Below are 56,432 nucleotides of genomic sequence, written 5' to 3' on the forward strand. Positions count from 1 at the left end.
CCGACCATCGGCCTGATAGCCTCGAACGGTCGGGTGGGTCACGGTCGGGGCGTCCACAGCCCCCGATGCCTGCCGTCGCACCTTCCGAACAACGGGAAGGCTGTTGAGAGCAGGCACATTCCAATCGAGTTTCTTCACACCTTTGACGGCGATATTGACGCTTGCACCACGGTCGCTGTGGTCTTGATGCCCACAGTCCTTGCACTTTAATCGCTTCTTGTTGCGGTTCGCACCCTCCGTATGACCACACATCGGACAGCGTTGACTCGTGTACTCAGGGTTAATCCACGCAGTCGGAATCCCCTCGAACGAGGCTTTGTACGACGTATAGAACTGAAGGGCGCGGAACGGGAGGTGGTGCAAGCGTCGGTTCATCCGAGTGCCGCAGTCGATACTGTCGCGTATCTCTTTGAGGTCTTCAAAGACGATGCACGGCCTCTCAAACTGACGGCTCCACTCCACGATGTGCCGAGACACTTTGTGGAGTCGGTCGCGGACAAACCGTTCTTCCCGCCCTTCGAGTGTATCGTGGATGCTGTCTTTCCCCGCGTTCTGCACACGCTTCCGCATCGTGAAGTAGCGGTGGCGCTCGAACTTGATTTCGGGGAAGTCGATAACCAGTGTATCCTCGACGCCACCCTCGGACAGTGCGGTGAGAGCCACGTTATCCTCGTTCACGTCCACACCGATGAGCGTCCGCGAGTCCTGCTTGTCACGAACGGTCTGCTCGGTGTTAGTGACGTTGACGTGCAACTCGGCGTTCTCGTTGTGGAACAGGGCTTCTGCCGTCCCAATCTTCCACCCCTCGCCTTCGAGTGCGGTCTTGAGAATATCGAGGTGAGTGTCACTCCCTTTGAGGACGCCCTTGACGTGTTTGTACGGCTTCGCGCTAATGCGGAACGCCACGTCGCCGTCGTCGGTAAGCGACAGGTTGTACCCTTCCTCGTAGTTCGCACGAAGCGGGTACTCGCCGTCCTTGGTGTGGCTCGGCTGGCCGAAGTCGTCGTACTCGTAGTAGTTCTCCATCGCACCAAGTGCTTTGGCGACGACACGCTGTGTCGTGTTTTTCACGAGGTTGGCGTCTTCGGCTACTCGGTCGGGAATTGCGTCCCAGTCAACGCCCTGCTTGGCGAGGCGGATGGTTTCGTTGTACGCCAACCGTGCTTCGAGCGTGGCATCGTACAGCAGGCTCTCGTTGTCACTCCGGATGTCGAGTTGGAAGTCCAGCGTTTTGAGGAGAGCCTGTGTGTCGGTCATTCTTGGTCGTTGGGTTGGACGTAGCGGTAGTGGAGGAGGAGCGTGCGGAGTACGCTGTCGAAACTCGTGTGGCCCTCCTCGTCCTTGAGTTCATCAAGGTCGTCGTACACAGCATCGGATACCTTGAGTTGCTTCGTCACGTCTACCCCTTGTTCTTCCACACTTAAAGGTATACTGGTGGTTGTCTATGAGTCATCTCAAAGAGTACTTTTGATTGGTTGTTGTGTTGGTGGGTATGGGTGAGAAGCGGTCGAATCACACGGTATACAACGTCAACTACCACTTCGTGTGGTGTCCAAAATACCGCCACGCAATTCTCGAACCAATCGAAGACTCGCTGAAAGCGAGTTTCCGCGACGTGTGCGACGAGTACGGCTACGAGATACTGTCGCTACACATCTCACCCGACCACGTACACCTGTTCCTGCCAGCCCACCCAAAGCACGCACCGAGCGAGATTGTGCGAACGGTCAAGAGCATCACAGCGCAGGAGATGTGGGAACAGCACGAACCGTTCTTGGAGGAGTATCTGTGAGGTGGCGGATTTTGGGAGGAATCGTACTACGTTGGGACAGCAGGTGATGTTTCGACCGACACGATTGAACAATATATTGAGCGAACGGAACACGTTTAGCGGGGCTTACGGCCTTCACCCTCGGGGTCAAGCCCCGAGGCACTCGGCCTGTTCCGCCTGTAGATTGCCCGTGTGTAAGGGGAGTTTCGCGGAGGGGTCTAGACGACGAAGCCGTGCCCGAGAAGTAGGCTCCGGAGCGGCAGCGAACCGTCCTCGAGTCGGTCCGAAAGATCGGGACCGCGGATCGTCTGCGAAAACGGACCGCTAGTTCGGCGTCGGTTTCCCGCCGAGGTCGTCGGTGTCCGGGACCGTGACGGTGTCGAGGATCTCTTCGACGACGTCTTCGGGGTTGACGTCGCTCAGCTCCGCCTCCGTGTCCAGGACGAGGCGGTGGACCAGGACGGGCTCCGTGAGAGCCTTGACGTCCGCGGGTGTTGCGTACTCGCGGCCGCGGATCGCCGCCCGGGCCTTGATCCCCTCGAGGAAGGCGAGCGACGCCCGCGGGGAGACGCCGTGGTTGACGTCGGGGTGGTCTCGGCTCGCCGCGACGAGGTCGAGGACGTACTCCGTGACTGGGTCGGCGACGTGGACCTCGGTGACGGCCTTTCGGGCGCCGCGGATGTCCTCGGTCTGGACCGCCTGGTCGATCGTCGACGGGCCCAGTTCGGGCTGCTCGTCGAACCGCCGAAGCAGCTCGGTCTCCTCCTCGCGGTTCGGCAGCCCGACCGTGAGCTTGAACATGAATCGGTCCCGCTGGGCCTCCGGGAGCTCGAAGACGCCCTCCATCTCGATCGGGTTCTGGGTCGCGACGACCATGAACGGCTCCGGCAGGGCCAGCGTCTGGCCCTCGATCGTGACGGTTCGTTCCTGCATCGCCTCGAGCAGTGCCGACTGGGTCTTCGGCGTCGCGCGGTTGATCTCGTCGGCGACGACGAGGTTCGAGAAGACCGGCCCCCGCTGGAGCTCGAACTGGCCGGTCGGCTCCCGGTAGATCTGGGTACCGGTGATGTCGGCCGGCAGAATGTCGGGGGTCATCTGGATGCGCTGGTAGTCGAGCCCGGTCGCCCGCGCCAGCAGGTTCGCGATCGTCGTCTTGGCGACGCCGGGGACGCCCTCGAGCAGGAGGTGGCCCCGCGTCAGCAGTGCGATCGTCAGGTGTTCGATCGCCTCCTCGTTGCCAACCAGGACCCGCCCGGTTTCGGTCCTGATCTTCTCGTACACCGTCTGTGGATCGTCCGCGAAGGGCCAGTTCCGGTCCGTCTCGCTCATCGATCCCCGTGTTTCGAGCGGGAACGGTTAAGCGCTGTTATCGTTTCCTGGACCTGCTCGTCGTCCCAGTCGGGATGGCGCTCCCGGAGCAGTTCGGCCCGTTCGGCGTCCGACAGGGCCGATCCGGGCTCGTCGCCGGAGCCGAGTCGATCGCGGACGGTCCCGACGCCGTTCCGGAAGGTTCGGTTCGAGGCGCCGATGACGGCGACGACGACGAACAGCCCGACCAGTGACTGTAGCGCCGGCAGCTCCCGCAGGGTCAGCGTAATGCTCGCCAGCGGCGGCAGCTCCTCGCCGTGGCTCAGATCGAGCAGGACGCGATCGTCGTCGGCGTACTGGCGCTGGAGGAACGCCGCGTTGTCGGGTTCGCCGTACATCGCGTTGATCGTGATGCTCGGGTCGCCGACGACGACGACCTCGCCGCTGCCGACGTCCTCGACGGTCGCGACAGGGTAGGCGTCGAACGCCGTGTCGTCCTCGAGCTCCGTCCCCGGCGAGTCGGCGAGGTGGGCGTAGTCGCTGGTTCCGATCAGGGCGGTCGCGCCGTTTGGATCGACGGCCGTCGCGTGGTTGAGCGTGAGCTGGTCGACGCCGGCGGTCCGTTCGTGGTTGGCGGTCGCGGTAGTGATCGGCATCGCCGGCCCCTGGTCGTGGCTTTGCTCGTCGAGCAGGACGCTCCCGTTCGTGCGGGCGTCGGCGCCGACGGCGTCGAGCAGGTCGTTCGCGTCGGTGCCGTAGTTCTCGAGAACGACCAGGGTGCCGCCGTTACCGACGAACTCCTGGACGCGGGCGGCGTCGGCCGCGCCGTAGGGCTCGTCGGGCGCGACGACGATCGCCGTCGTCTCCTCGGCGGGAACCTCCTCGTAGCGGTCGGTCTCCCGGATCAGCTCGCCCTCGACGTCGTCGTCGGTCTGGATCACCTCCCGGAAGTCGTCGGTCCCGTCCCACGCGGGGTTGTACGGGCCGAACGCGGCCGAGGAGGTGGTCGCGGCGACGAACAGGCCGACGATAACGACGGCGCCGAGGGCGACCAGCAGCGCGGCGGGCCAGTCGATCCCGTCGCCGTCGGTGACGTACTCGCGGGGGTTCAAAACGGCATCACCTCCGGCGGCAGAATCTCGAGGATCCGCCGGACGACGATGATCGCGAACCCGACGAGGCCGAGCCCGATCAGCCACAGCAGGCGCCGTCGCCAGGCCGGCGTGATGTTGACCGGTGCGGTCAGCTCGGTGACGATCAACAGCCCGATCAGCGAGAGCACGAAGAACAGCTCGTAGGAGAGACTGCCCAGCAGCGTCAGCGCGACGATCGTCGCGAGCATCCAGGCGAGCTGTCCGTGGACGAACCGCATCCGGCGCTGGGTCGGCATCTACTCGAGTGAGCGAGCGCAGGGACCGTAAATCTCTCGTTCGAGCGACCGGTCGGGAACCGAGACCGTCGGTCGAGCCGACCCGTCACCGATCGTCGTCGAAGATCCGGATCCGGCCGGCGTCGTCGACGCGAACGCGGTAGTCGAGAAAGACGAACTCGACCGCGACGGTCCCGCCGCCGTCGCCGTCGCCGACGAGGGTGTCGAGCGCCTTCGGGTCGACGCTGTCGAGCAGCGTCGCGCCGTACTCGTCCTCGATCGCCGTCGGATCGACTCCCTCGGCCGCGGCGATCGATTCGACGACCGCGATGCTGGCCGTGGTCCGCTCGTCGTAGCGTCGCTCGAGTACCGACGACTCGTTCGCGTCGTCCGAATCCCCATTACTCGCGGGCATAGCTCCGAGCAGCTACTACGACGATCACCGCTATAGCGGTACTGTATCACATCCTGCATTTCTTCGGCGAGAGAAACGGGCTGCAGTCCGCGGCCGCCGGTCGGAGCGACTCCGGCATTTATTTACGGCGACACTTCCCCTACAACTGCACTGTCTGACCTCAATGACGTATCTTCGGGTGCTCGTCGGTCGCTGGTCGCGCCGGGACCGACTCGCGGTGCTGGTTATCGCGCTGACGGTGGCGCTGCTGGTCGGCGCCGCGCTGCTCGTCGTCGCCGCCGGCGACCAGACGCACAACCTCGCGGCCGAACACGAGGGGAACGCGTCGGTCGTCGGCTACGGCTCGGTCGACCGCGCGAGCCAGGCGGCAGGTCCCGACGATGTCGTGCTTCCAACGGCGACCGCCGTCGGCCCCGAGGGAGACACCGATCGAATCGTCGGGATTCCCGCTGACGCCCCGGCGCTCGGACTCCCCGCCCAGCCCGACGGCACCGTCGCACCCGACGCGAATGGAGAGACGTGGCGCCTCGAGGGGAGCGACGGAACGACGACGGCGGAAGTCGAGCCCGCGAACGCCTCGGACGGGATCGTTCCACCGACGTGGCTGCGGACGACACCCGAGACGCTCGAGGAGGTCGGGCCGACGGGCGCGCTCGTCGTCTCGCCGGCCGACGGGGACGGGAACGAGGATCGCGAGGGTGCTCCGGTTGTGGGGGCGCTCGAGTTCTTCACACAGGGCGCGGACGACGTCCTCGGGATCGTCCGAACGGGCGTCGCTGCCGCCGGTGTGATCGTCGCCGCGACGCTCTCGAGCGTCGTCCGGATGACGATTCGGGATCGCGCGCGAACGATCCGGGTGGCTCGAGCGACGGGCGCACCGCCGCGGCGAATCCGGGCCGCGCTCGCGGCACGGGCCGGGGCGATCGCGGCCGCTGGCGGCGTTCTCGGCTACGCGATCGGCGTCGTCGTCACCAACGCGGCGGTGACCGCCGCGATCGTGGTCGGTCTACCGACGACCCTGTCGGTGACGGTGACGCCCGACCTCGTCCGGTTCGTCGCCGCGATGCTCGCCGCGATCACCCTCGTCGGGATCGCGACGGGGTACGTCACGGCTCGCGCCGCGACGACGAAACCGCCCGCACTGGTCGGTCGCGACGGCCGCGACGGCGGCTCGAGCACCCCGAGCGGACGGCTCCGACGTATCGGTGGCGGCGTCCGGGGTCGCCTCGGGCCGACGGTGCTCGCGGCACGGACGGTCGTTCCGACGACGGCGACGCTGTCGACGTTCGCGGTGATCGTCCTGCTCGTCGCGTCGCTCGGGACGATCGGCGCCTCGCTGTCGACGGCGGGGACGACGGTCGCCGATCCCGACGCCTCGCACCCGGCCGAGAGTCGGGTGTCGGCCGACTACGCCGAGACGCTCGCGGAGCGAGGCGTCCCCGCCAGCCCCGAGATCCTGCTGTTCGCGAGTCACGGCGAGGAGCCGTACCTCGTCCGCGGCGTCGACTACGCCGCGTTCGAGTCGGTCTCCGACGCCCGGATCGTCGACGGGGACCCGCCGGCGGACGACGAGGAGGCCGTCGTGGGCGTCGAGCTGGCCGACGCTCTCGGGCTCGAACCCGGCGACGAGCTCGCGGTCGGCGGGAGCACCGACCCCGCAGTCGGAGTAGTAACCGTCGCCGGCACCGTCGAAACCGGCGGGTTCGCGGATCACCAGCTGCTGGTCTCGCTGCCGACGGCCCGCCACCTGTCGGGGCTCGAGTCGGACGAGGTGAACCAGATCCGAACGACCGCAACCGGGGTGTCCGACGCGGCCGAGAGGGCCGAGACGGAGTCGGTGACGGTCGTCGACCTCGAGGCACCGGATTACGTCCGTCCTGGCGAGACGGTTTCCGTCGAGGCGACCGTCTGGAACCCCACGACCGAGACCGTCGAACGGGAGCTCGAGGCGACGATCGGCGAGGCCGAACAGCGCCGATCCGTCGAGCTCGGGGGCTACGAGCGACGGACCGTGGCGTTCGAGCTGTCGGCGCCGCTGGCCGGCGAGTACGAGCTGTCAGTCGGCGACGACGAAACGACGGTCACCGTCGACGACGCGCCGCCGCTCGAGTCGCTCTCGCTGCCGGAGTCGGGCCCGACGGGTGCGTCGCTGTCAGTTCCCGTCCGCGAAACGACCGGGGATCCGGTCTCGAACGCGACCGTCGAAGTCGGGAACCGTACGGCCGCAACCGGATCCGACGGCGTCGCCCGGATCGAACTGCCGGAGGCACCCGGGACGTACGACGCGACGGTCTATGCGGGCGAGCGCGAGCAAAACGAGACGATTCGAGTGGCCCACGACGCCGATCCCGAGCCGGCGACGTCGCTGTCGATCAGCCCGTCCTCGCCCTCGGTTCACGCCCAGCCGACCGCGACGGTCGACCTCGAGAACCCCTGGGATCGCCCGCTCGAGACCGAGATCGAACTCGACGGCGCCGGGACGACCGATCGAACGACGGTGGCTCTCGAGCCCGGCGAGACGGCGACGCGAACGGCGACGCTGTCCCGCCAGCCGCCCGGCGAACACACCGTTACCGTCGGGGCCGGGGACCGAACGCTGGCGACCGCGGAGTACGAGGTCGTCGGCGACGACCGCGTGGTGAGCGCGCTCGCCGCCAGCGGCCACCACCGATCCGACGGCGGTGTCGAGTCGGCGGTCGAGTACGCGATGGGGAACCTCCAGGTCCTACTGAGCGCGCTGACGGGGCTCGCGGCGGTGACCGTCGTCGGGGCGACCAGCGCCGTCCTCGCGCGGGCGATCCGCGCCCGTCGTCGGACGATCGCGATCTACCGCGCGACGGGCGCCTCGCCGGGGCGCGTGCTCGCGGTCGTTCTCGGGGACGCGGCGCGGATCGGGGTCGTCGCCGCCGCCGCCGCAGTCGGAATCGGGATCGTCGCCCTCGAGGCCCTCGCCGCGGCGGGCCAGCTGACGGCCTTCGGCATCTCGCTCGAGCCGCGACCGACGGCGACGGTCGCGCTCGGCGTCTTCGCTGGCGGCCTCGTTCTGACGCTGCTCGCGGCGCTCGTCGCGACCCTGCCGCTGGTGTGGCGCTCGCCGGCCTCGCTGCTGTCCGAGCCCTCGGCGGGACCGACGACCACCGATCGCCGCGCACAGCTCGACTCGAAGCCGGAGCGAAAGCAACGACGGGACCCGGAGCCAGCGGCTGGCGCGGACGACTGACGGCTCGTCGGCGGGCTCGAGCTTGCCCTCGGATTGTCGTCGCTCGCCGGAGAGGTACAGCTATTTGAGCGACGGGTTCCAACCGATCCCCGTGACCACAGACGAGCCCGTGCTGGCCGCGGCCGACGTCTCGGTCCGTCGCGGGAGCCAGCCGATCCTCGAGGATCTCTCGCTGTCGATCCCGGCGGGCTCGCGGACGCTCGTCCGGGGACCGAGCGGCGCCGGAAAGTCGACGCTGTTCTCGGTGCTCGGGCTGCTCGAGCCGCCCGACAGCGGTCGGGTGCTGGTCGACGGAACGGACGCTAGCGGGCTCTCGGAGCGCCAGCGGGCCCGGCTGCGCCGGGACGCGATCGGCTTTGTCTTCCAGGACTTCCAGCTGGTGCCGGACCTGACCGTCCACGAGAACGCCGTACTGCCCCAGCACCACGGCGGCGACCGCGACGAGGCGTGGGTCGACGAACTGCTCGAGACGCTCGCAGTCGCCGACCGGGCGGATCGGTATCCGGCGACGCTCAGCGGCGGCGAGAAACAGCGGGTCGCGATCGCGCGCGCGCTCGCGAACCGGCCCGATGTCGTCCTGGCCGACGAACCGACTGGCCAGCTCGATCCCGAGACGACCGAGCGCGTGGTCGGGCTGCTCGTCGACGTCCAGGAGTCGGCGGGCACCGCGCTCGTGACGATCAGCCACGATCCGTCGCTCGAGGGACTGTTCGATCGGACCGTGACGCTTCGCGACGGGCGGCTGCTCGAGGAGTGATACGGATTGCTGTAACGATGTACCGGCGTAACCGCGACCCGTGCGGCGGTTGTGCCGGTAATAACTTACAGTAAACCGTATGACCGAACGTCGTCGGAGCTGAGGTCGACCTGCTCCGGAGAACGGTCTTCTCGGTCGACTCTCCAAACTATGTTGGAGTGGGAAATTTATCCTTTGTCTACATTCGGTAGAACGCGGACTATCCAGACGCTCTCTGGACCGCCGCACACGACTGGTCGTCGTTCGACGGCCACTCGTGGACATCACCCCTTTGCCGATTCTCTCCCTTCTTGTCGCCCGATACCGACAGCCGTGGTGTTCGTGGGCACGGTTCAGCCAATATTTATATCATAGGCCGTTGCCGTCCTCTGTGATGTCCACGAGCGAACAGAAGCTAGCGGTTCCGGATGAGCTTGGATCACCACAGGCCAAACTCGTCTACCTGACGCTGCTGGAGATGGGGGAGGCGACGGCGAACGAGCTTCAGCGACTGCTGGGGCTATCGAAACTGACGCTGTTACCGATCCTCTCGTCGCTAGTTGCGGATGGGTACGCCCAGCAAAGGAAGGGGACGTATGTCAGCCGGTAAGCGAACGGCGGTTCCGACCGCGACCGCGGATCCCGAGCGCAGTCTCCGGGTCGACTGCTACGTCCGACCGACCGTTTCGACCGCCGCCGACGGCGCGATCGGTCGCGTCGTCGACCGACTCGATCGACTGCAAGAGGACGGTGCCATCGACGAGTACCGGATCGTTCGGTGGCCGCCCGACGGGTACGCCGACGACGGCCGCAGATCGACGCGCAGCGAAATCGTCGCCGAGTTCGAGCGCTGGGCCGAACGGCAAGGCCGCTCGCTCGAGCCGGCGTTCCGGCGACAGGAGCTCTCGTCGTCGCCGCTCTGTCCGGGGGCCGGTTCGCGCGAGCGAGTCCGGGTTCCGATCGTCACGCTCACACTGTACGAGGACGACGAGAGCGAGGAATCGGGCGAGGACGGATCGGCGACGGTTCGCGGTGTCGTCCCGCACACGGATCGAACGGCGTCGGGCACGGATCGAACGTACACCGTCGAGGAGTGGCTCTCGGCTGCCGAGCGCAGCTCCGGAGCCGTCCCCGAAACGTCGGCGAAGGAAACGGCTGGACGCGACCAGGTGACGCTTCTGGAGGGAGGACGATGACGGAGTCCGACCGCGTCGCGGTGATCGGCGCCTCGATGACCCAGTTCGGACAGCGCGAGGAGTGGATCCTCGAGCTGCTCGCCGAGGCCGGCCTCGACTGTCTCGAGGATGCGGGCGTCGACGCCGACGAGATCGAACATCTGTACGTCTCGAACATGACCAGCGGGGAGTTCGAGGGGATGACTGGCGTGATGAACGCGCTGGCACACGATATCGGCGCGCTGCCAGCGTACACCCAGCGCGTCGACCAGACGAGCTCGAGCGGTGGGGCGGGGATCTACGCCGCCTGGCAGTCGATTCAAAGCGGAGCGAGCGATATGACCCTGCTCGTCGGCGGGGAGAAGATGACCCACCGGACGACCGGCGAGGCGACCGATATCATCGCGTCGATCACCCATCCCGTCGAGTACAAGGCGGGCGTGACCCTGCCCTCCTTCGCGGGACTGACCGCGCGTCACTACCTCGAGCGCTTCGACGCACCGCGGGAGAGCTTGGCGAAGGTCGCGTCGAAGAACCACAGAAACGGCGTCGACAACCCCCACGCACAGTTCCGGAAGGAGGTCGACGTCGAAACGATCCTCGACTCGCCCATCGTCGCCGATCCGCTGCGACTGTACGATTTCTGTCCGATCACCGACGGCTCCGCGGCGATGCTGTTCTGTCCGGAGTCCGTCGCCCAGGAGTACACCGACGAGTACGCGATCGTTGCGGGCGTCGACGGCGCAACCGACACCCACGTCGTCCACGAGCGCGAGGATCCGACGGTAATGGGCGGCGTTGTCGAGAGCGGGCAGGGCGCCTACGAGATGAGCGGCTACGGGCCAGAGGACGTCGACGTCGCCGAACTCCACGACATGTTCACCATCCTCGAGTTCCTGCAGATGGAGGGGCTGGGCTTTGCCGAGCAGGGCGAGGCCTGGGAGTTAGTCGAGGAGGGCTACACGGAGCGCGACGGCGAGTTACCGGTCAACACCTCCGGCGGGCTCAAATCGAAGGGCCACCCGCTTGGCGCCAGCGGCGTCGCCCAGGGCGTCGAGATCTACGAACAGGTGGTCGGCGAGGCCGGCGACCGCCAGGTCGAGGCCGACGTCGGGCTCTGTTGTAACGTCGGCGGCTTCGGCAACTGCGTTATCACCACTATCATGGAGGCAGCACGATGACGATGGAAGCGACCCGATACGACGACGGCACGATCAGCTACCCCGGCCACCCGCGCAGCCGGAACGGTGCGGAACCGGTCGGCACGATCGACCTGAGCGAGCACACCGCCGAGGTCGTGACGTGGACGACCAGTACCGCGACGCCGCCGGGCGTTCGGGAACCGAACCACCTCGCGATCGTCGAGTTCGACGTGCGTGAAGTCGTCGACGACGGCGAGACGTCGGTCCGAGCGCTCGTCCAGCTCACGGACGGCGACGTCGAGACCGGCGACGAGGTCGAACCCGTCTACACCGAGGAGCTGCGCGAACCCGGTGCGGGCATCAGGGAACCCGACAGCCAGGACTGGGACGGCTACCGGTTCGAACCGGTGTAGGACCCGTTTCGGTCCGCTCGCGGCCCGGCATGCGAGCAGCGGACTGACTCGCGCTCGAGGCGAACGATCGCTGGCTCGAGCGCTGCTTGAGACGGCAGAACGCCTTTCGCCGTTCGGAACGGTCCGTACTCTATGCGAGGCACGTACAGGTGCGGGTCCTGCAGCGCTCAGTTCAAGGCGACCCGTCGACAGTGTGGCGTCTGTGGCACGAGCGGGCTCGAGACGAGCCGCGATTCGTGTCGTGGCTGTGGAACGAGCTTCGAAGATTCGGCCGTCCAGCGATGTCCGCGGTGTGGGTCCGACGACGCCGAATCCGTCTGAACGGAGTCAGGTGTCGGCATCCGCGTTATTTACGTCGGCCTCATCGCCCTCGAGGTAGGCGTCGTTCCCGCCGGTCGCGACGAAGCGAACCTGCACCGCGGTGTCGCCCGTCGTCTGCTCGTTGATCCGTTCGTCGATCGTGTCGATCAGCTCCGCGTCGTACGTCCCAGGCGGACCGCCGACCTCGACGACGACGGCGTCGATCTGCTGGGTCGCGTCGAGCGAGCTATCGACCGGGAGCCCCTCCTCGCGGACCTGGACGTCGACCTCGAGCAGGTAGGCGTCGTCGTACTCCGACAGCACCGCCTCGGACTCCTGGGTCGCCGTCTCCTCGAAGGCCGACATCTGATAGGAGGAGTAGGTCACGCCGGTCAGAAACAGCGAGAGGACGAGGATAACGGCGAGAAAGATGGCGGCCTGTTTGAACACACGGCGCTGTGCGATCGAGATCCCGAACCCGCTATCGGGTCGGTAGCCGATGTACCACAGCGTCGCGAGGCCGGCAAAGTTGACTCCGAGGAGGTTGACTAACACGAGCACCGTCGAGCCCAGTGCGGCCGCGGGCATCCCCCAGGCCAAGGCGATACCGGCGGCAGCCATCGGCGGCACCAGCGCGGCGGCGATCATCACGCCGACGATAGCGACCGAGAAGCCGGTCGCGAGGCTGAGGATACCGGCGATGCCGGCACCCAGCGCGACGGGCAACAGGAGCAGCTCCGGAGCGATCCGCTCTGCCACCTCGTCGATCTCGGTGAGCTCGGCCCCGGGAGGAACGAGAAACATCGACTGGAAGAGCCACGCGACGATCGCCGCGATGACGATTCCGCCGAGAACGCCCGAGAACTGGTAGCGAAGTCCCTTGAAGAACAGGTCGCGATCGTTGACCACGGTCCCGATCGAGGCGCTCAACGCGGGTCCGATCAGCGGCGCGATCACCATCGAGCCGACGACGACCGCCGGCGAGTCGAGCAGCAGTCCGACCGTCGCGACGATCGAGCTGATCAGCGTCATCGCGAAAAAGACGCTGTAGGTCGGCGTCAGCTCCTCCGCTCGAGTCAGTAACTCCTGTCTGGAGATTTCCTCGTCCTGGACCGACTCCGTGGTGTGTTCCTGCTGGAGTTCGTCAAAATCCCTCGAGATAACGGTCTCCGCGTCGGTGACAACCGTGTAGGAGTCGTTCTCGATCCCGACGTTCTGAAGCGAGTCGAGGACCGGTTCGACCGCGTTCGTCGGCAGCGGAAACGAGACGATGGAGTCGTACTCCCGGGTCCCGTGTTCCTCCGTGAGAACGTACTCGACCCCCTCTTCTTCCAGTACGTCGAGCACCGCCTCTCGTTTACCCACCGGCACCGTAACCTGAATATGTCGCACTATCACGTACTGGATACAGACGACGAAAGTTCCTCGGGCGGAAAGTGCGTGTTCGGTTTGCGGGTCGTCGTTCCAGCCGATTCGATCCCCGTGGATCGCACATGTGACAGAAAATCAGGTTCGACGGACTGAACGTCCGAATCTCGTGAAAAGAGGATTTTACCGAAGACCGTGTGTCTCCGGTATGGATCGGCGAACCCTGATCGGGCTGACGGCGGGAGTCGGAATCACGACAGTGACCGGCTGTCTCGGGGCGGTTTCGGACGTGACAGGGTCCGAGACCGAAGAGACGGAGGAGCCGGCGGACCGCCTGGTCGTCGGAGACGGCGACGCGGAAGACGGAACCGACGTGATTGTCCGAAACGCCGGCCCGGAGGAGCGAACGGTCGGGATCGAACTCCGTCGTGACGGCGAGACGGCCCTCGAGCGGACGGAGACGCTCCCGTCGGAGGACGCCTTCGAGATCACGCTGCTCGAAACCGGAACCTACGATCTGATCGTCGAGACCGACACCGGACGGAGCGAGACCTCGGTCACACAGCCGACCGACTGTGCGGACGCTCGAACCGAGATCATCGTCTCCGAGTACGGACTCGAGACCACGACCTCGAGTTCGTGTTGAGGCCCGGTTCGTCGAGTGCTGGACGGATCGCGTCTCACCTCGCGGCGTTTGGGCTGTATACATATTGTGTATTTGATGGCTTGATGCGAAATGGCGAGATATAGAATTGTCAGTAGAAAATAGGGTTCGACTCTCCATCGATATAGATGTTATCAAAATCTGCATATATAATGGGCAACAACGTCCGGCATGTAGCAGTTCTTCAGGGGTGAGATTTGAACTTTGAGTACGGACAAGGGATTTCAAACGGATCTCGGTCGTCAGGGTAGAAGTTTGCAAAGGACACAACATGAAAGTACTGTCCTTCATGCCTAGAAATGTAACTAGTCAGGTAATTTGGGTGACAAAGGTCCGTCGGGCCGTAAAATAATCCTTACACTTTGACTCAATTTCAAAGCACCGCCGTCGTTTGGAAGCGGTTGCGACAGAAACCGACTGCACGGTGTAGTCTTACACACATACTTTTGTAAACCAATTACTATATACTACTATGTAGTCGAATATAGTACTATTTTCTGGAGATATTCAGCAGTAATATCGTCTCTACAGCGTCCGAACAACCGATAGAGTTCGTTCTCTCCGCTGGGAGAGCTATCGCTCCGGCGAGTATGTTCTATTTCAGCAACTCTCTACATATTAAATTATTATAACCACCGGAGAGGGACTGTTCGATGCGATGTTGGAATACCCATCCGAATCGTGTGAGGAAGTGATAATAACTGGCCCGAGACATGGGCAACAAGTCATCTTCTGGACGATACTTGGACTCACGTACAGAAGCGCCTATAGAGTCCCGAGGGGGGGGACCCAAACCGCAAGATTCGACCCGAGTGTCGGGTCCGTCCGCGACTTCGACCGTCGGCTGCACCGACTCGCCGACGAGTCGGTTTCTACTCCGCCAGCTCGCGGAAATCGAACGAACGATCTGACCTGCGATTCCCTCGGAGTCCGACTGCGGAATATATAGGACTATATAGTAAGATATAGGTACGACGGCCGGTCATACACCAGTTCGTGAACTCGCGTTCGTATGCACACCACGAATCAGTTCGGAAGGAACGATCGACAGACGGGGCGTGATGAGCGGTAGCGCACTCGAGGGTGCGGTAGTCGATCTCGACGGAACCGTCTACCGTGGGGATCGGCCCGTCGCCGGCGCTCGAGAGGGAATCGAGCGGCTACGTGAGTCCGATCTCGATCCGGTCTTTCTGACCAACAACCCGACCGGAACCCGGTCGGGCTACCGCGACCGGCTTCGCTCGCTCGGGATCGACGCGGCGACCGACGAAATCGTCACTGCCGCGTGGATCGCAGCCGACTACCTCGCGACGGCTCATCCCGACGATTCCGCGCTCGTCGTCGGCGAGTCGGCCCTCGTCGAGGAGCTACGACAGGCGGGGGTCGACGTCACGAGCGATCCCGACCGGGCTACCGTCGTCCTGGCGTCGATGGATCGGTCGCTCGAGTACGCCGATATCCGCGCGGCCCTCGAGGCGTTCGAGGGCGAGTCCGATCCGCGATTCTACGCGACCAACCCGGACCGAACGTGTCCGACTGAGACCGGTGAAATCCCGGATACGGCGGCGACGGTCGGCGCGATCGAGGGGACGACCGGCCGCGAACTCGACGGTGTCCTCGGAAAGCCATCGCGGTTCGCCGTCGAGGCCGCCGTCCGGCGGCTCGGAACGACACCCGAGCGATGTCTCGTCGTCGGGGACCGACTCGAGACCGACGTGGAGATGGGTCTCTCCGCTGGTATGACGACAGTGCTCGTCCTCTCGGGCGTTACCGACCGGGACGCGGTTTCGGCGTCGACCATCGAGCCGGACTACGTCCTCGACTCGCTCGGCGACATCGGATCGGTTCTCCAGCCATGATCGATATCGACGTACTCATTCACCTCGAGGAGGACGTAGCCAGGATCGTCATCGCGACGCTGCTCGGGATGTTCCTGGGTCTCGAGCGCGAGTGGTCCCAGAAGTCCGCGGGGATCCGAACGTTCGCGCTGATCAGCCTCCTGGCCGCGGTCTTTACGATCATCGACCACGAGGGACTGTTGCTCGTCGGCGGCCTCCTGATCATCGCACACGCCGTGTTGCTGGCCGTACAGAGTTTCATCGAGGACGATATCGACGGGCTCTCGCTGACGACGTCGGTGTCGATGCTGGTCGCCTACAGTATCGGCGCGCTCGTCGCCAACGGGTTCCTGATCGAGTCAGTGACGGTGGCGGTGCTGTCGTCGCTGCTGCTCGTCCTGAAGCGTGAACTCCACGAGTTCGCGTGGGGGCTCTCCCGGGAGGAGATGCGAAGCGCCGTCGAGTTCGTCATCCTGGCGTTCGTCATCTACCCACTTCTACCCGACGAGACGGTCGATCCTTGGGGCGCCGTCCAGCCGCGGCTAATCTGGTCGCTCGTGATCGCGATCAGCGCGATCGGGTTCGTCAACTACGTCCTGGTCAAGAAGTACCAGGGGCGCGGGATCGCCGTCACCGGCTTCTTCGGCGGGCTCGTCAACTCGACGGCGGTCGTCGCCGAGATGGGCAAACGCGCGGACAACCAGTCGGGACTGCTCGGGCTGGCCGTCGGCGCGATCCTGCTCGCGAACGCCGCGATGGCGGTTCGAAACGCCGTGATCGTGGTTGCGTTCGTTCCCGAAGCCGCCGTCATCGTCGGTGCACCGCTGGGTGCGATTGCGCTCGCAGGCGTCGGGATCGCGATGTGGCAAAGCGACTGGCGGACGGAGTTCGAGGCCGACCTCAACTCGCCGTTCAGTCTCCGGAACGCGCTCACCTTCGGTGCGCTGTTTCTCGCCGTCTTGTTGCTCTCGGTCGCTGCCGAGGAGCTGTTCGGGACGACCGGTTTCCTCGCGACGACGTTCCTGGCCGGGCTGGTCTCGAGCGGAACCGCGACGACGACGGCCGTCACCCTCGTTAGCACGGGCCAGATCTCGCAGAACGCGGCCGTCGCGGGTGTAATCGCTGGAACTGCGGCCAGCATCCTGGTCAAGACCTTCTTCGCCGCGAGCATCTCCCGGGAACTCGTTCGACCGGTGCTGTTCTGGAACCTCGTCCTGATCGGCGTCGGGATCGTCTTCGGCGCACCCGTGTTGCTGCTGTAGGTGCGGGGACGATCACGTTCGGGTCCAGCCCCGGATCATCGGCAGCGTTTTGGCGGCAGGCCCGATACTACCGCCAATCGATGCTCTTCGGACGCAACGAGGACGACCCGACACCCGGACTCGAGTGGGACCGGGACGGTCCCTGGTTGGACCACACCGAGCGGTCCGACCGGACGACGGTCGATTACGAGGGCGAAACGTACGTCTGTCGCCGCACAACGTCGACCGACGGCGACTGGTCGATCGCGTACGGTACTCCGGGAAGAGACGGTCAGTCCCGGGGCTTTCTGTTCCGGGAGGAGACCCTCGAGTGGACGACGCCCCTCGAGCACCCGACGCTCGGGCTCGTCGCCGACGACGGGACGGTCCTGATCCTCGAAGGCGGAGCTGCCGACCAACTGGACGGTACCGTTCGCGTGTTCGGTGCCGACGGCAGATCGCGGTTCGTCCGGGAGTTCGACGCGAACGTCTCCGACGTCGATCTCTCTGCCGACGGTCGGATTGCCGTCGTTCGGACGAAGTCGCCCGACGAGACGACGTACGTGATCGACGTCCCGGATGGGTCTGTTCGACTGACCCACACAAGCAAGTGGGCCAGCCCCGGCCACGCTCGGCTCTACTCGAGCGACGAGGGGTGGCTCGTCTACCTGAGCCAGTCCCTCGAGAAGAAACCCCTGTACGCGATCGACCTGGACGGTGGTCTCGTCTGGGAGGGACGGTCGTACCGGCAGATGAAGCCGCTGAGCGCCCGACTCAAATCTCGGCTATCGTAGTAGCGGAGCCGTCGATCGGGTCGGTCGACACCGTTTCCGAAGCGCGCCTCTGCCTACTGGGCCTTTTAAACCGGCAGCTATAAATATCAGGTTTATCAATACCATTTCGCAATGGCTCGAGAGAACATACCGTGCTGTAGCATCTGCCGGCGGGACCTGCTGGCGGGGGCCGGGGTTGCGGCGACGGGTGCACTGGCTGGTTGTGTGAGCGAAGACGAGGACGAGGGAATTCCGGACGACGCCGACGAGGACTTCCCGGAGTGGGACCCCGAAAGTCCCGAGTTCCCGCAGCGAATGTCGACGCTGATGGACTACGACAACGGGACCGTCGAGGACATTCAGGGCTTCGAGGAGCGCGACGAGCCGGTGTACGGCGATCCAGTCCAGGAGACGCCCGAGGACGAGGACGAACTGATCGATCCGGACACCCTTCTATTCGCGATGACTCCGACGGAGGATCCGGCGGCCTACGAGGGGATGTTCGACCCCCTCATCGAGAACATCGAGGAGGAGACCGGCCGGGACGTCGAGAACAACCTGGTCGAGAACTACGCGGCGCAAGTCGAGGCGATGCGCAGCGAACAGCTCCACATCGCCGGCTTCTCGACGGGTCCGCTCCCGTTCGCCGTCAACCTCGCGGGAGCAGTTCCGTTCGCGATCCAGGTCTCCGAGGAGGACGCCGGCTACTTCCTCTGGGCGATTACCCACATGAGCAACACCGATATCAACTCCGTCGAGGACTTCGAGGGTCGGGCAGGTGCACACGGCGATCCGTCCTCGAACTCCGGGAACCTGATGCCACGGGCGATCTTCGAGGACCAGTTCGGCGTCGAGCCCGACGAGGATTACGACGTCGAACATATCGGAAGCCACGAGAACCTCATCCTGTCGGTGTACCACCAGGACCACGAGGTCGCCCCCGTCTGTAGCTACTGCGTGACCCGCGTCGCCGACCGCGGCGACGTCGATCCGGACGATATCAAGGTCGTCTGGCAGAGTGACCCGATCGTCACCACCGGGTTCTCCTACCGGCACAATCTCCCGCCGGACATCCAGGAGGGAATCGAGCGAGCGTTCCTCGAGTACGACTACTCGGACACGGAACTCGCAGAGGAGTTCGACGGACGCGGCCAGTTCACCGAGATCGATTACGCGACCCACTGGCACGACATTCTCGTCACCCACGAGGCCAACGACGTGGACCTGACCGATCCGGGCGATATCGACTAACAGCGCGGCGACCACTCTCGAAATTTACTTCAATTCATGCTTACGATAACTGACCTCGAAAAAGTCTATCCGACCGGCGACAAGGCGCTGCAGGGGGTCTCGATGGAGGTCGACGGGAACGAAGTCGTCTCTATCATCGGCCCCAGCGGCGCGGGAAAGAGTACGCTCATCAAGTGCGTCAACCGGCTCACCGAGCCGACGTCCGGTTCGATCGTTCTCGACGGCGAGGAGCTCACGACGCTCTCGAAGAAGGAGCTCCGAAAGACCCGACGCGACATGGGAATGATCTTCCAGGAGTTCAACCTCATCGAACGCCTCACTGTTATGGAGAACGTGCTCTCGGGTCGACTGGGGTACATGGGCAGCTGGGACGCGTTCCGGCGCAACTTCGACGACGAAGACGTCCAGAACGCCTACGAGATCCTCGACCGGGTCGGCGTCGGCGGAATGGAGAACAAGCGCGTCGACGAGCTCTCCGGCGGCCAGCGCCAGCGCGTCGGGATCGCTCGAGCGATCCTGCAACGTCCGAAGATCCTGCTCGTGGACGAACCCACCAGCGCCCTGGACCCGGAGACGTCGTTCGAGGTCATGGAGATGCTCACCGAGATCGCCAGGGAGGAAGATATCCCCGTGTTGATCAACATCCACGAGGTCGAGTTGGCCCTCGACTACACCGACAGAATCGTCGGACTGACCGACGGAGAGGTCGTATTCAACGGAACCCCGGCGGAGCTCGACGAGAACGCACGGGATACGATCTACCGATCGGGCAAGTCCCGCGAGGAAACGGGGACCGAGAGCCAGCCCCAGTCACAGAACGAGTCGTCCTCGAGCGGGATCAGTGACGCTAGCAAGGAGAAGTCGTTCTAACATGATCGGATCGCACGACTGCGGTGAGATCAATGGGTAGTGCGGACCCCGAGCGCACCGGCGGCTACCCCTCGAGCTGGGAGCGGCCGACGGTGTTCTACAGCAAGAACGTCAAATACCTCGTCTACGGCGCGATCGGGCTGTTCGTGCTCTGGAGTGCCTGGGAGCTACGTCCCAGTCCCGCCCGCCTGATCGGCGGTGCGGACGCCGCGACGAGCCTGCTGGCGACGATGTTCCCGCCGGATTTCACTCCCGAGGCGCGGGGGCGAATCTGGACCGGGATGGTCGAGAGCATCGCGATGTCTATCGTTGCGACGGCGATCGGCGTCGTGATTAGCATCCCGATCGCCGTCATGGCCGCCGAGAACCTCGTTCCGCGACCGGTGTACTACGTCGGTCGTGCGCTGGTTTCGATCTCGCGGTCGCTCCACGAGCTGGTGCTAGCGATCGTCGCCGTCGTCGCCGTCGGCCTCGGCCCGCTCGCGGGCGTCATCGCCCTCGTGATCGCGACACCGGGGTTCTTCGCGAAGCTGATGGCCGAGGAGCTCGAGGACATCGACGAGGGACAGGCCGACGCGATCCGCGCGCTCGGCGGGAGCCCCGTGCAGGTCCTGTTGTACGGTGTCGCACCACAGGTGATTCCACGGATGATCGGTCTGATCATCTACCGCTGGGACATTAACATCCGGGCGAGTACGATCGTCGGCATCGTCGGCGCCGGCGGGATCGGCGTCACTCTGCTGAACTCCTTCGACCGGTACGAGTACGACTTCAGTCTCGCGATCATCCTCGCGATCATCGCCGTCGTCATGTTCGGCGAGATCCTGAGCGCGGTCGCTCGACGGAGGGTCCAGTAATGTCGTACGAAGGATCCACCACGTGGCGGAAACACGACGGACGGGCCCGCGCGATCAGGTACGCCGCCATCGTCGTCGCGATCGCGATCACGGCGCTGTCCTGGCGCGCGCTCGACATTCAGTACACGTTCGTCGTCGACGCGCCGCGGAACCTCGGCGACCTGCTGCTCCGGATGTACCCCCCGAACCTCGCCTACGGCGCGGAGATCCTCCCGCCCCTGGTCGAGACGATCAATATCGCGATCCTGGGAACCGGGCTGGCGATCCTGATCTCCCTGCCGATCGCTTACATCGGTGCCGAGAACACGACGCCGAACGCCGTCACCTACGCGCTCGGCAAGTTCCTCATCGTCGGGACTCGCTCGGTGAACGTGATCATCTGGGCACTGTTTTTCGTCGTGATCTTCGGTACCGGTGCGCTGTCGGGCGTGCTGGCCGTCGCGTTCCGCTCGATCGGCTTCGTCTCGAAGCTGATCGCGGAGGGGATCGAGGAGATCGACGCCGGACAGGTCGAAGCCATCCGTGCGATGGGGGGCTCGCCGCTCGACGTCGTCGTCTACGGGATCGTCCCGCAGATCAAACCGGCGTTCGTCGGCGTCGCGACCTACCGCTGGGACATCAACGTCCGCGAGGCGACGGTGATCGGCTTCGTCGGCGCCGGCGGGATCGGCGTCTACCTCGACACGGCGATCAACTTCTTCCAGTGGTCGAACGTCCTCACGATCCTGATCGCGATCCTCGGCATCGTGATCGTCAGCGAGGTCCTCTCGGCCTACCTGCGAAAGAAAGTGAGCTAACCACCGCATCGCTTGCTTCTCTCGGCTCGAGTCCCGCTCGAGCGCCAGCCGTGCAAACGAAACGACGGACTCGAGCCACTATCGATGTAACAACCAGTAGTAAAGTTTTGTTTGTGATACTGTACTGCTCGGCTGGGAACATCGGTAGTGCCTACTCGCGTAGCTCTCGTGGCCGTATAACGGATGTACTCGGTCGCTCGTGGCTCAAAATGCTCTTTCGCGATCTCGGTGGTCACCCTCGGAGCGTACCCAGAACGACTCTGGGGTGAAACGGGGTTTGAGACCCTGTGGAGACTACAAAAGGCCAGTGGGGCCGATCTGAGTGGCTTGCACGCGAGCACTAGGATTGCGTCGATCGAAGCCCTAGCCGATCAGATAGAAATTGTGTTCACTCCGATACTAGAGATGTTGTGCGGCATCTCTTTCAAATCAGGGCCAGCTCGAGTCCAACCGAGCGGCTACCGAACCTAGCTCTGTAGTCCACCCCACCTGACGATTTCGGAGTAGTCGAGGAACAGCCCGTCGACGCCGGCCTCGATCAGCTGTTCGACTTCGTACCAGGTGTTGATCGTCCAGACGTTGACCGGGAGGTCGCGAGCGTGTGCTTCGGCGACGACGTCGATCTCCTCGTAGGCCTCGTCGTCGAAAAACGGCGTTCCGTAGATCATGTCCAGCGGTGGGTTGACTCCCTCGGCGTCGTACTTGTCGGTGACGTCGAGCCCCTCCTGGATAGAGTCGTAGAGCAGGTACGCCGCCGGAACGTCGGGATCGATGTCGCGAACCGTCGCGAGCGCTCCTTCCCAGAACGTCGAGAGGAGGAGTTCGTTGTCGTAGTCGGTCGCGACGTCGACGACCGTCTCGAGCCACTCCCACTCCTCGCGTTCGGCTTCGGGGTCGTCGATCCGGCCGAACTCGACATCGGGTGATCCCTCCTTGATGTCGATGTTCACGCCGACGTTGGACGGGATCGCTTCCATCGCCTCGGTCAGCGAGGGGACGGTTTGACCGCTCTCGAGCACCTCGGCGGCGAACACCTCGCTGGCGGGCGTCTCGTACAGCACGCCGTCGGTGTCGGTTAGCTCACCGAGTTCCGTGTCGTGGAAGACGGCGATTTCGCCATCGCACGTCGGGAAGACGTCGAGTTCGATCCAGTCGGCGCCGCGGCGGTCGGCCGCGTCGTCGGAGCCGCCCTGAACCGACTGCTCGAACGCGGCGACGGTGTTCTCCGGGTACGTATCGGCGAACCCGCGATGAGCGATTACCGTCGCTCGATCCTTCCGGTCGTCGCGTCCGGCCTCGTCCGCTGCTCGTGCGCTGGCGCTTCCCGATGCGGCGGCTGCGCCGACCGCGGCCGCGCCCGTTCCGGCCAGAAACCGCCGTCTGTTCAACATACTTGGATTCTCTTGCATGCCGTTACCCGTACAACAGAATTATTCATAATCATTTTTATAGGGAAATCGTAAGAACCAGATAGTTTATTGCTTTCTATATATACTAACTCTACGACAGGGATCATAGCGGGTAGATGAATCTGGACGCGAGAATTCGTTGGTACGGTCGGTACACGCAGCCTACTGCTCTCAAGGACGAAATCGGACGCCTACGTTTCTACCGCGGTGTAGTTCCAACATAGTTTGGAATGAGCGTTTTTACGACTCCGCTCTTACCCGTAATTGGCAGGACGCCAACCCCCAACCCACCCACCACCCACCACCCACCAATCACCTACCCACCCATCACCCACCGATGGCCACCCTGCCAGCCGAACGACTTCAGTACGTCGTTCACTTGCACCCACCCCACAACGCGACGTCCCACCCTACGTCGCGTGTTCCCCTGTCGTCTGCCGGAGTCGCGTTCCCCAGCGCGATTCCCGCTCCGTTCCCCACCTTTTGGAATACACGACCCGACTACGGAGAAACAGCGCAAAAGCCCGCGACTTCGATTGCGTGAGGACTCCGACGTGTGTTCGTCGAGACGAGATAACAACAGTATCCTCCGACTTCGAACGTGACGGATCGGCTTTCGCAGCTACGATCCAGTTTCTACCGCATCACGAGCGAGCAGGATCGACCTCGAGCGCGGCCGCGAGGATCGCCGTCTGGACGGTGCGGAGATCCGCGTCCCGAACCGTCGCCGCCGCGCGGAACCGCTCTCGAGCGTTCGCAGTTCGGTCGGGGGCGGCGGCGAGTTGGAGGAGATCGAAGGCGTCGGGCTCGAGCCGTTCGGCCGCGTCGAACTCGGCTGCGTCGTACAGTTCGGGAAACCGGGTGAGGATGTCGGCGACGATTTCGTCGGTCGCTTCGGCGCCGGGATCCCCCACCGGAACCGGCGCCGTCGTCTCTGCGAAGTACTCCTCGAGGTCGAGCACCCCGGCGGACTCGTAGGCGGCCTCGGAGAGCGCGTCGGCGACGGGCCGACTGACGTACACGCCGAGGAGGGAGAACTGCTCCGTCATGGCCCCTGCTTCGAGGCCCAGCATACAATAGGTATCGCTCGATCGCTCAGGAGAGCTGTGCGGTCACGTCGGTCGAGGAGATCATGCCGACGTAATCGTTGCCGTCGACGACCGGGAGGTGGGTGATTCCCAGCCCGGTCATCATGGCGGCGATCTCCTCGAGGTAGAGGTCCGGCGGTACGGTCTCGACGGATTCGGTCATCACCGCGTCGACGTCGATCGTCGTCGGATCGTGACCCTCCGCGGCGGCCGCGACCAGATCGGTGCTCGTCACGATCGAGGGTGGATCGGTTCGGACGACCAGTGCGCTGATCTCGTTGTCGCGCATCGTCGTTGCGGCCTCGGTCAGCGTCGCGTCCTTCGAGACGGTCTCGAGCGGCGTCGACATTACGTCCCGAACCTGTGTCCTGCTCTCAGTGTCCATACCTTCGTTACGAACCGATCCCGTATTGGTGTTGTGACCGATGCGCATCTTGCGTCACTCGCGCTCGAGGAGGATGACCCCAATCAGTATCAGGGCGCCACCGGCGAGCGTCGCCGCTGTGACGGGTTCGGCGAAGAGTGCGGCGCCGAGTGCGACCGTGACCGGCGGCTCGACGGTGCTGATGATCCCCGCGCGACTCGCGCCGACGTACTTGATGCCGGCGAAGAAGGTGACGACCGGCAGCGCCGTCGCGACTACGGCGATACACAGCAGAATCAGCCAGGCCGACGGCGCCGTTGGAACCGCGAACTCGCCAGTAGCGGTGCCGATCGCGAGGAACGTTCCGCCCGCGGCGGGGAGCACGTAGGCGGTCAACACCAGCGGATCGACCCTGTCGAGCAGTGCCCTGGAGACTGTGATGTAGACCGCGTAGGCCATCGCGGCACCGAGAACGATGGCGACGCCGATCAGCGAGGCGCCGTCGGGGTCGGCCCCCGTGACGAGGACGACCCCGCCGAGGGCCAGACAGAGCGCGACGAGCATCACGGGTGTCGCGCGCTCGCCGATGGCCGCGATCGCGAGCACGACGACGAACGCCGGGTACGTGTAGAGCACGATCGCAACGAGTCCCGCCGTCATGTACTCGAGACCCAGGAAGTAGAGCCCACTCTGGGTCGCGTAGCCGAACGCGCCGAGCCCGAGCGCGATCGCCAGCGTTCGTCCGCGAAGCACCGTCAGCCGTCCCTGTACCGCGAGTAACACCCAGACGAGGGCCGCCGCGAGCAGGAAGCGAAACGTGAGCACCGTCGGGATCGAGAGCGAGGCCTCCTGGGCGTAGAGTCCGAAGATACCGAGCGTTCCGAATCCCACTGCAGAGACGACGACCAGAAGAATTCCGAGCCGATCGCGGGTCGGCGTCGGCCATTCGTAGACGGTGCCCATATCGGGGCCGTCTCGGGACACCTTCATAGAAATTGCTATCAGACCCGAACCGTCGGCTCTCGACATCGATCTGACTCGACCGACTGATTTCGGACGGTCAGGCGAACAGCGACGGCGAGTCCCGATTCTCGTCGGCCCCGGTGAGTTCCGCCGAGCTCAGACAGTGAACGCAGCCCTCGAGGTAGCCGTCGTTGTCGCCGAAGACGCGGACGAAGTTCGCCGAAATCGGGTTGTCGCAGTTGTGGCAGGTTGGCATCTCAAATCACGTTACATGCTACCGATGCACACAGGCGGACTTAACAGTATCGGCGCTCGTCACTATTGCAATCGTTCGAGGGAGGTCGCTCCGGCCGCCCAGGAAGGACGGATACCGAAGACGGACGAGCGGGTGGCGTCCCGACGGAGTGACTACGGCTCTGTCTCGAGCGTTTCTTCGAAGAGGACGACCCGTTCGTCCCCGTTGACCCACGCGTCGTAGCCAGGCGGGATCAACGCGACGTCTCCCTGCTCGAGGGTCTTGCGGGCCCGTCGTCCATCTCGATGACCACGCGCCCGGCGACTGCGGAGAGACGACATGGGCTCAGACAGCGATCCGTCTCCAGTTCGGCGGCGTTGTCCCTCGAGAACCGCCAACCGGGTTCGGCCGTCGAGCATCAGACCGTTCGCCCTTCCAGTTCGACGCGTTCGGCCCGACCGCTGTCGACCGAAACCGTCTCATCGGGATCGCCGAACGATTCGACTGCGAGTTCGCCAATCAGGTCATTGTCTACCACGACAATCTCGATAACTGTTCACTCGCCCGGCGAGACGATCGATTCGACGTCGAACTACTCGAGAGTCGCTTCTCACAAAAAATCGGAGCGAAGCCGCCAAATGCCGTCTACTCGTCGCCGTTGATCGAGACGTCCGACACCGTCACCGAGACGTTCTCGAGAGAGATATCGACCGAACAGATCTCGTAGGTTCGGTCGTTGACGTCGACGGTGACGCCGTCGGTCTGGACGCCGACCGAGTCGAGATCGTACGTCCGTTCGTCGATCTCGTAGGACGGAAGTGCGTCGGCAGAGAGTTCGAGACCGTCGAGCTCGACGTGCTCACCCTCTATCGAGGCATCGATGCTGCCGACCTGGGTCACGTCCGCACCGCCGCTGCCGCCGGCGACCGCGCCCGCCGAGAGCAACCCGATCGCGAGCACCGCCACGAGACCCACAACGCCGAACCGCGTCGTCGTTCGCATGCTACTCGGAGAAACGGTGAGAGAGATAAACTATCTTTCGATTATAGTATTTTCGAGAAGAACGGGCGAGCGCCCAGTCCGTCGCAGTCGAGAATTTCGAACTGCGCCCTCGAGCCGACACGGAGTCAGCTATTTCCCTCGACCGTTACGAGAGGGTGTATGGACGACGACGGCAAACAGGCCACGTTCGGCTCCGAGGGGGAGCTTCGAACCGATAGCGACGCGGATCGGACCGAAGACGAGGAGACGGGCCCCGAGCACAACGACTTCGGCGAGGAACGCGGCGACAACGAGACGAGATCGGGCGCGAACCGCTACGACGTCTCGAGCCTACTCCAGAAAGCAGTGCGGCGATCGGACGAGGAGGTCGCAGCGTGGGCCGCCTGGGAGCTGGCTCGATCGGGGTTCGCCTGGAACTTCTGGGACCGGATCAACCTCTACGTCGTCGAGGACCTCCGGGCGGGCCACGAGGTCGCGTTACTGATCGCCCGCTACGAGGAACTGGCCCGCGAGCGCTGGTCGGAAAGTTCCTGGGAGGGGCGGCTCTGTGCGGTCCACGCCGCGCTGGCGGCCGCCAGAGCGCCCTCGAGCCGGGAAGCCTCCCACGCCGACGACTACTTCGGCGAGCTCTCGGCCGAGCGTGCGGCTGCCCGCGATGAGGGGCGCGAACCGCGGTACGATCACCCCGTCGAGGAGCTCGAGCCCGGCGGGCGCTACGACGTCGCGTTCGATCAGCACACCTACGAGGGGAAGGCTCTGGGTCGGGACGGTCAGTTCTTCCGGACCCACGGCGCTCGTGTTGGTCCTGAGGGCGAGCCCGAGCTGAGCCGGCAGTGGCGCCTGCAGAGCATGCAACTCGAGGATCGGGAGTACACCGAGACGGAGCTGGCTCGAGCCGTCGAACCCGTCGATCCTGACGACAGGTGGGGAACCGACGACGAGGGGGCGGACGGCGACTGAGTCGGACGATCGAAGAGCGTTGCCGATCGATTCCGACCGCGGCCGTTTCGCTTCCGGTATTGAAATACGCCTTCCAACTTTTCGCCGAACGTCGAACCTATAGGGGAATATATACTGATTACTGGTCACCGGCAACGATTTGATTGTTTGGTTTAGGTAATAAGTACGCTTATACAGTGTCAGCCGTCCAGATAGAGCAGACACGTGAGTCCGAGCGTCATTCTCGTACCGAATTTCGAGCCGAATTGTGAACTCAGCTGTGACAGAAGCGAACGAACGTCCGCAACTACGGTCGGAGGTAAGCGTCCATGATTCACGGAAAGTGGAAGAACCTCCTGCTGGCGACGGCGATGTTCAACCTGGGGTTCGTCATCTGGTTCTCGTTCGCGCCGTTTACCGGCGGGATCGCCGACGAGTTCGGCCTCTCGGTCGCCCAGCTGGGGCTCGTCTCGAGTGCGGCCGTGATCGCTGTTCCGGTCGGTCGGATCCTGATCGGGCCGCTGACCGACAAGTACGGGGCGCCAGTGACCGCCAGTGTCACGCTGGTGATCGTCGGGATCTTCTCGATCATTAGCGCGTTCGCGACGACCTACGAGGTGTTTACCGCCTCGCGGGTGATCGCCTCGCTGGCGGGCATCACGTTCGTCATCGGCATCCAGCACGTCGCCGAGTGGTTCGAGGAGGAGAACCTCGGGCTGGCGGAGGGCGTCTTCGCCGGGATCGGCAACGCCGGTGCAGGTCTGGGCGCGTACTTTACCCTTCCGCGGATCTTCGGCGAGGGGTACGCCGGACCGCTGTTCGCGACGAACTGGCGCGCTGCGTTCTTTTACACCGGCGTGCTCGCGGTCGTTCTCGGCGTCGTCTACTACGCCTTCGGCGACGCCGCAAAGAGCGAGGCCAAGCGACAGGCGACCAGGGAGAAGGCGAGCTTCAAACAGTTCCTCTACGTCGGCACGCGCCACGGCGCGGTCGTGCTCGCGGCGGCGTACGTGATGACCTTCGGCCTCGAGGTCGCGATGAACGGCTGGCTGGGCACGTACTACCGCGAGGGGTTCGGCCAGGGTGACATCGTCATCGCGGCTACGTTCGCGGCGACGTTCTCGATCGCGGCCGGGCTGCTCCGGCCGCTTGGCGGCTACATCAGCGACGTCGTCGCGCGCAGGGAGCGCGACATCCTGCCGTGGTTCGAGGGCCGGTACCGCGAGCAGTGGACGTTCGCGACGCTCGTTTTCGTCGTCGTCTCGATGGTCGGGATGACCGTCGCCGGCCTCTCCGGAAGCATCTACCTCGCGGTCGCCGCCGGCTTCCTCGTCGGCGTCGGCTGTGCGTTCTCGGAGGGGGCGATCTTCGCGCAGGTGCCCGCGATGTTCCCGGACAGCTCCGGCAGCGTCGCCGGCGTCGTCGGCGGGGTCGGAACGATCGGCGGCACCGTCTACCCGCTCGTGTTCGCCGCGCCGTTCCTCCCGAACCTCCACCTCGGGTACCTCGTCGTCGCCGTCACGATGCTTCCGATCGTCGCGCTCGCCGCCTGGGTGTTCCAGCCCGCCGTCGCCGAGCGTGCGACCGAGGACGGCTGGCTCGTCGACGGAGAGATGCCCGCGGCCGGAGCGGCCGCCTCGAGCGACGATTAGGAAGTTACGGGTTCCGAGTCGGCGGACTCGCGCGGAAGCTCGTCCCGTTTCGAGAGGTAGACCGGAACGACCACGAATCCGGCGGCCGGGACGAGAACGCCGTAGAAGTAGACGAACGGGTTCTTGGCGTTCAGGCGCTTTGCGTCGAAGTAGACGAGGATCGCGACCGGGACCTGAAGGACGATCAGCGCGGTGACGAGGAAGCCGGCGAACCCTGGCATACCGGATCGTTCGACTCGAGCGAAAGAGAGTCTACCGGCCGTCCACGGCACGATCGTTAGCGTCGGTACGCGAATCCGATCGTCGGCCCGCATCGAGGGAGTCGGGATCGAACAGATAGAGTCGGGTCGGACAACTCGAGCCGTCGGAAGCAGTCTCGTGAGTTCTCGACGTCGAGCTTTGACGTCCTCGCCGAGCGCTCGACCGGTTCCTCCGAAAGACGACGGCCGTACGGGGATGCGTTTCGATACTCGTCGACCGTAACCGACGTAACCGCGCGGACCGTCAGTGGACGTCGTATGCAAGATTCCAACTCGGACGGGCCGCTCGCCGACCACCCGGCGACGGAGATCCAGGTCGTCGTCGTCGACCCCGACGACGTCGTCGAGGCGTTCGAGCGAAACCGCGTGGAGGACAACTTCCGACGAACGCACGTGCTCCGGCTCGTCCCGCCCTTCGAGGAGGAACAGCGCGCGGAGCCGTACGCCCAGGACGGCCCCAAACGCTACCCGCCCGATCGCGATCCGGAACCGCTTCACCTCGAGCCCGCGACGTTCGTTCGCAACGAGGCGGGAGTCCACCCGAACGAGACGCACCTGACCGCCCCGACGCGGGAGGAGGCCCGAGCGGCGGCCCGCGACGACCGCGGGGACGACGTGACCGAATCTGTCGTTGACGAGTACCACGAGACGGCCCTCGAGGAGTGGAAGCGGGAGCTGCGGAGCTCGTTCGTCGACGCGATCCGAATCCACTTCGACGACGGCACCGCCGAGGAGATCTGGACCGAGGCCCGGTACGAAGCAACCGAGGACTGATCGGCCGTCGAGCGTCCCGTCCGAACGGGCCGTCCGCCGGCTCGTCGGCCGTCAGGCGCTCGCCTCGACGACGGCCTCGAGCTCCCGGTCCCGGGGCGGAGCGAGCCGAACCGCACACTGTTTGAAGTTCGGCTCCCTCGAGCGTGGGTCGACCGCGGGGAGGGTAAGGTCGTTGACGGCGGCGTGGTGGATCGGTAGCCAGACGACGCCGTCGGGGATCGACTCGTCGGCCTCGACGCGGACGGTGATCGACGCCCGCCTCGAGACGACGCGTCCGTACCTGCCGTCCGTCCCCTGCTCGAGGTCGTCCGCGACGGCGACGGCCGTCGCCGGGCTCACCCGCGCGGTCGGCGGGCCGTCCTCGCGGGTGCGGACCCCGGTGTTGTACGCGTCGGGCCGGCGCGCGGTCGTCAGCGTGAACGGGTAGTCGTCGTCGGTCGGCTCGGGCAGCGGTTCGACCTGCGCGTTCGAGAAGCGAGCGCGACCCGACGGCGTCGGGAACGACCACGTCTCCGTTTCGTCGTCTTCCGTCCCCGTTCCCACCCCTTCGTGGTACCGATACCCGCCTGCAGCGTCGGGCTCCGGCGCGGGCCACCGAACCGCCAGCTCGGCGTCGAGACGGTCGTACGAGAGTCCTGAGAGATCCGCGGGGGTGCCCTCGGTCATCGCCGCGAGCTCCTCGAAGACGGGTTCCGGTTCGGGCGGCTCGTCGAACAGTCCCGGCGCGAGGCGATCGGCCAGCGCACCGATCAGCTCGAGGTCGGTTCTGACGCCCGAGGGCGTCTCCGTCGCGGCCCGAACCCGGGAGACGGTCCGTTCCATGTTGGTCGTCGTCCCCTCCGATTCGCCCCAGGTCGCGGCGGGCAGGACGACGTCGGCGTGCTCGACCGTCTCACTGCGAAAGGCGTCCTGGACGACGAGGAAGGCGTCCTCGAGGCGCTCGCGGACGTTCGTCGTGTCGGGCATCCCCGCCACAGGGTTCGTCGCGACGGCGTAGACGGCGTCGACCTCCTTGTCGATGGCGTCGACGATCCCGACCGGTCCCGGCCCGGGATCAGTAGGCAGTCGCGACGCCAGCACGCCCCAGGTCTCCGCGACGAGTTCGCGGGCCGCGGGACCGTCGAACGATCGCTGCCCGGGCCAGGTCCCCTTCGAAGAACAGACCCGGGTCCCCATCGAGTTCGCCTGCCCGGTCAGCGAGAACGGCCCCGAGCCCGGCCGGAGGTTCCCCGTCGCCAGACAGAGATCGATCAGCGCGCCCGCGGCGTCGGTGCCGTTGACGCTCTGGTTGATTCCCATCCCCCAGTAGACGAGCGTCCGGTTCTCGAGGGCTGCGGCGAGTCGGTCGACGTCGGCCATCGAGACGCCCGCGCGCTCGGCCGCTCGAGCGGGGGCCGGCAGTTCCTCGCGGAGCTCCTCGAATCCCGTCGTCGCGTCAGCGACGAACGTCTCGTCGACCCGGTCGGTCTCGACGAGTCGAGCCAGGACCGCACGGGCCAGTGCGAGGTCGCCCCCTGGCTCGAGCGGAACGCGGTGGTCCGCCACTTCGGCGGTCTCGCTGTCGATCGGATCGACGACGATCAGTTCCGAGTCCTCGGCGTCGGCGGACTGATTGATCCACCGGAACAACACGGGGTGGGCCGCGGCCGGGTTCGCCCCCCAGACGAGGTGGGTCTCGGCCTCGGGGACGTCGTCGTAGGTTGGCGGCGGCGCGTCGCTGCCGAAGGCATCGTAGTAAGCGGTCACCGCCGAGGCCATACACAGCGTCGTGTTGGCGTCGTAGTACCGAGTGCCGATCCCGCCGCGAGCGAGCTTGCCCAGCGCGTAGGCGGCCTCGTTGGTCTGCTGGCCGCTCCCGAGCACCGCGACGTGGTCGCGGCCGCCCTCGAGGGCCGTGTCGAGTCCCTCCGCGGCCCGCTCGAGGGCGGTCTCCCAGGTCGTCGCTACCAGCTCGCCGTCGCGGCGAACGAGCGGGCGGGTCAGCCACTCGCCCTCGGGATCGGCGCTCTCGCTGATCCCGCGCTGGCAGGCGAGTCCGCTCGAGACCGGGTGGGCCGCGTCGCCACGGACGCTCTCGAGACCGTACCCCCGGTCGACGGCCTGCTGGACGTGGCCGCAGCCGACCGCACACCGCATGCAGGTCGTCGGAACGAGACCGGTCACGGCCGTTCCCCTCCACCGCTCGAACCCGCGTCTACGGGTTTACAAACGGAATTCAAATAGAGTCTTCCTGCCCTCACAACGAGCAAATCCATACGAACAGGGTACGTATGAGGATACTAAACAGTGATCGTTTACGATTCGTTACTTTTCACACGTCGCTCGAGAAGGTCGGACGTATACCTACGAATATGGACAATATAAGGTCACGAACGCGGAGCGAGCGAGCGTTTCGACGGCCCGATCGGGCGGTTTCGTGACCATCGATCGGCGGCGACGGAATCGCCACCGGCCACCGACGCGTCGGTCGACCTGCGACTCCAGTCGCCGCGTCGCTTTTGCCCCGTTCCCGTTCCGGACCGACCAGTAGATTAACACTATCGAACCCGTACTATCGCTATGCCCGAAGAGACCGTCGCTCAGTTTCACATCCGATCGGTCCAGGTACTGTCGGAGGACGAGACGGTCGACGACGAACTGGTTCCGGACCTGAGCGACGACGAGCTACTGACGGTGTACGAACAGATGAAGCGGTCCCGTCGCCTCGACGAGCGCGCCATCGCGCTCCAGCGGCGGGGAGAGCTCGGCACGTACGCCCCCGCGATCGGGCAGGAGGCGGCGCAGGTCGGTACCGCGTTCGCCCTCGGCGAGGACGACTGGCTCGTCCCGTCGTTTCGCGAACAGCCCGCGCTCCTGGTCCACGGCACGGCGCCGGACGCGGTCCTCCAGTACGCAAAGGGGATGGAGGAGGGCGCAGAGATTCCGGACGGCGAAGGTGCGCTTCCGCCGGCGATCCCCGTCGGCTCGCAGCCGCTGCACGCTGCCGGCATCGGTTGGGGCGAGGCGCTCCAGGACCGGGAGAACGTCGCGATCACCTACTTCGGCGACGGCGCGACCAGCGAGGGCGACGTCTACGAGGCGATGAACTTCGCCGGCGTCTACGACGCCCAGACCGTCTTCGTCTGCCAGAACAACCGGTACGCCATCTCGACTGGGATCGAGAAGCAAACCAACACGGAGACGTTCGCACAGAAGGCGATCGCGGCGGGGATCGACTGCGTGCAGGTCGACGGCAACGACGTCCTCGGGGTCTACCGCGTCGCGCGGGAGGCCGTCGAGAAGGCCCGCAGCGGCGAGCCGGTCCTCATCGAGGCGCTGACCTACCGCCGATCGATGCACACGACCTCGGACGATCCCTCCGCCTACCGCGAGAGCGAGGAGGAATCCGAGTGGGAGGCCCGCGACCCCATCCTCCGGTTTCAGCGGTACCTCGAGGACCGCGGGATCCTGGACGAGGAAACGAAGGGGGCGATCGCCGAGCGGATCGAGGAGGAGCTCGCGTCGGCGATCGACGAGGCCAACGAACGGCGCGAGGAACTCGACCCCGCGGACATGTTCCGGCACGTTTACCAGGATCTGCCGCCCGAACTCGAGCGACAGCTCGCGGCGTTCGAGGCCGAAAAGGGAGGTGAGGGCGAATGAGCGAGCGACTCCGGATGGTCGAGGCCGTCCGCGACACGCTCGGTGCGGAACTGGCACGCGACGACGACGTCGTCGTCTACGGCGAGGACGTCGGCGAGGCCGGCGGCGTGTTCAGAGCGACCCAGGGGCTGATCGACGACTATCCAGACCGGGTGTTCGACACGCCGGTCGCGGAGGCAGGCATCGTCGGAGCGGGCGTCGGTCTGGCGGCGACCGGGATGCGCCCCGTCGCGGAGATCCAGTTTCAGAGCTTCCTGTACCAGGGGTTCCACCAGCTGGCCCAGCACGTCGCACGCATGCGGAGTCGAACCCGCGGGACGATCACCTGTCCGATGACGATCCGGACGCCCTACGGCGGTGGGATCCACGCCCTGGAGCTTCACTCCGAGAGCTTCGAGGCGGGGTTCGCACACATCCCCGGCCTGAAGGTCGTCTTCCCCTCCTCGCCCGCCGAGACGAAGGGGCTGCTCACCTCGTCGATCCGGAGTCCCGATCCCGTTATTTTCATGGAGCCGACACGACTCTACCGCTCGTTCCGCGAGGAGGTTCCCGACGACCACGAGATCCCGCTCGGCGAGGCCCGGGTAGTCGAGCCCGGCGAGGACATCACGGTCGTCGCCTGGGGGTCGATGCTGCGGGAGACGCTCGACGCCGTCGACGATATCGACGCGAGCGTCGAGGTGATCGATCCGCGGACGCTGTACCCGCTCGACACCGAGACGATCGTCGACTCCGTGAAGAAAACCGGGCGCTGTGCGATCGTCCACGAGGCGCCGAAGACGGCGGGGATGGCCGGCGAGATCATCGCGCGGCTCAACGAGGAGGCGTTTCTCTACCTCGAGGCGCCGATCGAGCGGGTGACCGGGTACGACGTCCCGATGCCGATGTTCGCCCGCGAGGACGACTACCTGCCCGACGCCGATCGCATCGAGGCCGGGATCCGCGACGTCCTCGAGTTCGGGTAGACCGCGGGCGGTCGCGGCAGTCGACCCCCGACCTTTCCCATCCCACCGTCCGTTCGGCACGACGAACGCGGTCCTCATCACCGGCTGCTCCAGTATCGGCTGTTCGGCCGTCCACGCGTTTCTCGCCGACGGGTGGACGGTCTATGCGACCGCCCGCGACGTCGAGGCACCGGCCGGCCTCGAGGCCTGGCGTGTGCGGACGGACCGACTCGACGCCATCGCGGACGCCGACGCCGAGCTCACCCGTCCGACGGGTCGTTCGCTCCGCTTTGGGTCTCGACCGTGACCGGTTGGGCGCTCGCCGCCGACTCGTAGGCGGCCTCGACGACGGTGACGGCCTCGAGCCCGTCGTCGGGCGTCACCAGCGGCGCCCGTCCCTCTCGGACGGCCGCGACGAAGTCCGCGACCAGTTTCGCTGTGGGGTCGTCGCCGTAGGAAACCGTGTGAACGCCCGCCTCCTCGCCCGAGGCGACGGTGTGGGTGATCGACTCGCCGGTACAGTCGATCGCGAGCGTCCCGTCGGTGCCGACGAACTCGAGGGTCGCGTCGCCCCAGGTGTGCCAGGCGTCGGGCTTGCTCCAGGAGCCGTCCAGCAGAAATCCCGTCCCGTCGGTCAGCTCCATCGAGAGAACGTTCACGTCGTCGACCGCGCCGTCGTGAAAGCGCGTGTCGACCTCGGCGTACACCTCGGCGACGCGCTCCCCGGTGAGCGACGCGACGAGATCGACGAGGTGGACGGTGTGGTCCATCACGGCCCCGCCGCCGGCTAGCTCGGGGTCGACGAACCAGCCGCCGGGGATGTGGCCCCGGTTCGTCCCGGAGATCGCCCACAGCGAGCCGAGGTCGCCGGCCTCGAGCGCCCGTCGGGCTCGGCGCGCGGGTTCGCTGAATCGTAGGGGCATCGCCACGCCGACCGCAACGTCGGCGTCCCGCCAGGTCTCGACGATCGCGCGAGGGTCCTCGAGGGTCGGCGCGAGCGGTTTCTCACAGAGGACGTCGACGCCCGCGTCGGTCGCCCGCTCGATCCACTCGCGGTGGGCGGCGTTTGGCGCACAGATCACGCCCGCGTCGATCCGCTCGAAGAGATCGTCGGCGTTCGCGACGTACTCGAGGTCGTGGTGTGCGGCAGTTTCCCGGCCTCGTTCGGCGTCGGGGTCTGCGACGCCGACGATGGCGGCATCCTCGAGCTCGCGAAGCGCGGCGACGTAGGCGTCGGCGTGGACGTGGGCGGCCGACAGCAGGCCGACGCGGACGCTCATTCCTCCACCTCCGCGGGGGAGACGGGAGACCCCCGCTCGGCCGATCGGTCGGCCGCCAGCGCGAGCCGAAGCGACGCTATCGCTTCGGCGGGCTCCACGGCGGGCTCGTCACCCGCCTCGAGGGCGTCGACGAACTGCTCGAGTTGGCGTCGATAGGGCGTCTTCGCCAGCGCGGGATCACGGGTCGAGTTGTCGTCAGTCCAGGCGCGGTAGGCCCGCGGATCAGCGCTTTCGTGTTCGACCAGCCCGTCGTCGCCCGCCAACTCGAGTTCGGTCTCGAGCGGGCGCGAATCGGGCTGGGCCCACGACGCCTCGACGTAGCCGACCGCACCGTTCGCGAACCGGAGGGTGGCGGTGCCGTGGACGGCCCGTTCGTCGCGAGTCCGCCGGGCGAACACCCGGTCGACCGGACCCCAGCACCAGCGCAGGTAGTCGAGGTCGTGAATCGCGAGGTCGACGAACAGCCCGCCGCTGCGCTCGCGGTCGGCGAACCAGTCGTCGGAGCCCCAGTCGGGGAACGGCGACAGCCGCCGGGCGCGAGCGACGCCCGGGGTTCCGATCTCGCAGTCGCGGGCTCGCCGGTAGGCGGGATCGAACCGGACGACGTGGCCGACCCCGCAGGTCAGCTCGGCCTCGGCGACGAGTGCCTCGATCTCGCGGGCCGCCTCGAGGGTCGGCGCGATCGGCTTCTCGAGGAAGACGTTCGTTCCGGTCTCGGTGGCGATTTCGACGAGATCGCGGTGGGTGTCTGTCGGCGTACAGACGTCGAGAAAGTCGATATCGGCGCGTTCGCAGAGTTCTTTCGGGTCGGTGTAGGCGTCGGCCTCGAGCCCGGCCTCCTCGAGGAACGGCTCGGGCCCGCTCGGGGAGGCGACGGCGGCTACCTCCACGTTCATCCCGTCGTACGCGCTCGCGTGAGTGCGGGCCATAAACCCCGCACCCGCGATCCCTACCTTCATGACAGGGCAGAACACACCATTCGACTTAAACGATTCCCGCGTTCGCCGACGATCGCTCGTTCTCGTCCGCCCGACCGGTCCGCACGGGTTCCTGTCCCGATCGAGTTTCGGTCCACTGTCGAGAAAGTATCACACGAAAGACAGTCAGAAACTAGCAGGTTCTTTCATTCTGTAAGAATGATTTAATGTACGTCTTGTAACACTACAGGTCGTGATGGTTGGTAACGAGACTGATATGGGTGGAAGCGGGGGGCGAACGTCGTCGACGATCGGGACGAGCCGTCGATCGGTGCTGGCCTCGAGCGCCGTCCTCGGCGGTACCATGGTCGCGGGATGTCTCGGCGACGAGAACGGGGGCGGCGGTGGCGACCAAGTTGCGATCATCTCGAGCGACGCCGGCTTCGGCGACAACGCGTTCAACGACAACGCTCTCGAGGGGCTCGAGGAGGCGGCAGACGAGTTCGACCTCGAGGTGACGCAGGTCGAGGAGACCGAGACCGCGGAGTTCGCGGCCCGACAGGAGGACCTCGCGGAGGACGGAAGCTACGATCTCATCGTGATGGTCGGCTACCAGCACTACGAGGGGCTGGCCGAACACTCCGAGACCTACCCCGATCAGTACTGGATGCTGATCAACGACCACGTCGAAGGCGCCGACAACGTCTCGGGCTGGATCGAGATGAACAACGAGATGTCGTTTCTCGCGGGCGTCGCCGCCGCCACGCTCACCCAGGAGGAGATCGAACACGACGACAGCGCGACCGACCCCGACGAGGCCGTCGTCGGGTTCGCCGGCGGCGAGGACATCGACCTGATCAACGCCTTCGAAGAGTCGTACATCGAGGGCGTGGAGTGGGTCGACGACGGCGTCGACGTGCTCACCGGCTACGGCGGGAGCTTCTCGGACAGCGAAGCGCTGAACGACGTCGCCACCTCCCAGTTCGACGACGGCGCCGACATCGTCTGGCACGCGGCCGCCGCCGCGGGGGCTGGCGCGTTCGCCGCCGCCCAGGACAACGATCGGTTCGCGATGGGCGTCGACAGCGACCAGTCCGTCGCCGACGATCAGTACGCCGACGTCATCCTCGGCTCGGCGATCAAGGCGCTCGACGAGGCGACCTACCAGGTCACCGAGGCCGTCGTCGAGGACGACTGGGACAGCGTCTCCGGCGAGCAAAACCTTAGCATCGAGGAGGAGGAGGGGATCGACTTCGTCGTCGGCCAGGAGTTCGAGGGCGAGTTACCCGACTCCCTCGAGGAGAACATCGAGGAGGCCAAGGAAGCGTACGTCGCCGGCGAGGTCGACCTCACCTGCGGGCCGACGGGTTGCTGAGGCCCCACTCGGAAGCCAATCCATGATCACAGATCCACAGCGACAGCATGACTGCTGACGCACCGCCCGCGGTTCGACTCGAGGAAATCACCAAGACCTTCGGCGACGTCGTCGCGAACGACGCGGTCGACTTCCGGCTCGAGCGGGAGTCGATCCACGCCCTGCTCGGCGAGAACGGCTCGGGGAAGACGACGCTGATGAACGTCCTCTACGGGCTGTACGAGCAGGACGCGGGGACGATCCACGTCGACGGCGAGCCGCGGTCGTTCGACTCGCCACAGGACGCGATGGCCGCCGGGATCGGCATGATCCACCAGCACTTCCAGCTCGTCGAGCCGATGACCGTCCTGCAGAACGTCGTGCTCGGCCACGAGCCGATCGACGGCGGGCTCGTCGACGAGGACGCCGCCCGAGAGGAGATCGAGGCGCTGTGTAATCGCTACGGGTTCGACGTCGACGACCACCTCGAGACGCCCGTCGAGGAGCTCGACCTGGGAACCCGCCAGCGTGTCGAGATCGTCAAGAGCCTCTACCGGGGTGCCGACACCCTAATTCTCGACGAGCCGACCGCGGTGTTGACCCCGCAGGAAGTCGAGGGCCTGCTCGACCTCCTCGAGGAGCTGCGGGCGAGCGGGCGCTCGCTGATCTTCATCTCCCACAAGCTCGAGGAGGTCCTCGCGGCGGCCGACCGGATCACCGTCCTTCGGGACGGCCATGCCGTCGACACCGTCGCCGCGGCCGACACCTCCCGGCAGGAGCTGGCTCGCATGATGGTCGGTCGGGAGGTGTCGTTCGAGCGCCCGGCTCGCGAGGCGGTTCCGGGAGAGCCGGTCCTCGAGACCGAGGAGCTCTCGATCGTCGGCGATCGCGGCCTCGAGCGGGTCAGCGAGATTGACCTCACCGTCAGAGCGCACGAAATTCTGGGGATCGCCGGCGTCCAGGGTAACGGCCAGACGGAGCTGATCGAGGCGCTGACCGGCCACCGCGTTCCGGACGAGGGCCGGGTTCACCTGCGGGGCGAGGAGATAACGGACGTCGGTCGGCGTCAACGACTCGAGGCCGGCATCGCAGCCATTCCCGAGGATCGCAACGCCGAGGGACTGGTCCAGGAGTACGACCTCGTGAAGAACGCGCTGCTTGGGAACCAGACGGTCCCGCCGTACGCGAACGACGGCTGGCTCGACTGGTCGGCCGTCGAGACCCACGCCGAGGAGATCATCGAGGAGTTCGACGTCCACCCGCCGGATCCGACGGCGAGGGCGGGCTCGCTGTCGGGCGGGAACCAGCAGAAGTTCATCGTCGGCCGGGAGATCGGTCACGACCCGGACGTCCTGATCGCCGCCCACCCGACCCGCGGGGTCGACGTCGGCTCGCTCGAGTTCATCCACGACCGCCTGCTCGAGCTCCGCGAGGAGGGGCTCGGGATCGTCCTGATCTCCTCGAAGCTCGACGAGCTCCGCGCGCTGGCTGATCGCATCGTCGTCATGTACGAAGGGGCGTTTATCGACGAGGTCGACCCGATCGAGACGAGCGACGCCGAACTCGGGCTCCTGATGGCCGGCCAGCGCCTCGAGGAGGAGGCCGAACGCGAGACGGGGGACCGGTCGACCCTCGGGGAGACGAGGCCGGAGCCCGACGCGGAGGCGACGGTCGACCGACGGTCGGGGGGTGACCGCGAGCGATGAGCGACGATCCGGGTCGAACTCGGGAAGCGCTGGATCGTGTCGCGGCCCGGCTGCTCGACGCGTCGGTGTACGAGCGGGTCGGTATCGCCGTCGGCTCGACCGGACTAGCGCTGCTGATCGGTCTCGTGGTCGTGGCGGCGGCCGGCCACAACCCGCTGCTGTTCGCCCAGCAGCTGGTCGTGGGCTCGGTCGGGAGCACGGGCGCGTTCACCCGGACGCTGCGCTTTACCACGCTGTTTATTCTGGCGGGCGTCGCCGTCGCCGTCGCCTTTCGGGCTGGCGTCTTCAACATCGGCGTCCAGGGTCAGCTGGTCGTCGGGGGGATCGCCTGCGTGCTCTCGATCCTCTGGCTTGCGCCGTTCGTTCCGAACGGGCCCGTCGGCGGGGCCGGGCTGACGCTCGTCGGCCTATTCGCGGCGGTCGTCGCCGGCGGGCTGTATGCGGCGCTACCGGGCGTGTTGAAGGCCTACTACGGGGCTAACGAGATCATCACGACGATCATGCTCAACTTCATCGCGATCGGGATCGTCGGCTGGGCGGTCGACGGCCCCCTCCGTCCCGACGACGCCCGGTCGGTTCGAACCGAGTACCTGCCGGAGGGCGTCGGCCTCCCCTCGCTCGTGTTTTCGGATCCGAACTTCTCGATCCTCGGGCTGGGGTTGGCGCTGGCCGTCGTTGGCGTTGTCGCCGTCGGGATGACCAGAACGAGCTTCGGCTACGACATGGTCACCAGCGGCTACCAGGCCAGTGCGGCGACGTTCTCCGGCGTCGATCCCCAACGAACGATCGTCGCGACGATGACGCTGTCGGGGATGGTCGCCGGCCTCGTCGGCGCCGTCTTCGCGATCATGATCCAGGGCTACTTCATCGACCCCTCCGGGATCGGCACGTACGGGTTCGACGCGATCGCGGTCAGCCTGCTCGCGGCGAACAACCCCGTCGGCGTCGTTCCCGCGTCGCTGCTGTTCGGCGCGCTCGAGTCCTCGGGCTCACACGTCCAGATCCACAGCGACGTCCCCGTCCAGCTGATCGACGGCATCGTCGGCATCGTCGTGCTGTTCGTCGCCGCGCCGGAGCTGTTCCGGATGCTCGCGAAGCGAACGGGTCTAGGAGGTGAAAAGCGATGAGCCTGGCCACGGGTGCGAGTCGGCGACGGCTCCGGCTCGGCGGGCTCGCGCTGCTTGCGGCCGTCGCGCTCGCCGCGGTGCTCGTCGTCCAGTTCGACGTCCCCCTCGAGCGGATTCTCACGGTTGGCTTTCTCAACCGAACGCTGATGCTGGCGTCGCCGATCGCGCTGGCGGCCGTCGGGGGGCTGTACGCCGAGAAGAGCGGCGTCTTCAACATCGGGCTCGAGGGGTTCATGATCTTCGGGGCGATCACAGCGGCGGCGACGCTGTCGCTGGTCGGCGCCTCGAGCCAGCTTCACGTCTGGCTCGCCATCGTCGTCGCGGTCGGCGTCTCGCTGGTGCTGACCGCGGGCTACGCCGTGCTGTTGATCCGGTACAAGGCCGACCAGATCGTCGCCGGGCTCGCGGTGTGGTTCATCGGCCTGGGCTTCGCCCCCTTCCTCGCGTCGCTGCTGTGGGGCACCGTCCGGAGTCCAGGGTTGGCGAGCATGAACCGATACTCGGTGCCGTACCTCTCGGAGCTGCCCGTCGTCGGGTCGATCCTGTTCAACCAGTCGCCGCTCGTGGTGCTGACACTCGCCGTGGTTATCGCCGCCTGGGTCGTCCTCTACCGCACCCGGTACGGCTACTGGGTCCAGGCCGCCGGCGAGAACCCGACCGCGCTCGACACCGCTGGGATCGACGTCAACCGGGTTCGGTACGCCACCGTACTGTTTTCGGGAGCGATGGCCGGTCTCGGCGGCGCGGTGTTGCTTGCCCACGCAGGAACGTTCATCGGTACCGGCGACACGATGGTCGACGGCCGCGGCTGGATCGCCATCGTCGCCTACCTGTTCGGGAACTACAACCCGATCGGCGCGGCGCTGGCCGCCCTGCTGTTCGGCGGGCTCGAGGGGCTGCAAGTCCAGTTCCAGACGGTCGACATCGCGGTCTCGGGCCGGCTGATGGGGCTGCTGCCCTACGTCGGCGTGATCGTCGTCCTGACCGTCTGGGGAAAGACCCGGATGCCGTCGTCGGTCGGCGAGCCCTACGAGAGCGAGGAGTAGGTCGTGGGCTCCCGGGTGCGGTCGCCCGAGGACGGTGCGCTCGAGTCAAACCGGTTCGATGCATCTCGCACGGAGGGGTCCGCGGTGGCGCAGTCGAACCAAGTAGTTCGGTAAATCGTACCGTCTCAGACGGGGTAGATGTGCACTTAAACTTCAATAGATCCAGTCGTTCGGAGATCGCGGCCCCATCGGTCTGAGAGTCCGACAGCTGCTTTGCCCACTTCTGAAGAAAGACTCTCAGAACGCACAAGAGGCCGCTATAGCTGTTTTTGAGCAGCATATTTATCCCGGATTAGCACCCGAGAACGAGCACTCCAGTTCTGAAATCCCGACCCTAATAGTGTACAGCTGTGGGAGTAGCACCCACATAGGAGATGACCGTGACGGAGTCGACGAGGGGAATCGGAACGACCACTCCGGCTCTCGCTGCTGCCACCATGGGCGTGTTGAATGCCCACATAGACGCCGTATTCGCCGACACCCGTCGAGCGGCGAGGCGATCAACCGTACGTTTTTGATGCTCTACGGGAAACGACTGCTCATGTCACTAGAGGACGACTCACTCGAGTACCACGAGGCCGACCCGCCCGGCAAGATCGCGGTCGAAACGACCAAACCAACCAACACCCAGCGGGAGCTGAGTCTGGCGTACTCGCCCGGGGTCGCGGGCCCGTGTCGCGCGATCGCCGACGATCCCGACGATACCTACCGCTACACCGCCCGCGGGAACCTGGTCGGTGTCGTCTCGAACGGGTCGGCCGTACTGGGGCTGGGCGATATCGGCCCCGAGGCCTCGAAACCCGTCATGGAGGGGAAGGGCGTCCTGTTCAAACGGTTCGCCGATATCGACGTCTTCGACCTCGAGCTCGAGCACGACGATCCCGACGCGTTCATCGAGTCGGTCGCCGGGATGGGGCCGACCTTCGGCGGGATCAACCTGGAGGACATCAAGGCGCCGGAGTGTTTCACCATCGAGCAGCGCCTCCGCGAGCGGATGGACGTTCCGGTCTTCCACGACGACCAGCACGGTACGGCGATCATCAGCGGCGCGGCGCTGTTGAACGCCGCGGCGATCGCCGGCAAGGACCTCGAGGAGCTCGAGGTGGCCTTCGCGGGTGCCGGCGCGGCGGCGATTGCGACCGCCCGATTCTACGTCTCGCTCGGCGTTCGGCGCGACAACATCACGATGGCCGACATCAACGGGATCCTCACGACTGAGCGCGCGGAGTCGGGCGATCTCGATCCCCACAGCCGGGAGTTCGCCCGCGACGTCCCCGCTGGTGGCGTCGCCGAGGCGATGGAAGGCGCCGACGTCTTCGTCGGGCTCTCGGCGGGCGGGATCGTCGACGCGGAGATGGTGCGGTCGATGGCCGCCGATCCGATCATCTTCGCGATGGCCAACCCCGATCCCGAGATCGACTACGAGACGGCGAAGGCGGCCCGCGACGACACGGTCATCATGGCCACCGGGCGCTCGGACTACCCCAACCAGGTCAACAACGTGCTCGGCTTCCCCTTCATCTTCCGCGGCGCGCTCGACGTTCGGGCGACCGAGATCAACGAGGAGATGAAAGTCGCCTGCGCCAGAGCGCNGACGACACGGTCATCATGGCCACCGGGCGCTCGGACTACCCCAACCAGGTCAACAACGTGCTCGGCTTCCCCTTCATCTTCCGGGGCGCGCTCGACGCTCGAGCGACCGAGATCAATGAGCCGATGAAGGTCGCCGCGGCCGAGGCGCTGGCGGAACTCGCCCGCGAAGACGTCCCCGACAGCGTGCGGGAGGCCTACGGCGACCAGCCGCTGCAGTTCGGCTCCGAGTACATCCTGCCGAAGCCGATGGATCCCCGCGTGCTGTTCGAGCTCGCGCCCGCGGTCGCCGAGGCCGCGATGGAGTCGGGGGCCGCTCGCGTCGAGATCGAGCGCGGGCCCTACGTCGAGGAGCTCGAGGCCCGCCTCGGAAAATCCCGCGAGATGACCCGGATCGTCCGGAACAAGGCCAAAAGCGACCCCAAACGGATCGCGCTCGCGGAGGGTCATAACGAGAAGATCATCCGCGCGGCCTACCAGCTCGAGGAGCGGGGCCTCGCCGAACCGGTGTTGATCGGCGACGAGGCCGAGATCGACCGCACCGCGGCGAACCTCGGCCTCGCGTTCGACCCGGAGGTCGTCGACCCCGACGACGGGACGAACGGCGAGTACGCCGAGGCGCTCTACGAGCAGCGAAAGCGCAAGGGCGTCACGCGGCGGGAGGCGACCGAACTCGTCGGCGACAGCAACTACTTCGCCTCGGTGATGGTCCAGCGGGGTGACGTCGCCGGGATGCTGACGGGGCTGACCAACCACTACCCGTCTGCGCTGCGCCCGCCCCTGCAGGTGATCGGCACCGCCGACGATGTCGAGTACGCCGCGGGGGTCTACATGCTCACCTTCAAGAACCGCGTCGTCTTCCTCGCTGACGCGACGGTCAACCAGGATCCCGACGAGGAGACGCTCGCGGAGGTAACCCAACACGCCGCCGACATCGCCAGGCGGTTCGACGTCGAGCCCCGCGCCGCCCTGCTGTCGTACTCCGACTTCGGCAGCGTCGACAACCAGGGCACCCGGAAACCGCGGCAGGCGGCCCGGAAGCTTCGCGAGGATCCAGCGATCGACTTCCCGGTCGATGGCGAGATGCAAGCCGACACGGCCGTCGTCGAGGACCTCCTCGAGGGAACCTTCGAGTTCTCCGACCTCGAGAAGCCGGCGAACGTGCTCGTCCTGCCGAACCTCGAGGCGGGCAACATCGCCTACAAGCTGCTCCAGCGCCTGGGCGGCGCCGAGGCGGTCGGTCCGATGCTCGCCGGCATGGATCGGCCGGTCCACGTCCTCCAGCGCGAGGACGACGTCAGGGACATCGTGAACCTGGGGGCGGTGGCGACGGTCGACGCGCAGGAAGAGGAGTAACTCCGCCGCCGACTGCCTCGACATCGGTTCGCGCCGAATCAGGAACTTGGCTCCGTCACTCCTGCGGGCCGTAGTCCGGACTGATGTCCTCGCGAAGCCGCGCCTCCGCGGAGAGCTGGTGGGCGTGGGTTCCCTCGAGCTCGCAGATCTTCGCGGCCCAGGGGGCGATTCGGGCGGCGCCCTCCTCGGTCGCCTCCTGGTGGGTGAGGATCTTGAGGTAGGTGTTGACCGTGATGCCGCCGCTGTAGCGGGCGACCTCGAGGGTCGGCAGCGAGTGGTTGGTGCCGACGGCCTTGTCGCCGAAGACGACCGGCGAGTGGTCGCCGAGGAACAGCGAGCCGTAGTTGTAGAGGTCGTCGACGACCGAGCGGGGGTCGTCGATCATTACCTGCAGGTGCTCGATCGCGTAGTCGTTGACGACCTCGAGGGCGTCCGACATGGTGTCGGCGACGACGACCTCGCCGTTTTCCTCCCAGCACTCGCGGGCGACATCCTCGGTTCGCAGGTCATGGGCCTGCTCGTCGAACGCCGCGACCGCGTCCTCGGCGACGTCGCGGTCGGTTGAGACGAGGATCGGCCGCGAGTTGGGGTCGTGCTCGGCCTGGGCGAGCAGGTCCGTCGCGACGAGTTCGGGATCGGCAGTCTCGTCGGTCAGGATGAGCACTTCGGAGGGGCCGGCGAGGAAGTCGATACCGACGTGGCCGAACACCTGGCGTTTGGCCTCCGTGGTGAAGACGTTGCCCGGGCCGGTGATCTTGGCGACCTCGGGGACGGTGTCGGTGCCGTAGGCCATCGCGCCGATCGCCTGGGCGCCGCCGATGCTGTAGATCTCGTCGGCGCCGGATCGATCCATCGCGTACAGCTGTGCGGGCTGGATGCTCCCGTCCTCCTGGGGCGGCGCGCAGGTGATGATCCGATCGACGCCGGCGACGTCGGCCGGAACGATTGACATCGCGGGTGCGGCCACGAGCGGGTGACGGCCGCCGGGGACGTACGTTCCCGCGGATTCGACGGGAACGACCCGCTGGCCGAGCTTCACGCCCTCTTCGAACTCCTTCTCGAAGCTCGAAACGTGCTCGCGCTGTTCCTCGTGGAACGCGCGGACGTTCGCGATCGTGTTGTCGATCGTCTCCTTCTCGGCGTCGGTGAGCTCTTCGGCCGCAGCTTCGATCTCGCTCTCGCTCACGCGGAACTCCTCGACCTCGACGCCGTCGAACCGCTCGGTGAACTCGAAGACCGCGTCGTCGCCGCGTTCCTTGACTTCCGAGAGGATGTCGTGTACCGAGTCCGTAACCTCCTGATCGATCTCGATCGAGGCGCTACCTGCCTCCTTGAGATACGCCACTGTATCGGACATGCTATCGAGTCCGAATAACACGACCGTGGTATAAAAAACGTGGGATACGGTCGCAGGAGACGAGCGCTGACTATCGACACGGTAACCGCGTGGGCAAGCAGTTATTCCCCCGGAGCCGCAACTCGAGGGCGATGCACGACGAACGGACGATCATCGTCACCGGCGCGAGCGGTGGTATCGGCCGAGAAATCGCACTCACGCTGCTCGCCGAGGGCGCGAACGTCGCGCTGGCGGCACGCGGCGACGGAATCGAGGAGACGGCGGCGATGGCCGACGCGGGTGAGCGAGCGCTGCCGGTCCGGACCGACGTCACCGACGAGTCTTCGGTCGAGGAGCTGATCGATCGGACGGCGGCTGAGTTCGGCGGAGTCGACGGCATCGTGAACAACGCCGGGATCGCCGGCCCCACGGCGCCGGTCGAGGACGTCGCGGCCGACGACTGGGACCACACGATGGCGGTCAACGCGAAGGGACCGTTCCTGCTCGTGAAACACGCCGCGCCGCTGCTCGCCGAGAGCGACCGCGCGAGCATCGTCAACATCTCCTCGATCAGCGGGAAGCGCCCGCTCGAGGACCGCACTCCCTACGTGGCCTCGAAGATGGCCGTGATCGGGCTCACCCGCACCCTCGCGTTCGAGCTCGGCGACGACGACGTGACGGTGAACGCCGTCTGTCCGGGCGCAACGTCGGGGCCGCGCATCGACGACGTAATCGAGAAGCAAGCCGAGCGACGCGACCTCTCCTACGACGAGGCCAAGCGCGTCGTGTTCACCGACGACGCGGCGCTGGGTGAACTCGTCGAGCCCGAGGACGTCGCCGAGACCGTCTCGTTCCTGCTGGGTCCCGAAGCGCGACGGATCACGGGCCAGGATATCAACGTCGACGCGGGTACGGCCTGGTACTGAGCCGACGCGGTGCTCACGTCTCCGGCTCCGGCTGCTCTCGGTAGGCGTCCGCCAGCGGCTCGATGTCCTCGAGCAGTTCGGTCTGTTTCGTCAGCGAACTGATCGCGTACCGATCGCCGTCCTCGCCGTAGTCGACGACGTAGTACGGCGTGTAGACGAGCTCGAGTCGGTCGAGCGACGTTTCCGGGCGTTTGACCGGGCGGTACTTCCGGTTGATGTAGCCGAACAGCCAGTCGTCCCACGTCTCCTCGGCCTCGCGCTCGTCGACCGAGACGGGAACGATCCGACCGTCGGGAGCCGTTCGCGTCTCGATCTCGGGAATCGTGACGTCGACCTCGCCCGCCCGGCCGGTCGCGGCGTCGATCCCCGCGACGAATTTGACCGTCTTCTCGCCGCGGCCGATCCGATCGAAGACGACCGTCGTGTACGCGAGGTAGTCCGGGTAATACAGCGTGGTCACCCGCGGCTCGGCTCCGCCGCGACCGAGCACCGACTCGAGCTTCGAGCGGAGAAACGTCGTGAACGTCAGCCGATCGGTTCGTCCGGCGGCGTCGGACGGCTCGAGTCGTGGTTCGAAACACGGGAGTTCCATTACACGGGAACAGCCGCGACGATCACTTAGCTGTTGGCGTCTCGAGGTCGCGTCCTCGAGACCGGAGAGCGGCCGAGACTGCGGGTCAGTCGTCGCTCTCGACGCGACCGCCGTCGGAGAGCTCGGTGGTGCCCCGGAAGACCTCGTTGCGGTCCTCGACGGCCATCGGCTCGGTGAACTTGCTGCCGAGGTACGTCGAGACGCAGCTCACGATGAAGCCGATCCCGCTCGAGGCGTAGGGGTTCTCGCTGTAGGGGAAGAGGCTGAAGCCGGCGATCGAGTCGTACAGCCCCATCTGCGGCCCGAGGTGGATCACGGCGTACACCGCGAAGCCGGCGACGAAGCCGATGATCGCAGCCTTCTTCGAGGTGGACTCGTCGAGGCTCCCGACGAAGTACGGACCGCTGTAGGCGGAGATGATCCCGCCGATCCCGATCCACATGAACACCGACAGGTACTGCGGCGGCGTCATCACGGCGGCGACCGCGACGATCGTAACGACGACGGTCGCGACCCGCGAGATGAGCAGCGCCCGCTGGTTCACGGCGGGACTCGAGGGGTCGCCGCCCTTCCAGGGGACGTACGTCTTGCGGTAGAGGTCGTTCGCGAAGATCTGGGCGACCGAGATAATGAGCCCGTCGGCCGTCGAGATGATCGCGCTGAGGATCGCGACCCCGAGGAAGGCGGCGAGAACTGCGGGCAGCGTTTCGATAAACAGCACGGGAATGATCGCGTCCGGATCCGTGATCTCGATCCCCTGGGCCGCGCCCAGCACGCCGCCGAGGAACATCAGCGGCAGCGTCATACCCGCGACCGCCGCGACGAGGAAGAACTTCTTCATGTACTGGGTTCCCTTGATCGCGAAGAACTTGTTCCCGAGGTGGGGCTGGGCGGTGAAGCCGATGTGGCCGACGAACAGCAGGAAAATCACCCACCAGTTCGCGAAGATCGGGTTGTCAGAATCGGTGTGGGTGTCCCACTGCTGGCTCGAGTCCAGGTTCGCGTTGACGGCCGAGACGCCGCCGTCGAACCCCCAGCCGGTGAGAAACATCGCGAAGATCAGGATCGTGATCCCGACCATAATCGCCCCCTGAACGGCGTCGGTGATGATGTCGGCGTGGCTGCCGCCGAGGGTCAGGTACAACAACAGCATCCCGGCCGCCGCCCAGATGCCGACCGTGTAGTCGAGTCCGAGGATCGTGTCGAACATCCAGCCGGCGGCGACGATCTGGGACATGACGTAAAACAGCAAGAAGAGGGCGACGAGCGACGCCATCAGTCGAAGCACCGGGCTCTTGAACCGATCGCCCAGGAAATCCGGGATGGACTGGGAGCCGGCCTCGTCGCCGACCTTCTTCGTGATTCGGGCGACGAGCATGATCCCGAGGTAGGCGCCGATCGGATAGATCAGCGCGTAGTAGCCCGCCTTGAATCCCATGTCGTAGGCCATTCCGGGGATCCCCATGAACGTCGAGCCGCTGGCGACGGTCGCCGCATACGCGAACCCGAGCGCGAGGAAGCCGAACCCGCCTCGAGCCGTCGCGTAGTCGTCCTGCGTTCCCGTTCGCTTCCATCCCCAGTAGCCCAGGCCGGCGATGACGACGAGGTAGAACGCCAGGAAGAGCCAGCCGTAGGTGATCACGGCATCGGTCGTCGGCATCAGTGCTCACCCTCCGCGGTCGCTCGCTTTTCGCTGCGTTGCTCGATCAGGTCCTCGATCTTCCACACCCACACCGCCACGATCAGGAAGTACAGGACTGTCGTCACTAGTAGTACCTGCATCACGTTCATTGCTATCACTACAACTCATTGGAAGCTACCGAACTGATAAATATAACGATCTTCTGTGATTCGTGTTCGGTTGGGAACACCACTCAACCCGATCGGGCTACCGACTCGCCATGCTCAGTTCGATCGCGTTCGCCGCGCCGGTGACGATCTCGGGGAGCTCCTCGGTGAACCGGTCGTCGCTGAGCCGGTTCTCCGGACCGGAGACGACGATCGAGCCGAGCAGCTCGCCGTCGTTGACGACGGGGCTCGCCACCGCACGGAAGCCCTCGAAGGTCTCGCCGTCGTTGAGCGCGTACCCCCGATCGCGAACCGTCTCGAGCTCCGCCAGCAACTCGTCGGGATCCGAGACGGTCGTCTCGGTCCGCTCCTCGAGTGGCGTCTCGGTGACGATCTCCCTGACCCGATCCTCGGGGAGGTGTGCGAGGATCGCCTTCCCGGCCGCGATGTTATGCAGCGGGACGCGCTTGCCGATCTCGCCGTAGGGCTGGACCGCGCGATCACCCATCGCCTTCTCGAGGTAGACGCCCTTGCCGTACTCCTCGACCATCACCCAGGCGATCTCGCCGGTCTCCTCGGCCATCTGCTCGAGAGAAGGGCTGGCGACGTCGGCCAGCACCATCCGGCTTTTCGCCTGCACGCCGTAGTGAAGACACTTTAGCCCAACACGGTAGCTGCCCTCGTCTTTGATGAGGAACTCGTGTTCGGCCAGCGTCGCGAGATGGTCGTGGGCGGTGCTCTTGGCGATATCGAGTTCCTCGGCGACCGCCGTCGCACCGCCCCCCTCGAGGCGGTGAACTGCGTCGAGGACGTCGAACAGCGTCGCCGCCGATTTGACCGTCCGTGTCGATTCGTTCGTCATACCCGTCGTATGGGAGTGCGTCACATAAGTCGAGTGATCGCCCCCGTATCGGAACGTGTATCCGCGATCGCTGAACGGTGGTTCGGTCGGAGCCGGCGACGTGGTCAGCTCGTCCGTCCCGGAGACACTATCCGTTCGCAGTCGCCGGACGTACCGTCGACTCCGTGTTTCATCACGATCGATGAATAGTGGGAAATACTCACGGACATGAGGTCTGCAAAATAGGGTTTCTCGACAGTATTTACAAAAGTATGCTCGTAACAGGACTTTCGTTCGTGGTCCTCGAACGATACCGATCGACCGAACTCCACGTACGCTTAAGTGTTCGTCCCCGTACGAGAATCCATGCACGATTCCGACAGTGTCTGGGAGTTCGCGATCGCCGATCGAATCGCGTTCGGAAACGGGTCGGTCGAGGAACTCGGCGCCAGGCTCGCGGGCCGATCGGTCTCGACTCTCCTGCTCGTTACCGACGAGGGGCTCCTCGAGGCGGGCGTGGTCGACGCGGTTCGGGAGTCGATTCCGACGGCGATCGAGGTCTCCGTGTTCGACGGCGTCGAGCCCGACCCCGATCTCGAGGTGTACGAGGCGGCCCTCGAGGCCGCCGACGCTGCCGAACCCGACGCCGTCGTCGGCGTCGGCGGCGGAAGTTCGATCGACGTGGCGAAAGTCACCGGTTCGCTCGCCGGTACCGATCGAGAGCTGCTCGAGTACGTCGCACCGCCGATCGGCGACGGCGCGTCCGTGCCCGAGAGCGGGACGACCGTGGTCGCGGTGCCGACGACCGCCGGCACGGGCTCGGAGAGCTCGCCCGCTGCAGTCGTCTCCCTGCCCGAGCGGGAACTCAAGGTCGGGATCTCGAGTCGACACCTCTACCCCGACCTCGCGGTGGTCGACCCGCTATTGACCGCGTCGCTCCCGCCCGCGGTGACCGCGGCCTCCGGAATGGACGCGCTGACCCACGCCATCGAGTCCTACACGACCCGCCGGTACGACGCGAAGCCGGAACCCGATCATCCCGACGAGCGCCCCGACTACGGCGGGCGAACGGAGCTGACCGACCTGTACGCCGAGAAGGCGATCGAACTCATTGGGTCGAACCTGCGGCGGGCGGTCAACAACGGGAACGACCTCGAGGCGCGACGCAATATGGCGCTGGGCAGTCTGCTCGCCGGCGTGGCGTTCACCAACGCCGGGCTCGGCGCGACCCACGCGCTGGCCTACCCCGTCGCCGGCGAGAACCACACGCCCCACGGCGTCACCGTCGCTGCGCTCCTACCCGCGGTGATGCGGTACAACGCGTCGACGGCGTTCGACCGCTACCGGACGATCGCCCAGCTCCTGGGGGAGAACCTCGAGGGGGTCAGCGACCGCGAGGCCGGTGACCGAGCCGCGGCGGCCGTCGAGGCGCTGGCGGACGATGTCGGCATCCCCTCGGGACTGCGGGACCTCGGCGTCGAGGAGGGCGACGTTCCGCGACTGGCCGAGAAAACCGAGGAGATTCAGCGGCTGCTGGTCGGCAACCCGCGGCGGGTCGATCGGGAGGCGCTCGAGGAAATCCTCGAGAGCGCGTACTGACTACGCCTTCGAACCGCAATGCCGATACTTCGTCGCCGATGCCGCCGCTGATCTGTCCGAATATTCCGGACGATCTCTCTTCCATGTGAGGTGTTGACTCGGACACCAATGATATCGCTACGTCAGTAGGCGAATATTACCCGAGAGATTCGCGTTTTCGGCCGAAGCTGTGTCGGATCTCGACGTATTGGCCATATCGTCCGGAATATTCGGACAGGGAGTCGTCCACCGGATACAGAACGCTTATTGACTCGAGCGGGCCAGAGTCGGCCAATGACAGCCGACGTGCCGCTGACGACCGTCGCCAGGGCGTTCGAAATACTCGAGTACATCCGCGAGGAGGGCGGGGCCAGCGTGAGCGAGCTGACCGACGCGCTCGACGTGCCGAAGAGTACGGTCCACGACTACGTGACGACGCTGACCCGACTCGGATATCTGACGAACGACGGCGGGAAGTACGATCTCAGCCTCGCGTTTCTCACCCACGGAACGTACGCGAAAAACGACGTCGCCTACGCGGATCGCGTCGAGCCCGCCCTCGAAGAACTTGCCGACGAGACGGGCGAGATCGTCTGGTACATCGTCGAGGAGGGCGGCCGGGGCGTCTACGCCGGACGAGGGATCGGACGCGACGCGCTCCAGCCCTACGCCTCGATCGGCACGCGAAGCGCCCTCCACACTATCGCGGGCGGGAAGGCGATCCTCACTGCGTTGCCAGATGACCGGGTCGACGAGATCGTCGCCGAGCACGGGCTCGAGCGCCACACCGAGCGAACGATCACGACCCGCGAGGAGCTCGAGGAGGCCCGCGAGCGGATCGCGGAACGGGGGTACGCGCTCAACGACGGCGAGAACATCGACGGCTGGCGCGCCGTCGCCAGCCCGGTCGTCCTCGAGAACGGGCTGTACGGCGCGATCGCGGTCGCCGGTCCGAGAAACCGGCTCCGCGGGGAGTACTTCGAGGAGACGCTGCCCGAACTGGCGGCCGGGACCGCAAACGAGGTCCAACTACGGCTTCGAAGCGAGCTAGGAACGACGTTCTCCGAGTGAGCGAACCGACAGTTTTCCAGGTAAATAGGGTAGGTTCGCTTAGGTGAGCGGTATGACCACCGAGGCCACGAGGACGAGGATCAGCCCGGAGACGGACATGATCGTCGCGACGACGGAGTACGTCTTGAACGTCTCGGCCTGAGTGATGCCCGCGATCTTGCTGACGGTCCAGAACCCGCTGTCGTTGTACCACGGCGCGATCATCCCGCCGAAGCCGACGGCCATCATCATGTAGACGGGGTGTGCCGCGAGATCACCCGTTAGCGGCGCCATCATGGCCGCGCCGGTGAGGATCGCGACGGTGCCCGACCCTTGGGCGACGCGGATCACGGCCGCGACGAGCCAGCCGGCGAACAGCAGCGGCAGGCCGAACTCGACGAGGCCGTCTGCGATGTACTGACCGACGCCGGCGATCTCGAGCATCGCGCCGAACGTCCCGCCGGCCGCGGTGATCGCGATGATGTTCCCCCCCGATTTGATCGACTCGGTCAGCTCGTCGCTGAACAGCGAGCGATCCCCGTCCATCTCCATTCGGAAGAACGTGAACGCCGAGAGCATCGCGGCCGCGGTCAGCGCGAAGTTCGGATCGCCGAGGAACGCCGCGAGGTCGGCGACGAACGATCCCTCTCCCAGGAGGGCGTCGGTGATCGTCGCGGACGCGATGAAGACGACCGGAACGGCGATCGGAAGCGAGGACTCGAACAGTCCGGGGAGCTGGTCGATCGGCGTCTCGGCCTTCTCCTTGAGGCTCTCCGGGGAGGAGCCCATCGCCTCCCGGAGCGGGAAGTCCTCGCGGTTGTGGAGGAACCGTCCGTAGACGATCCCGCCGAGCAGCGACGTCGGCAGCGCGAGCCCGATCCCGACGAGCAGCGCGAGCCCGACGTCGACGTCGAGTTCGGCAGACATCGCGAGCGGACCGGGCGTCGGTGGTACGAGCATGTGCGTCGCCAGCGCTCCGGCACACAGCACCGAGATGTACAGCGAGAACTTCACGCCCGTCCTGGCTTTCATCGATCGCCCGAGCGGCGCGAGGAGAAAGAACACGTTGTCGAAGAAGACCGGGATCGACAGCACGTAGCTGCTGCCCATTAGCGCCCACTCGGACTGGTCCTCGCCGGTGAGCGACCGGAAGGCGCGGACGATCCGTTCGGCCGCGCCGCTGTCCATCAACGTTTTCCCGATAATCGCAGCCATCAGGATCGGGATCCCGATCGAGACCATCACGTCACCGAACGACTCGGCGACCTGTGCGGGAACCGCGTCGAACGCGATCTGTGGCGTCACCACCCCGATCGCCATCGCCGCGATGATCAACCCGACGAACGCCGGCAGTTTCACCCACACTAGCAGTACCACCGCGATAACCAACCCGATAACGAACGGTATAAGCGGGTTTGAGAGTACCATGCACGAGGAACATCAGATCAGGGGTACTTATTGATTAACATAATAGATAGCACATATGATCGGAGAACGCAACGTCTTGCGTTCGAATCGTAATTTACTTGCAGTAATGTGTCGTCCGTTGACTCATGACAGTTGTCGCCGCGGTCGACAGCGGAACGGGAGCGAAGGCGGTCGTGCAAGCGGCCGCGAGGCTGGCCGATCAATCCAACACACCGCTGCACGTGCTCTCCGTCTACGAGCACTCGGAACACGAACATCTCCTCAATCAAGCCCTCGATGCGGGAGAATCCCTCTCGAAGGAAGAGCGGGCGAGGATCGCCACCACGGCCGCCGAAAACGCCGCGGCCGACCTCACCCGCGAGTTCGAAGCCGTCGGCCGCCGCGGCAATCCCGCGGCGGAGATCCTCGAGCATGCGAGCGACGTCGACGCGGCGTACATCGTCATCGGCGGCCGACAGCGCTCCCGCGTCGGCAAGGCGCTGTTCGGCAGCGTCACGCAGTCGGTGCTCCTCGAGGCCGACCGTCCGGTGCTCGTCGTCCCCGAGGAGCCAAAAGAGAGCTGATCGGTCAGTTCTCCTCGAGTCCGTACGGGTCCGACGGCAGCCGTCCGTCCTCGAACGACAGGGGCTCGAGCGGGCCGACCTCGACGTCCTCGCGGGCGGCGAGCTCGCGGGCGACGGGTTCGGAGACGACCAGCGAGTCGGGCTCCATCGTGCTCGGGATTCTGGCGGCCCGAAGCTTTTCCGGAGCAGCGATTCCGGTCGTCGAACAGGCGACGACGAACGCGGTCGCGTCGTCGGGAACGACGAAGGGGATCTTCGCCCGGTCCGTCTCGCCGCTCGTGACGATGTTGACGTACGTGTCCTCGAAGTCGATGGCCGCGACGTACTCTCGGTGAACGAAGTCCGCGAGCCCGACGCCCAGGGCGTTGCCGTGGGAGGGGTCGGTCAGCGAGCGAACGTACACCCGGGTAATCGACGGCGACTCGGGTTCGTCCTCGCCGTGGAAGGAGTACCGCCCGAGAACGTTCGTGTCCATCCCGGTTCCCGACTTCTCCTTCCCGGCCTCGTCAACGACGAGCAGGTCGAGGTCGTCGACGGGAAGCTGTGGGAAGTACCCCCGCGCCTTCTCGAGCAACTCGGGCTCGCGCTCGGGAATCTCGGCGGCGGGCACGCCCTCGATGTGGGCCGCGCGGTCGGCGGCGTTCTCGAGCAGGGCGATGCCGCCGACGATCGGCGTCTCCTCGAGCAAGATTCCCGCCCGATCCTGGATCACGTCGGCGAACTCGGTCGCGATCGCCGCGTTGTGCAGCGACTCGGCCCCGCGGTGTTTGCCGAGGCCGATAACCGCGATCTTCGAGAGGCCGCTCTCGACGGCCCCGTTGAAGTCGGTGTGGACCTTCACGCGGTTGGCCAGCAGGACGGCGTCGGCTGCGAGGGCGTCCTCGGCGGCGTACACCGGTCGTCCCAGCGCGTCCTCGCCGACGGCCTCGACGGCCATCGACGAGCGGATCTCACAGCCCATTCGCTCGGGCGTGACGCCCAGTGCCTCGAGGGTCTCGCGTTGGCCCTCGGCGGTTGCACCGCCGTGGCTCCCCATCGCGGGGATGATAAACGGCTCGAGGTCCCGATCCTGTAGCTCGTCGACGGTGGCGGCAAGCGTCGCGGGCATATCGTGGATCCCGCGGCTGCCGGCCGTGACGGCGACCTCCGCACCCGCCGGAAGCGAGTCGAACGC

At 65.8% G+C, this 56,432-nt stretch carries 52 protein-coding genes and 4 pseudogenes (2 of these 56 cut by a window edge); 31 read left to right on the top strand and 25 right to left on the bottom strand.

The window, feature by feature from the left end; all coding sequences use genetic code 11:
* Positions 1-1,257, bottom strand: the 5' portion of a protein-coding gene (locus C491_RS16080) for an RNA-guided endonuclease TnpB family protein (protein WP_005558189.1). It extends 18 nt beyond the left edge of the window; the window shows 1,257 of its 1,275 coding nt (coding positions 1-1,257); it begins with the start codon at positions 1,255-1,257; the stop codon falls past the left edge of the window.
* Positions 1,254-1,397, bottom strand: coding sequence for a hypothetical protein (locus C491_RS23355; RefSeq protein ID WP_169331744.1), 144 nt, complete (start codon positions 1,395-1,397; stop codon positions 1,254-1,256). Before C491_RS23355 ends, C491_RS16080 begins: the two co-directional genes overlap by 4 nt.
* A gap of 95 nt (positions 1,398-1,492) precedes the next feature.
* Between C491_RS23355 and tnpA the strand changes: the two are divergent.
* Positions 1,493-1,891, top strand: a pseudogene (gene tnpA, locus C491_RS22035) (IS200/IS605 family transposase).
* A gap of 204 nt (positions 1,892-2,095) precedes the next feature.
* On the opposite strand, the gene C491_RS16090 reads toward tnpA, so the two are convergent.
* The 4 genes from C491_RS16090 to C491_RS16105 all read right to left on the bottom strand — a co-directional run bounded on the left by C491_RS16090 (position 2,096) and on the right by C491_RS16105 (position 4,863).
* Positions 2,096-3,100: an AAA family ATPase gene (locus C491_RS16090; RefSeq protein ID WP_005558192.1), complete on the bottom strand. Its 1,005-nt coding sequence runs from the start codon at positions 3,098-3,100 to the stop codon at positions 2,096-2,098.
* Positions 3,097-4,191 (bottom strand): DUF4350 domain-containing protein, encoded by a 1,095-nt coding sequence (locus C491_RS16095; protein WP_005558194.1) that lies wholly within the window; start codon positions 4,189-4,191, stop codon positions 3,097-3,099. The genes C491_RS16090 and C491_RS16095 overlap by 4 nt, the downstream gene beginning before the upstream one ends.
* The gene (locus tag C491_RS16100) at positions 4,188-4,469 is read right to left on the bottom strand and encodes a hypothetical protein (RefSeq protein WP_005558196.1); all 282 of its coding nucleotides are present in this window, start codon (positions 4,467-4,469) and stop codon (positions 4,188-4,190) included. Before C491_RS16100 ends, C491_RS16095 begins: the two co-directional genes overlap by 4 nt.
* Positions 4,470-4,554: 85 nt before the next feature.
* Positions 4,555-4,863 carry a HalOD1 output domain-containing protein gene (locus C491_RS16105; RefSeq protein ID WP_005558198.1) on the bottom strand — a complete coding sequence of 103 codons (309 nt, stop codon included), beginning with the start codon at positions 4,861-4,863 and terminating at the stop codon, positions 4,555-4,557.
* Positions 4,864-5,026: 163 nt separating this feature from the next.
* Here C491_RS16105 and C491_RS16110 point away from each other — a divergent pair, with 163 nt between their 5' ends.
* The 6 genes from C491_RS16110 to C491_RS16135 all read left to right on the top strand — a co-directional run bounded on the left by C491_RS16110 (position 5,027) and on the right by C491_RS16135 (position 11,549).
* Positions 5,027-8,083 carry an FtsX-like permease family protein gene (locus tag C491_RS16110; protein WP_049892160.1) on the top strand — a complete coding sequence of 1,019 codons (3,057 nt, stop codon included), beginning with the start codon at positions 5,027-5,029 and terminating at the stop codon, positions 8,081-8,083.
* A 91-nt stretch (positions 8,084-8,174) separates the two neighbouring features.
* The gene (locus C491_RS16115; RefSeq protein ID WP_049892162.1) at positions 8,175-8,840 is read left to right on the top strand and encodes an ABC transporter ATP-binding protein; all 666 of its coding nucleotides are present in this window, start codon (positions 8,175-8,177) and stop codon (positions 8,838-8,840) included.
* Between the two features lie 373 nt (positions 8,841-9,213).
* The gene (locus C491_RS16120) at positions 9,214-9,429 is read left to right on the top strand and encodes a helix-turn-helix domain-containing protein (RefSeq protein WP_005558204.1); all 216 of its coding nucleotides are present in this window, start codon (positions 9,214-9,216) and stop codon (positions 9,427-9,429) included.
* Entirely contained in the window at positions 9,416-10,015 is a 600-nt protein-coding gene (locus tag C491_RS16125; RefSeq protein ID WP_005558206.1) for an HTH domain-containing protein, read from the top strand. Before C491_RS16120 ends, C491_RS16125 begins: the two co-directional genes overlap by 14 nt.
* Positions 10,012-11,175, top strand: a complete 1,164-nt coding sequence (locus C491_RS16130) for a thiolase family protein (protein ID WP_005558208.1) — start codon at positions 10,012-10,014, stop codon at positions 11,173-11,175. Before C491_RS16125 ends, C491_RS16130 begins: the two co-directional genes overlap by 4 nt.
* Positions 11,172-11,549, top strand: coding sequence for a hypothetical protein (locus C491_RS16135; RefSeq protein ID WP_005558211.1), 378 nt, complete (start codon positions 11,172-11,174; stop codon positions 11,547-11,549). Before C491_RS16130 ends, C491_RS16135 begins: the two co-directional genes overlap by 4 nt.
* 327 nt (positions 11,550-11,876) lie before the next feature.
* Here C491_RS16135 and C491_RS16140 read toward each other — a convergent pair whose 3' ends face one another.
* A complete protein-coding gene (locus C491_RS16140; RefSeq protein ID WP_049892165.1) occupies positions 11,877-13,241 on the bottom strand; it encodes a TIGR00341 family protein in 1,365 nt (454 codons plus the stop codon).
* Between the two features lie 184 nt (positions 13,242-13,425).
* Here C491_RS16140 and C491_RS16145 point away from each other — a divergent pair, with 184 nt between their 5' ends.
* The 8 genes from C491_RS16145 to phnE (C491_RS16180) all read left to right on the top strand — a co-directional run bounded on the left by C491_RS16145 (position 13,426) and on the right by phnE (C491_RS16180) (position 21,508).
* On the top strand, positions 13,426-13,863 hold the full coding sequence (locus C491_RS16145) for a hypothetical protein (protein WP_005558214.1): 438 nt from the start codon (positions 13,426-13,428) through the stop codon (positions 13,861-13,863).
* 1,079 nt (positions 13,864-14,942) lie between these two features.
* The gene (locus C491_RS16150) at positions 14,943-15,740 is read left to right on the top strand and encodes an HAD-IIA family hydrolase (RefSeq protein WP_005558216.1); all 798 of its coding nucleotides are present in this window, start codon (positions 14,943-14,945) and stop codon (positions 15,738-15,740) included.
* Positions 15,737-16,981 (top strand): MgtC/SapB family protein, encoded by a 1,245-nt coding sequence (locus C491_RS16155; protein WP_005558218.1) that lies wholly within the window; start codon positions 15,737-15,739, stop codon positions 16,979-16,981. Before C491_RS16150 ends, C491_RS16155 begins: the two co-directional genes overlap by 4 nt.
* Before the next feature lie 80 nt (positions 16,982-17,061).
* Entirely contained in the window at positions 17,062-17,754 is a 693-nt protein-coding gene (locus C491_RS16160; RefSeq protein WP_005558220.1) for a hypothetical protein, read from the top strand.
* Positions 17,755-17,865: 111 nt separating this feature from the next.
* Complete coding sequence (gene phnD, locus C491_RS16165; protein WP_083909371.1) at positions 17,866-18,984, top strand: phosphate/phosphite/phosphonate ABC transporter substrate-binding protein; 1,119 nt, start codon at positions 17,866-17,868, stop codon at positions 18,982-18,984.
* Between the two features lie 36 nt (positions 18,985-19,020).
* Positions 19,021-19,854, top strand: coding sequence for a phosphonate ABC transporter ATP-binding protein (phnC, locus tag C491_RS16170; RefSeq protein WP_005558224.1), 834 nt, complete (start codon positions 19,021-19,023; stop codon positions 19,852-19,854).
* A 32-nt stretch (positions 19,855-19,886) separates the two neighbouring features.
* Positions 19,887-20,711 carry a phosphonate ABC transporter, permease protein PhnE gene (phnE, locus tag C491_RS16175; RefSeq protein ID WP_005558226.1) on the top strand — a complete coding sequence of 275 codons (825 nt, stop codon included), beginning with the start codon at positions 19,887-19,889 and terminating at the stop codon, positions 20,709-20,711.
* A complete protein-coding gene (gene phnE, locus C491_RS16180; protein WP_005558228.1) occupies positions 20,711-21,508 on the top strand; it encodes a phosphonate ABC transporter, permease protein PhnE in 798 nt (265 codons plus the stop codon). Before phnE (C491_RS16175) ends, phnE (C491_RS16180) begins: the two co-directional genes overlap by 1 nt.
* Before the next feature lie 467 nt (positions 21,509-21,975).
* Here the strand turns inward: phnE (C491_RS16180) and C491_RS16185 are convergent, their stop codons facing one another.
* The 7 genes from C491_RS16185 to C491_RS16210 form a co-directional block, all read right to left on the bottom strand.
* Positions 21,976-22,917, bottom strand: coding sequence for a glycerophosphodiester phosphodiesterase (locus C491_RS16185; RefSeq protein WP_152421358.1), 942 nt, complete (start codon positions 22,915-22,917; stop codon positions 21,976-21,978).
* Positions 22,918-23,561: 644 nt separating this feature from the next.
* A complete protein-coding gene (locus C491_RS16190) occupies positions 23,562-23,966 on the bottom strand; it encodes a hypothetical protein (protein WP_005558232.1) in 405 nt (134 codons plus the stop codon).
* 46 nt (positions 23,967-24,012) lie between these two features.
* Complete coding sequence (locus C491_RS16195; protein WP_005558234.1) at positions 24,013-24,354, bottom strand: CBS domain-containing protein; 342 nt, start codon at positions 24,352-24,354, stop codon at positions 24,013-24,015.
* A gap of 90 nt (positions 24,355-24,444) precedes the next feature.
* Positions 24,445-25,332: a DMT family transporter gene (locus C491_RS16200; RefSeq protein ID WP_005558236.1), complete on the bottom strand. Its 888-nt coding sequence runs from the start codon at positions 25,330-25,332 to the stop codon at positions 24,445-24,447.
* A 97-nt stretch (positions 25,333-25,429) separates the two neighbouring features.
* The gene (locus tag C491_RS23365; protein ID WP_169331745.1) at positions 25,430-25,588 is read right to left on the bottom strand and encodes a DUF7563 family protein; all 159 of its coding nucleotides are present in this window, start codon (positions 25,586-25,588) and stop codon (positions 25,430-25,432) included.
* 152 nt (positions 25,589-25,740) lie between these two features.
* The gene (locus C491_RS23805; protein ID WP_241431343.1) at positions 25,741-25,908 is read right to left on the bottom strand and encodes a hypothetical protein; all 168 of its coding nucleotides are present in this window, start codon (positions 25,906-25,908) and stop codon (positions 25,741-25,743) included.
* Between the two features lie 304 nt (positions 25,909-26,212).
* The gene (locus C491_RS16210; protein ID WP_005558239.1) at positions 26,213-26,569 is read right to left on the bottom strand and encodes a hypothetical protein; all 357 of its coding nucleotides are present in this window, start codon (positions 26,567-26,569) and stop codon (positions 26,213-26,215) included.
* Positions 26,570-26,728: 159 nt separating this feature from the next.
* Between C491_RS16210 and C491_RS16215 the strand changes: the two genes are divergently transcribed.
* Entirely contained in the window at positions 26,729-27,529 is an 801-nt protein-coding gene (locus C491_RS16215; RefSeq protein ID WP_005558241.1) for a hypothetical protein, read from the top strand.
* A gap of 308 nt (positions 27,530-27,837) precedes the next feature.
* Positions 27,838-29,160, top strand: coding sequence for an MFS transporter (locus tag C491_RS16220; protein WP_005558242.1), 1,323 nt, complete (start codon positions 27,838-27,840; stop codon positions 29,158-29,160).
* Here the strand turns inward: C491_RS16220 and C491_RS16225 are convergent.
* Positions 29,157-29,381, bottom strand: a complete 225-nt coding sequence (locus C491_RS16225) for a hypothetical protein (RefSeq protein ID WP_049892207.1) — start codon at positions 29,379-29,381, stop codon at positions 29,157-29,159. The genes C491_RS16220 and C491_RS16225 overlap by 4 nt on opposite strands.
* A gap of 297 nt (positions 29,382-29,678) precedes the next feature.
* Here C491_RS16225 and C491_RS16230 point away from each other — a divergent pair, with 297 nt between their 5' ends.
* Positions 29,679-30,194, top strand: a complete 516-nt coding sequence (locus C491_RS16230; RefSeq protein ID WP_005558246.1) for a hypothetical protein — start codon at positions 29,679-29,681, stop codon at positions 30,192-30,194.
* 51 nt (positions 30,195-30,245) lie between these two features.
* On the opposite strand, the gene nasA is transcribed toward C491_RS16230, so the two are convergent.
* Complete coding sequence (gene nasA / locus C491_RS16235) at positions 30,246-32,357, bottom strand: assimilatory nitrate reductase NasA (protein ID WP_005558248.1); 2,112 nt, start codon at positions 32,355-32,357, stop codon at positions 30,246-30,248.
* A 396-nt stretch (positions 32,358-32,753) separates the two neighbouring features.
* Here nasA and pdhA point away from each other — a divergent pair, with 396 nt between their 5' ends.
* From pdhA to C491_RS24280, 3 genes and pseudogenes are all read left to right on the top strand, one after another.
* On the top strand, positions 32,754-33,836 hold the full coding sequence (pdhA, locus tag C491_RS16240; RefSeq protein ID WP_005558250.1) for a pyruvate dehydrogenase (acetyl-transferring) E1 component subunit alpha: 1,083 nt from the start codon (positions 32,754-32,756) through the stop codon (positions 33,834-33,836).
* Complete coding sequence (locus C491_RS16245; RefSeq protein WP_005558252.1) at positions 33,833-34,801, top strand: alpha-ketoacid dehydrogenase subunit beta; 969 nt, start codon at positions 33,833-33,835, stop codon at positions 34,799-34,801. The genes pdhA and C491_RS16245 overlap by 4 nt, the downstream gene beginning before the upstream one ends.
* 76 nt (positions 34,802-34,877) lie before the next feature.
* Positions 34,878-34,988, top strand: a pseudogene (locus C491_RS24280) (oxidoreductase); the annotation flags it as partial.
* A 52-nt stretch (positions 34,989-35,040) separates the two neighbouring features.
* On the opposite strand, the gene C491_RS16250 reads toward C491_RS24280, so the two are convergent.
* Positions 35,041-36,060: a Gfo/Idh/MocA family protein gene (locus tag C491_RS16250; RefSeq protein WP_005558254.1), complete on the bottom strand. Its 1,020-nt coding sequence runs from the start codon at positions 36,058-36,060 to the stop codon at positions 35,041-35,043.
* Entirely contained in the window at positions 36,057-37,019 is a 963-nt protein-coding gene (locus C491_RS16255) for a Gfo/Idh/MocA family protein (protein ID WP_005558256.1), read from the bottom strand. Before C491_RS16255 ends, C491_RS16250 begins: the two co-directional genes overlap by 4 nt.
* A gap of 235 nt (positions 37,020-37,254) precedes the next feature.
* On the opposite strand from C491_RS16255, the gene C491_RS16260 reads away from it, so the two are divergent.
* From C491_RS16260 to C491_RS16280, 6 genes and pseudogenes are all read left to right on the top strand, one after another.
* A complete protein-coding gene (locus C491_RS16260; protein WP_005558257.1) occupies positions 37,255-38,352 on the top strand; it encodes a BMP family lipoprotein in 1,098 nt (365 codons plus the stop codon).
* Positions 38,353-38,399: 47 nt separating this feature from the next.
* Positions 38,400-40,037, top strand: coding sequence for an ABC transporter ATP-binding protein (locus tag C491_RS16265; RefSeq protein WP_005558259.1), 1,638 nt, complete (start codon positions 38,400-38,402; stop codon positions 40,035-40,037).
* Positions 40,034-41,164 (top strand): ABC transporter permease, encoded by a 1,131-nt coding sequence (locus tag C491_RS16270; RefSeq protein WP_005558261.1) that lies wholly within the window; start codon positions 40,034-40,036, stop codon positions 41,162-41,164. The genes C491_RS16265 and C491_RS16270 overlap by 4 nt, the downstream gene beginning before the upstream one ends.
* Positions 41,161-42,210 carry an ABC transporter permease gene (locus tag C491_RS16275; RefSeq protein ID WP_005558263.1) on the top strand — a complete coding sequence of 350 codons (1,050 nt, stop codon included), beginning with the start codon at positions 41,161-41,163 and terminating at the stop codon, positions 42,208-42,210. Before C491_RS16270 ends, C491_RS16275 begins: the two co-directional genes overlap by 4 nt.
* A 541-nt stretch (positions 42,211-42,751) precedes the next feature.
* Positions 42,752-43,777: pseudogene (locus tag C491_RS22045) on the top strand (malic enzyme-like NAD(P)-binding protein); the annotation flags it as partial.
* Between the two features lie 23 nt (positions 43,778-43,800).
* A pseudogene (locus tag C491_RS16280) lies at positions 43,801-45,156 on the top strand (phosphate acyltransferase); the annotation flags it as partial.
* A gap of 55 nt (positions 45,157-45,211) precedes the next feature.
* Here the strand turns inward: C491_RS16280 and hisD are convergent.
* Complete coding sequence (gene hisD / locus C491_RS16285; protein ID WP_005558265.1) at positions 45,212-46,513, bottom strand: histidinol dehydrogenase; 1,302 nt, start codon at positions 46,511-46,513, stop codon at positions 45,212-45,214.
* 131 nt (positions 46,514-46,644) lie between these two features.
* On the opposite strand from hisD, the gene C491_RS16290 reads away from it, so the two are divergent.
* A complete protein-coding gene (locus C491_RS16290) occupies positions 46,645-47,418 on the top strand; it encodes an SDR family NAD(P)-dependent oxidoreductase (RefSeq protein WP_005558266.1) in 774 nt (257 codons plus the stop codon).
* A 13-nt stretch (positions 47,419-47,431) separates the two neighbouring features.
* Here C491_RS16290 and C491_RS16295 read toward each other — a convergent pair whose 3' ends face one another.
* The 4 genes from C491_RS16295 to C491_RS16305 form a co-directional block, all read right to left on the bottom strand.
* Positions 47,432-48,010 carry a hypothetical protein gene (locus tag C491_RS16295; RefSeq protein ID WP_005558267.1) on the bottom strand — a complete coding sequence of 193 codons (579 nt, stop codon included), beginning with the start codon at positions 48,008-48,010 and terminating at the stop codon, positions 47,432-47,434.
* Positions 48,011-48,095: 85 nt separating this feature from the next.
* Positions 48,096-49,670 (bottom strand): sodium:solute symporter family protein, encoded by a 1,575-nt coding sequence (locus C491_RS16300; RefSeq protein WP_005558268.1) that lies wholly within the window; start codon positions 49,668-49,670, stop codon positions 48,096-48,098.
* Entirely contained in the window at positions 49,670-49,810 is a 141-nt protein-coding gene (locus tag C491_RS22965; RefSeq protein ID WP_160167162.1) for a hypothetical protein, read from the bottom strand. The genes C491_RS16300 and C491_RS22965 overlap by 1 nt, the downstream gene beginning before the upstream one ends.
* An 88-nt stretch (positions 49,811-49,898) precedes the next feature.
* The gene (locus C491_RS16305) at positions 49,899-50,660 is read right to left on the bottom strand and encodes an IclR family transcriptional regulator (RefSeq protein ID WP_005558269.1); all 762 of its coding nucleotides are present in this window, start codon (positions 50,658-50,660) and stop codon (positions 49,899-49,901) included.
* 345 nt (positions 50,661-51,005) lie between these two features.
* Between C491_RS16305 and C491_RS16310 the strand changes: the two genes are divergently transcribed.
* Entirely contained in the window at positions 51,006-52,238 is a 1,233-nt protein-coding gene (locus C491_RS16310) for a hydroxyacid-oxoacid transhydrogenase (RefSeq protein WP_005558270.1), read from the top strand.
* Positions 52,239-52,511: 273 nt separating this feature from the next.
* Complete coding sequence (locus C491_RS16315) at positions 52,512-53,288, top strand: IclR family transcriptional regulator (protein WP_005558271.1); 777 nt, start codon at positions 52,512-52,514, stop codon at positions 53,286-53,288.
* A 39-nt stretch (positions 53,289-53,327) separates the two neighbouring features.
* Here the strand turns inward: C491_RS16315 and C491_RS16320 are convergent, their stop codons facing one another.
* The gene (locus tag C491_RS16320) at positions 53,328-54,695 is read right to left on the bottom strand and encodes a GntP family permease (protein WP_049892173.1); all 1,368 of its coding nucleotides are present in this window, start codon (positions 54,693-54,695) and stop codon (positions 53,328-53,330) included.
* Between the two features lie 125 nt (positions 54,696-54,820).
* Here C491_RS16320 and C491_RS16325 point away from each other — a divergent pair, with 125 nt between their 5' ends.
* A complete protein-coding gene (locus C491_RS16325; RefSeq protein ID WP_005558273.1) occupies positions 54,821-55,258 on the top strand; it encodes a universal stress protein in 438 nt (145 codons plus the stop codon).
* A gap of 4 nt (positions 55,259-55,262) precedes the next feature.
* Here C491_RS16325 and C491_RS16330 read toward each other — a convergent pair whose 3' ends face one another.
* Positions 55,263-56,432, bottom strand: partial view of a hypothetical protein gene (locus C491_RS16330; protein ID WP_005558274.1) — the 3' portion only. The gene runs 156 nt beyond the window's last position; only the last 1,170 of its 1,326 coding nucleotides appear in the window; the start codon falls outside the window, past its right edge; the stop codon is at positions 55,263-55,265.

This window comes from Natronococcus amylolyticus DSM 10524, assembly GCF_000337675.1.
Taxonomy (GTDB): Archaea; Halobacteriota; Halobacteria; order Halobacteriales; family Natrialbaceae; genus Natronococcus; species Natronococcus amylolyticus.

What these genes read in the sequence shown, in the direction of transcription:
- C491_RS16090 (WP_005558192.1), bottom strand. Translation starts at nt 3,100, where the DNA reads ATGAGCGAGACGGACCGGAACTGGCCCTTCGCGGACGATCCACAGACG.
- C491_RS16100 (WP_005558196.1), bottom strand. Translation starts at nt 4,469, where the DNA reads ATGCCGACCCAGCGCCGGATGCGGTTCGTCCACGGACAGCTCGCCTGG.
- C491_RS16105 (WP_005558198.1), bottom strand. Translation starts at nt 4,863, where the DNA reads ATGCCCGCGAGTAATGGGGATTCGGACGACGCGAACGAGTCGTCGGTA.
- C491_RS16110 (WP_049892160.1), top strand. Translation starts at nt 5,027, where the DNA reads ATGACGTATCTTCGGGTGCTCGTCGGTCGCTGGTCGCGCCGGGACCGA.
- C491_RS16120 (WP_005558204.1), top strand. Translation starts at nt 9,214, where the DNA reads ATGTCCACGAGCGAACAGAAGCTAGCGGTTCCGGATGAGCTTGGATCA.
- C491_RS16125 (WP_005558206.1), top strand. Translation starts at nt 9,416, where the DNA reads ATGTCAGCCGGTAAGCGAACGGCGGTTCCGACCGCGACCGCGGATCCC.
- C491_RS16130 (WP_005558208.1), top strand. Translation starts at nt 10,012, where the DNA reads ATGACGGAGTCCGACCGCGTCGCGGTGATCGGCGCCTCGATGACCCAG.
- C491_RS16135 (WP_005558211.1), top strand. Translation starts at nt 11,172, where the DNA reads ATGACGATGGAAGCGACCCGATACGACGACGGCACGATCAGCTACCCC.
- C491_RS16145 (WP_005558214.1), top strand. Translation starts at nt 13,426, where the DNA reads ATGGATCGGCGAACCCTGATCGGGCTGACGGCGGGAGTCGGAATCACG.
- C491_RS16150 (WP_005558216.1), top strand. Translation starts at nt 14,943, where the DNA reads ATGAGCGGTAGCGCACTCGAGGGTGCGGTAGTCGATCTCGACGGAACC.
- C491_RS16155 (WP_005558218.1), top strand. Translation starts at nt 15,737, where the DNA reads ATGATCGATATCGACGTACTCATTCACCTCGAGGAGGACGTAGCCAGG.
- C491_RS16160 (WP_005558220.1), top strand. Translation starts at nt 17,062, where the DNA reads ATGCTCTTCGGACGCAACGAGGACGACCCGACACCCGGACTCGAGTGG.
- phnD (WP_083909371.1), top strand. Translation starts at nt 17,866, where the DNA reads ATGGCTCGAGAGAACATACCGTGCTGTAGCATCTGCCGGCGGGACCTG.
- phnC (WP_005558224.1), top strand. Translation starts at nt 19,021, where the DNA reads ATGCTTACGATAACTGACCTCGAAAAAGTCTATCCGACCGGCGACAAG.
- phnE (WP_005558226.1), top strand. Translation starts at nt 19,887, where the DNA reads ATGGGTAGTGCGGACCCCGAGCGCACCGGCGGCTACCCCTCGAGCTGG.
- phnE (WP_005558228.1), top strand. Translation starts at nt 20,711, where the DNA reads ATGTCGTACGAAGGATCCACCACGTGGCGGAAACACGACGGACGGGCC.
- C491_RS16185 (WP_152421358.1), bottom strand. Translation starts at nt 22,917, where the DNA reads ATGCAAGAGAATCCAAGTATGTTGAACAGACGGCGGTTTCTGGCCGGA.
- C491_RS16190 (WP_005558232.1), bottom strand. Translation starts at nt 23,966, where the DNA reads ATGACGGAGCAGTTCTCCCTCCTCGGCGTGTACGTCAGTCGGCCCGTC.
- C491_RS16195 (WP_005558234.1), bottom strand. Translation starts at nt 24,354, where the DNA reads ATGTCGACGCCGCTCGAGACCGTCTCGAAGGACGCGACGCTGACCGAG.
- C491_RS16200 (WP_005558236.1), bottom strand. Translation starts at nt 25,332, where the DNA reads ATGGGCACCGTCTACGAATGGCCGACGCCGACCCGCGATCGGCTCGGA.
- C491_RS23365 (WP_169331745.1), bottom strand. Translation starts at nt 25,588, where the DNA reads ATGCCAACCTGCCACAACTGCGACAACCCGATTTCGGCGAACTTCGTC.
- C491_RS23805 (WP_241431343.1), bottom strand. Translation starts at nt 25,908, where the DNA reads ATGTCGTCTCTCCGCAGTCGCCGGGCGCGTGGTCATCGAGATGGACGA.
- C491_RS16210 (WP_005558239.1), bottom strand. Translation starts at nt 26,569, where the DNA reads ATGCGAACGACGACGCGGTTCGGCGTTGTGGGTCTCGTGGCGGTGCTC.
- C491_RS16215 (WP_005558241.1), top strand. Translation starts at nt 26,729, where the DNA reads ATGGACGACGACGGCAAACAGGCCACGTTCGGCTCCGAGGGGGAGCTT.
- C491_RS16220 (WP_005558242.1), top strand. Translation starts at nt 27,838, where the DNA reads ATGATTCACGGAAAGTGGAAGAACCTCCTGCTGGCGACGGCGATGTTC.
- C491_RS16225 (WP_049892207.1), bottom strand. Translation starts at nt 29,381, where the DNA reads ATGCCAGGGTTCGCCGGCTTCCTCGTCACCGCGCTGATCGTCCTTCAG.
- C491_RS16230 (WP_005558246.1), top strand. Translation starts at nt 29,679, where the DNA reads ATGCAAGATTCCAACTCGGACGGGCCGCTCGCCGACCACCCGGCGACG.
- pdhA (WP_005558250.1), top strand. Translation starts at nt 32,754, where the DNA reads ATGCCCGAAGAGACCGTCGCTCAGTTTCACATCCGATCGGTCCAGGTA.
- C491_RS16245 (WP_005558252.1), top strand. Translation starts at nt 33,833, where the DNA reads ATGAGCGAGCGACTCCGGATGGTCGAGGCCGTCCGCGACACGCTCGGT.
- C491_RS16250 (WP_005558254.1), bottom strand. Translation starts at nt 36,060, where the DNA reads ATGAGCGTCCGCGTCGGCCTGCTGTCGGCCGCCCACGTCCACGCCGAC.
- C491_RS16255 (WP_005558256.1), bottom strand. Translation starts at nt 37,019, where the DNA reads ATGAAGGTAGGGATCGCGGGTGCGGGGTTTATGGCCCGCACTCACGCG.
- C491_RS16260 (WP_005558257.1), top strand. Translation starts at nt 37,255, where the DNA reads ATGGGTGGAAGCGGGGGGCGAACGTCGTCGACGATCGGGACGAGCCGT.
- C491_RS16265 (WP_005558259.1), top strand. Translation starts at nt 38,400, where the DNA reads ATGACTGCTGACGCACCGCCCGCGGTTCGACTCGAGGAAATCACCAAG.
- C491_RS16270 (WP_005558261.1), top strand. Translation starts at nt 40,034, where the DNA reads ATGAGCGACGATCCGGGTCGAACTCGGGAAGCGCTGGATCGTGTCGCG.
- C491_RS16275 (WP_005558263.1), top strand. Translation starts at nt 41,161, where the DNA reads ATGAGCCTGGCCACGGGTGCGAGTCGGCGACGGCTCCGGCTCGGCGGG.
- hisD (WP_005558265.1), bottom strand. Translation starts at nt 46,513, where the DNA reads ATGTCCGATACAGTGGCGTATCTCAAGGAGGCAGGTAGCGCCTCGATC.
- C491_RS16290 (WP_005558266.1), top strand. Translation starts at nt 46,645, where the DNA reads ATGCACGACGAACGGACGATCATCGTCACCGGCGCGAGCGGTGGTATC.
- C491_RS16295 (WP_005558267.1), bottom strand. Translation starts at nt 48,010, where the DNA reads ATGGAACTCCCGTGTTTCGAACCACGACTCGAGCCGTCCGACGCCGCC.
- C491_RS16300 (WP_005558268.1), bottom strand. Translation starts at nt 49,670, where the DNA reads ATGCCGACGACCGATGCCGTGATCACCTACGGCTGGCTCTTCCTGGCG.
- C491_RS16305 (WP_005558269.1), bottom strand. Translation starts at nt 50,660, where the DNA reads ATGACGAACGAATCGACACGGACGGTCAAATCGGCGGCGACGCTGTTC.
- C491_RS16310 (WP_005558270.1), top strand. Translation starts at nt 51,006, where the DNA reads ATGCACGATTCCGACAGTGTCTGGGAGTTCGCGATCGCCGATCGAATC.
- C491_RS16315 (WP_005558271.1), top strand. Translation starts at nt 52,512, where the DNA reads ATGACAGCCGACGTGCCGCTGACGACCGTCGCCAGGGCGTTCGAAATA.
- C491_RS16320 (WP_049892173.1), bottom strand. Translation starts at nt 54,695, where the DNA reads ATGGTACTCTCAAACCCGCTTATACCGTTCGTTATCGGGTTGGTTATC.
- C491_RS16325 (WP_005558273.1), top strand. Translation starts at nt 54,821, where the DNA reads ATGACAGTTGTCGCCGCGGTCGACAGCGGAACGGGAGCGAAGGCGGTC.